We start from the raw sequence: 57,671 nt of genomic DNA, 5'->3' as shown, positions 1-57,671 counted from the left end.
TAGCCGAAAATAAATTCAGTCCGTCGTCTCAGGCTTTAACATTGCCGGATACGCATTAACCCAATAGCAATGGGCTTATCAGAAAGCGTGCAGAAAAATTAATTACAGCGAGGGTGCTTGCCGCGAAAAAAAGCCTGCGTGGCAACCATAACGGTTTTAAAGCGTAATCGAACAAACTGTTTTAACAGCCGCCAGCCAAGATGGTAATACAAGTGAAACTGGGGATAGCGGCGGGCTGAAATAGCCAGATCGATCAGGTTCTCTGCAATTCTGAATTCGCTTTCCTTTTTTTCCGAACGGGAAAGCCCATGCTCCAGATAACAGCTGCTTCTCAGCACAAATTTTTCACCGGACGCGCTCAGGCGATGTATGCGGCGAAACACGCTGACATCCACGCCGTACAGCGCGTAGTTTTCATCAAACAGCGACAGGCCACGCCGTTCGAAAACATCCCATAACCGGCGGTGGATAATCAGCCCGGAGCCGATGGAAAAGGCCGTCGCCGGGTCCAGATCCTGATAACTCAGTACAATTTCCCCTTTGGATACCGGGTAATAGGTTTTGTAATTAATGCTGGAAATAATCCGCGGGCATTCAATATCCGCCTGGGTGTGCTCCACCGCAAACCAGAATGATTCATTAATGGTGGTGTCATCATCCAGAATAACCCATCGTTCCACCTGCAGGTTATTGGCGATAAACCGATTGTATACCTGGCTCAATGGCTGGTTTTCCAGACAATTAACCAATTCCACCTGTTCATAAATCGTTTTCAGCCGCAGAAAAAAGCTGTCTTCTTCGGAAATACGAAAAGGACCATTATTATGAATAGTCAATTTTATAGATTTAAACGGATGCTGAATCAGCGTCTGCAAGGTTGTAGACGACTCCAGTCCCTTATTGTACAACACCACCAGAATTGCATTTTTAATCATGACTCTCTCTCCTGGCAAAACAGGATTGCAATGACGACTCCATTCAGATGCACGATATTTCCGTGTTGCATCATGAAATGCTGGCGCGGCGGTTATTTTATTGGGGCATCCCTAACATCCGGTTACCCAGAATGTTCTTTTTCATCACCATAAAAAAGAACACCACCGTGATGATGAACTCGGTCGCGCCCACCGCAATCGCGACCCCATATACGCCCCACCATTGGGCAAAGAAAAACAGATAGGAAAAATGGCACAGCAGACCGATGAAATAGACCCGTTTCAGGTAGATGCTGAGCCCGGCAGGAATAATGATCAGGTTAACCAGAATAATCGACAACGAGATCACAAACTGGGTAACGATCATGATGGTCAGCAAATGCCCGATATCGTATTCCTTGCCGAAGACCCAGTGGATAATCGGCGTCCCCACCAGCAGATTGCCCAGAAAAGCGCTGGCGGTGAGCAAAGAAAACATCATCATGACCTTCATCAGCCGGGCCCGAATAGCCGGGTACTCCAGGCGGTTGTAAAGGCTGCAGATATGGCTGAAATTGCCTTGCACGATCGGGTTATACAACTGGCGCAGCACCGATGCCAGCCGATCCGCCACCGCGTAGTGACCCAACGTGGCGTCGCCGAACATAAATTTGATCACCACCGGATTCAGATAAGTAAAACCCAGCGTGAACAATGACGCGGAAAAGTTGTGAAAACTCTCCCGGATTTCGTCGGCCACCGTATGCCGGTTTACGCCGCTGAGCTGCCAGCTCACCGATTCGCGGCGTTTCAACTGACACTGAATCACCAGCCCGACCAGCACCGGCGGAAACAGCTGAATCACCGACGCCAGATAAATATCCGCTGGCGAGCTGACCAGCAGAAAGATCAGGCCCAGCGCCAGCGCACGGAACACCAGGTTCAGGATAGCCAGATGCGAGTTCTTCCCCAATCCCTGAAACAGCCAGGCGGCGGACAGCAGCGAACTCAGCGAGGACGCCAGCCCGATGAAGAACAGGATGCCGTCTATCTCCGACTGAGCCGTCAACAGGTCGACTACCGTCCCCGCCGCCATCACTATCAGGAACAGCAATGTTTTGGCGCATTGCACATTCGAGTACAGGGCATTGATGGCCGCCATATCGCCAGCATGCGCGCTGACTTTTCTGGCGGCCGAGAAGTTAAAACCAAAATCGACAATAAACAACGCGATAAAGCTGATGGACTGGGCGTAACTGAGCTTGCCAAAGAACTCCGCGCCCAGCACTCTGGCGAGATAAGGAAAGGTCGCCAACGGCAGCAGCATATTGGAAATCTGGATGATATAGAGATAGATAACCTCGCGCTTTATTGTCTTTTTGTCACTCATACCATCCACCAGATTGCACAGCTCAGCAGTTTCCGCTCGCCGTTACGGGCGCGCCGCATCAACGACAGCTTACTCAGCACCCCCGCTTCTCCGCGAATCACCCGCAGAAAATCGCTGCTGTCGGACTGATGCCGCTGGCAAAAACTTTTCAGGGCGGTCAACATCATGCGGCTGTGCTTGTGACCCGTGGGATAGCCCCTGAGACACAGCAGGCTGTCCGGCAGCAGGCGTTTTCGCAGGATACCGGGCACGCCGACGGTATTATTGCCGTGCTGGCGATACTTGATCAGCGGCCTATCCACATACGCGATCTTCCCGCTGTGAGCGGCGATCATCGCAATCCACCAGTCATGCATGCGAATGTCGTCCGGCATCGGTTCCATCAGCTGTTTCAATGCGCGATTGAACAACATGGCGCAGCCAGGAATATGGTTGCTGACCACAAAGTCTTCCGGCTGGCTGGCCGCCGAGGACTTGATCGACGCGCGATAGAAGGAGGGATAGATCGGCCCCAGCACCGCATCCACGATCTCCAGATCGGAAAACGCCAGCACCGGCGTCTCCCCTTCCTGTTCGTGCGCTTTAACTTCGTTCAGCAACCGCTCCAGCTTTTCCGGAACCCAATAATCATCCTGATCGCACAAAGCGATATAGCGGTCTTCACAGCAGGCAATGGCGCGGCGGAAGTTTTTCATCGCGCCCAACCCGCCTTTGCCGGGATAAAGGCGGACTTTACCCTGCTGATAGAGTTCATGGCTCCGGATTACCTCCAGCGTGTTATCACGGGAACCGTCGTCGCACACATGGATGATAAAGTCCTGATGCGTCTGATGCTGGATGGAATCCAACTGCTGTCTGACATAACGGCCACCGTTATAGGTAGCCAACGCGATACTGATCCGATCGTGACCTGTCATCTCTGTCAACCGAAGATAAGGAAATACGAGAACGATGTGCGGTATACCCGCCCTCTCCCGAGCTGCAGGCGCACTGACCGTACAAATCCGCATCAGGGATTCGCCCGGTTATCGCCTGCAACTCGAAAGGAAGAGGGCATCACGCCCCCACGGGTTTACCGCGCCTGAACATCATCAGACCAATTTGGGGATGATAACGCCCAACGCCTCCCGCCAAGCGGACGGCTGAATACCCAGCCGGGCGATTTTGCCGCAATCCAGCGTGGAATAAGCCGGCCGCGCTGCCGGCGTTGGGTACTGCTCAGTGGTAATGGCGTTGACCACCGGCGTTCGGGTCAGCAGTTGCTGCTCGCCGGCGATGGCGAAGATGGCGCCGGCAAAATCATGCCAGGACACCTCTTCATCGCCGCAGAAGTGATACAGACCGGCGTCGGCCTGCTGTTGCAACAGGCTGATGATGGCGTCGGCAATATCGCCGGCATAGGTCGGGCAGCCGCGTTGATCGGCCACCACGCCGAGGGTATCCCGCTCCCGCCCCAGCCGCAGCATGGTTTTGACAAAGTTGTTGCCGTACTCGCTGAAAACCCAGGCGGTACGCACAATCTGCGCCGCCGGATTCACCTTCAGCACCGCCCGCTCGCCATCCAGCTTGGTCTGACCGTACACGCCCAGCGGGTGGGTGGCGTCGGTTTCGCTATACGGCCGGGTCGCCGTACCATCGAACACATAATCGGTGGAGACATGGATAAAGCGCGCGCCCAGGTGACGGGCGGCGCGAGCCAGATATTCCGGCCCGGCGACATTGATACGCGCCGCCAGCTCGGGTTCCGACTCCGCCTTGTCCACCGCGGTATAGGCCGCGGCATTGACAATGGCGTCCGGCTGCCACGATTTCACCGTAGCCTGCACCTGCGCCTCGTCGGTGATATCCAGCGAGTCCGTATCCGTCGCCAGCACCGACCACCCGTCCGGCAGCCGATCCTGAAAGCAGCGCCCTAACTGACCGTTAGCTCCGGTTAACAAGACTTTCATGCCCATAACTCCTTAAAGGATTTGCCCTTTTTATCCTTTTCCGACAACAGGGGGGAGGCTATCGGCCAGTCGATAGCGATATCCGCATCGTTCCATAGCAGGCAGCCTTCGTGAGCCGGGTTATAGTAATCGGTGCATTTGTATTCGAAATCCGCCAGTTCGGACAGCACCAAAAAACCGTGCGCCAGACCGGGCGGGATCCAGAACTGGGTCTTGTTTTCTTCCGACAGCACTATGCCTTCCCAACGGCCGTAGGTCGGGGAATCCGGGCGAATATCCACGACGACGTCGAACACCTCGCCGCGCACCACTCGCACCAGTTTCCCCTGCGGATTGGCAGTCTGAAAATGTAACCCGCGCAACACGCCTTTGGCCGAGCGGGAATGGTTGTCCTGTACAAAGTCCAGGTCGATATCCAGCATGTCCTGATAACGATTTTTCTCAAACGTTTCCAGAAAAAAGCCTCTGGCATCACCGAAGACCTTGGGCTGAATGATTTTGACGCCCTGAATGGCGGTATCATGAACTTGCATATCACATCCCTGTAAGTAACTGGGCCAGATACTGACCGTAGTGGGTTTTACCAAGGTACCGGGCTTCATCCGCCACCTGTTCGCGGGTCAGCCAGCCTTTGCGGAACGCGATCTCCTCCAGACAGGCGACCTTGAAGCCCTGCCGCTTCTCAATGGTGCTAATGAACTGGGAAGCCTCCAGCAGGCTGTCATGGGTGCCGGTGTCCAGCCAGGCAAAGCCGCGCCCCAGGACTTCCACATTCAGGTTGCCCTGTTGCAGATACATTTCATTGAGCGTGGTGATTTCCAGTTCGCCGCGCGCCGAGGGTTTAACCTGCTTGGCCATTTCCACCACGTGGCGGTCATAGAAATAGAGCCCGGTCACCGCCCAGTTGGACTTCGGTGTGCTGGGTTTTTCTTCCAGCGAAATCGCCTGATTGTTGTCGTCAAATTCCACCACGCCAAAGCGCTCGGGGTCCATCACCTGATAACCGAAGACGGTGGCGCCTTCGGTGCGGGCGGCCACGTTTTCCAGCTTCTTGCCGAAGCTCTGACCGAAGAAGATGTTGTCGCCCAGCACCAGCGCGCACTGATCGCCGCTGATAAAGGTTTCGCCGATCAGAAACGCCTGCGCCAGACCGTCCGGCGAAGGTTGCTCGGCGTAACAGAGATTCACGCCGAACCGACTGCCGTTGCCCAGCAGCCGACGATAGGCAGGCAGATCATCCGGGGTCGAAATAATCAGAATGTCCCGGATACCGGCCAGCATCAGTACCGAAATCGGGTAATAGATCATCGGTTTGTCGTAAATGGGCAACAGCTGCTTCGATACCCCGCGGGTAATCGGATAGAGTCGCGTTCCTGAACCGCCTGCCAGTACAATGCCTTTCATTGAACTTTCCTTAACTAGAATACGATTAAAGGGTTAAACCTAAGCGTTCACCGGTATAGGAGCCATCCTTAACGCTGCGCCACCAGGCCTCGTTCGCCAGATACCATTCCACCGTTTTACGGATGCCGGACTCGAAGGTTTCCTGCGGTTTCCAGCCCAGTTCACGGTAGATTTTCGACGCGTCGATCGCATAACGCAGATCGTGCCCCGGCCGATCGGTCACATGGGTGATCAGCTCGTCGTAGTGGCGGATGCCTGCCGGCTTCTCCGGCCGCAGTTCATCCAGCAGGGCGCAGATGGTTTTCACCACCTCAATGTTTTTCCGTTCGTTATGACCGCCAATGTTGTAGGTCTCCCCAACCTCGCCGGTGGTCACGACGGTGTAGAGCGCCCGGGCATGATCTTCGACGTATAGCCAGTCACGGATCTGGTTGCCCTTGCCGTAAACCGGCAGCGGTTTTCCTTCCAGCGCGTTGAGAATCATCAGCGGAATCAGTTTTTCCGGGAAATGATACGGGCCGTAGTTGTTGGAGCAGTTGGTCACCAGCGTCGGCAGACCGTAAGTCCGCAGCCAGGCGCGCACCAGATGATCGCTGGCGGCTTTGGAGGCGGAGTACGGGCTGCTCGGCGCGTAAGGCGTGGTTTCCGTAAACAGATCATCGGTGCCGTGCAGGTCGCCGTACACTTCATCCGTGGAGATGTGATGGAAGCGGAAAGCCGCCCTGCTCGCCTCCGGCAGCGCCGACCAGTAATGCCGCGTCGCCTCCAGCAGGGTGTAAGTCCCGGTGATATTGGTTTCAATGAAAGCGGAGGGGCCGTCGATGGAACGATCGACATGGCTTTCCGCCGCCAGATGCATGACCGCATCCGGCTGAAAGGTCGCAAACACCCGATCCAGCCCAGCCCGGTCGCAGATGTTGACTTTTTCAAACAAAAAACGGGGATCGGATGCCACTTCTTTCAACGACGCCAGATTACCGGCATAAGTCAGGCAATCCACCACCATTACCCGGTCCTGAGTGTGCTGAATGATATGACGCACCACGGCTGAACCAATGAACCCAGCCCCACCCGTTACAAGAATATTCATGAATAGTGACCTTTCAGAAATGTGTTAATACGCGGATTTACTCACAAATCCTTTGAAGATTGTCAAAAATATAATCTTGATATCCAGCCAGACGCTCCAGTTCTCGATATAGAAAAGATCGCATTCCACCCGCTTTTCCATCTTCTCCAGAGTATCGGTTTCACCGCGCCAACCGTTAATTTGCGCCCAGCCGGTGATACCTGGCTTCATTTTGTGCCGCAGCATGTACCCCTTGATCAGCTTACGATACTGTTCGTTGTGCGCCACCGCGTGCGGACGCGGCCCGACGATCGACATTTCGCCGCGAATGACATTGATGAACTGCGGCAGTTCGTCCAGCGACGTGCGGCGCAGAAAAGCGCCCACCGGCGTCACACGCTTGTCGCCTTTGCTGGCCTGGATCACGGTATCGCCGTTCTCCATCACCGTCATACTGCGGAATTTCCACACTTCTATCGCCTTGCCATCCATGCCGTAACGTCTCTGCCGGAAAATCACCGGCCCCTTGGAGGTCAATTTGACCAGCAACGCAATACCCAATAACAGCGGGGAAATAAGCACAGTAATAATCGACGCGGCCACAATGTCTTCCAGACGTTTGAGCAAACGGTTCACGCCGCTCATCGGCGAATCATACAGCGACACCACCGGAATACCGTTGATGATGTCGCTGCGCGACTGCAGCACGTTGAACGCCAGAATGTCGGGCACCAGCATCACGGTACAGGTGGTATCCGTCAGTTCCGACATCAGGTGGTTGATCAATTCCGCTTCCTGCAGCGAGAACGAGACGTAAATCTTGTCCAGATCCCCTTTGCGGGCCAGCCGAATCAGCTCCTCCACATTCCCCAGACAACGCACGCCATTGCGCTCATAGCTGTACTGGAACTGGCTGTTTTCGGAAAAATAGCCAATGATGTTCAACCCCATCCAGGGCGCCTGCTTGATGCTCTCCGCCAGATAAGGCCCGGAGGGTTGCGCGCCGATAAACGCCACATTGACCTTGTTGTAACCCATTTTTCGCAGATATTGCACCACTACCCGAATCAGGGTGCGTGATATCACAAATCCCGCCACGGTAAATAAAAACCAGACCGCATGAAAATGATAACCGATATATTGATTCGGCACCAAAGATAAAATACCGGCACCGAAGGTGACGCTGACACCCCAATTAATAATCAGGGTACGGATTTCGGTATAAATACCGACACCACGCCACGAACGATAAAAATTGGTAAAACCCGCCAGCAACTGGAAGACGGAGAAACTGATTAAGGCGATCAAATACGACGCCGTCGATATCTCTTTTTTTGTCACCAGGCATGCCAGCAGCACGCTGATAAAGATTACAGTCATATCAGAAAAACGCTGTAATACTGAAACCAGCGAGGGAATAGCATAAATTACACTCTCTTTTTTCCTGACCATAGTCGTTCACCTGTACGAGTAGAAGTTATTGCCAGAATCTTTTATGCATACTCAGTTTCCTGATTAAGCCATGAGGTATTTTCCGATAATGTTGCCCTAATTTATATCCTGCGATTTTCAGGGCATTGTGCACGCATGCACGAGGGATCCACAGATAGTTATTTTCTTTCATGAGATAACGGAGCTCGGAAAAAACAAACCGCTTTCCTTCGCCGCCGGCGCCGCCAAATTCCTCCCTAATCCATTTTTCGTCGCAGTGAAATACACCGATATCAAAATAACGCTTGAACTCCTCCACCGGCGTATAGTTGTGCGAATGTTTGACCGCCGCATCCGCCACATACGCCACCCGGTATCCGGCCAGTACCGCCTGAGCCGCCAGATACATATCCTCGCTGAGAATAGTGTTGGACGGAAATCCGCCCAGTTCATGAAAGGTTTTCGCCCGATAAGCCGCAAACGAGTTGGAGGTAAACACCGTCTTGATGCCATAGTGCGACTTGTCCATCAGCCCCAGTACATGACTGCTGGTGCTGTAATTGAAACGGCGCGCATGGCAGGCCAGCGGATTGGCGTCGTCGTGCGGCAACTGGCGGCCGTAAGCCACCGCCACCTGCTCGTCCTCAAACGCCGCCAGCAGTTCACAAATAAAATGGTGCTGGGGAATGGCGTCCTGGGTCAGGAACACCACCACGTCGCCGTCGCTCATTGCCACACCGAGATTGCGCGTGCCGCCGTGGTTGAATTCGGCGGACGTAATGGTGTGACACCGAAAACCGTAGCGAGCGGCCACGTCGCGCGAGTTGTCGCGTGACGACGAATCAATCACCAGCACCTGCTGCGGCGGCAGTTGTTCGGCGGTCAGGCAGGCATGCAGCGACGCCGCGCATTGCTCCCAGATTTCACCGCCGTTATAAACCGGAACCACAAAATTGACTTTCATATTCGATTCTCTTGCACACCTGAAAAGTGAAAAAACAGTCGTCAAAGTGAAAAAACGGTCGTCGATTTCGCTACACAGCGCGTCGGCTTCAGTGCCCCAATACGCGTAACGTTTCAGATGCGCACTGCTTCCATGTCAGCGACCGGGCGAATGCCGCGCCCTTTTCCTGCATGCCAGCCGGGCCATGACCGGTCACTAATTGGTTAATTCCCTCGGCGATGGACTCCACCGACAGCGGGTCGACCAGAATCGCCCGCTGTTCGCACAGTTCCTTCATTGACGTGGTGTTGCTGGTCAGCACCGGCAGCCCGTAGCACATCGCTTCCAGCGGCGGCAGCCCAAACCCTTCGTACATCGAGGGGTAGCAGAAGCCGCGCGCATGCTGGTACAGGCTCACCAACGCGTCATCGCTGACATGGCCGGTAAAAATGACTGCTTCGCTATCAACCAGCGCTTCGGCGCCGTCATCCCCGAACACCCGCGATACGCCTTTCTTACCCACAATCACCAGCCGGATGTCGGAACCGCTTTCCTGTCTGAAACGCAGAAATGCCTTGATTAATCTGGGAATATTCTTCCGCGGCTCCAGCGAACCCACCGACAGCAGGTAGTCCCCGTCCACCACCGGCGCGCTTTTTTCCGTCGCACTCCCGTCGGCATCCGGCTGCAGCACGTCCACGCCGTTGTAAATCACCGAGACCTTGCTCTCCGGCACGCGCAAATGGTGCATGATGCGTTCCTTGGAAAATTCGGAAATGGTGATGATGTGTTCCACCTTTTTCGCCAGCCGTGGCTGCATGAATTGATACCAGGCGACAAATTTTTTATTCAGCCATTCCGGATGATCAAAAGGCACGGTGTCGTGAATAGTGACGATTTGTTTTTTAATCAGCAGCGGCCCCGTATTACAGGGAGACCACAATATTTCCCGCGAAGCAATTTTTCGCGGCAGAGAAAATTGCTCCCACAAATGTCCCTTCATGCCATAAATGATATTATCAGGCTGTATTGATGCCACCCTGACGCCGACAGTGGAAATATAATCAATAATCTTTTTGGTATAGCGTTGCACGCCGGTAGTATGTCCCAGCAGATTACGTGTATTCACATACATGAATGACATCCCCTTCCGGTTACACCGAATGGTGTAACCGTTTAAATAAAAGACAGTGATTGTTTCCGGATTCCTTTATTCCAAAAATAAGCCAATCATAAAGCCGTATTCCTTATTTTTTTATTCCGTTTGATTCCGCGGGCAATAAATCGCGCCGTCGGCTTTCGGGTATAAGCATTTTCACATAGACCTTTTCAAATTCCCCGGCGATGGCGTCAGGTGTAAATGCATGTAATGTTTCGGGACCAAGTGGTTTGATATGTTTATTTATGACCTCTTCAAGCGAGCACTCTTCCATAAAATAGATATTCGGCAGCAGGGACGATAATTCGCTCACCGCTCCCACTCGATTAGTCAGCACCACTTTTCCATAAAAGATGCTTTCCACCACTACCCGACCGAACGGCTCATGCCATTTCACCGGCAGCACCACCACATCCACCTGCTGCATGAAGTCTTCCAGGCTGACAAACCCCAGCAGCGTTACGCCGCTGTCCCGGGCTTCCTGCACCAGCGGGTTATCCGGCGTGATGCGCCCCGCGGCATAAAAGGCATACTCCGGACGATCGCGGTAATGCCGGGCCAGTACGCAGAAATCATCAAATCCCTTTTCCACCGCCAACTTGCCGATAAAGCCGATGCGCCTGAACGTCTTACCGGCCTCCCCCGTCGTCGCTGGCTCTGGCGTCTGACCGGCTTCCAGCACGATGTCATAAATAAACGCGTGGTATACCTGGGGGAAAAACCCCGCATTGCGATGCAACTCGAAAATAAACCGGCTGATGCCGACATAACCGTCCACCAGACGGCTGCACCGCCGTTTCAACCAGGACATCAGACGAATGCCCACAGACGCCGGATCCTGATTCTTTCCTCCGCGAAACAGGGTCACATTGTGATGAAACAGGTAGTAATCCCGGCTGGTATGCAAGATTTTCACCCCGCAGGCTTTCGCCGCCGACCAAACCGATACCGAAAATCCGGCAATATTGTTGGTATGCACCAGATCCGGCGAGAAGGCCTGGATCACCTCCATCGCGGCGCGGCGCATATCAACGTTGTAGTAATCTTTCAGGTGCCAGCGTACTTTCTGGAAGAAAGATTTTTTTTCGCCATCAAACGGCCAGTAACAGTTGGCCAGCGGCACATAGCACACGGCAACACCGTTAATAACCGTTTCACGACGCTGGTTTTCCGGCGTCAGGCACAGTACCAGCACCTGATGCTGTCGTCGCACCAGCGCTTCCGCCATCAACTGCACGGACACCTCGGCCCCACCCACTTTGTACGGGTGGTACAGGGTGTTGATAATCAGAATTCGCATATAGAGTTGTCCCCGGCAAATACGGGGTGCCTTATTCAGGCACCAGACGGCGTGGCCGTCCTATTCCGTATCAAGAAAATAGTCTTATAAGTCATAACCATAGCCGTACTAACCCAGAGCATTTAAAGCAATGTGTTAAGGACAACATCCTTGATGTGGCGACACCGTTATTGCCAGTGCGGCTTTATGCGTTTCCTTTTTTCGGTAACCCGTCGACAAGGACAACATCGCGCCTTAATCGACGGGTCTGCGTCAATCACTCCCACTTCGCCTCACGCGCCGAACCTATCGTTGAGTACGTTGTGGTAGGCCTGCTCGTACTCCTGCGCGATCCGGTCGGGAGTAAAATGCGCCAGTATTTCAGGGCAAAGCGGTTCGGCGAGCCGCTTCACCACCTCATCCACCGAGATCTCTTCCATGAAATAGATGTTCGGCAACAACGCGGCCAGTTCGGCGACGCCTCCCATTCGGTTGGTCAGCACCACTTTTCCATGGAAGATGCTTTCCACCACCACCCGCCCGAACGGTTCATGCCATTTCACCGGCAGCACCACCACATCCACCTGCCGCATAAAATCTTCCAGGCTGATAAACCCCAGCAGCGTCACGCCGCTGTCTCTGGCTTCCTGGATCAGCGGGTTATCCTGCGTGATGCGCCCCGCAGCATAAAAGGCATAGTCGGATCGATTACGGTAGTGCCGGGCCAGCGTGCAAAAATCATCGAATCCCTTCTCCGCCGAAAACTTGCCGATAAAACCGATCCGCCTGACATCCTCTTTAACCAGGCAGCTATCCCCGACGCACTCCACCGCCGGCACCGTGTTGTAAATAAATGAATGGCGCGCATTAGGAAAAAAACCCGCTTTGCGATGCAGTTCGAAAATAAACCGGCTGATGCCGACATAACCGTCCACCAGACGACTGCACCGCTTTTTCAGCCAGCACAGCAGACGAATGCGGATGGATTCCGGGTCCTGATTCTGGCCTCGATGAAACAGGGCCGCATTATGGTGAAACAGGTAGTAATCCCGGCTGGTATGCAAAATTTTCACCCCGCAGGCTTTCGCCGCCGACCAGACCGACACGGAAAATCCGGCGATATTGTTGGTATGCACCAGATCCGGCGCGAAGGTCCGGATAACCTCCATCGCGGCGCGGCGCATATCAACGTTGTAGTAATCTTTCAGGTGCCAGCGTACTTTCTGGAAGAAAGATTTTTTTTCGCCATCAAACGGCCAGTAGCAGTTGGCCAGCGGCACATAACACACGGCAACGCCGTTAATAACCTCGTTACTGCACTGTTTTTCCGGCGTCAGGCACAGTACCAGCACCTGATGCTGTCGCCGCGCCAGCGCTTCCGCCATCAACTGCACGGACACTTCAGCTCCACCCACTTTGTACGGGTGGTACAACGTGTTGATAATCAGAATTCGCATACATTGTTGTCCCCGGCAGATTGTTGTCCCAGGCAGAGAGGGTTGCCTCCCCGGTAGATACGGGATGCATCAGCCAGGCACAGATGGCATGGCTGCCCGTCTCCGCACCCAAAATCGTGTTATAGCCGTATTAACCCAGAGCGTATAAGCAATGCGTTAAGGACAACGTCCCTGATGGCAACCCTGTCGCGTCCTGCGCCACGTTATGCGTATTCCTCTTTCCTCCTCCGTCGGCAGGGACAAGATGGCGTCTTGTCCACCGGTTCTTCCTCACTTCATCAATCAACACGTTTCGTATCAGGCGCCGAGCACATTGTTGTAGGCCTGCTCGTACTCCTGCGCGACCCGGTCAGGGGTAAAATGCGCCAGCATCTCGGGGCAAAGCGGCTCGGCGTGCCTTTCCACTTCCTCATCCACCGAGGTCTCTTCCATGAAATAGATGTTCGGTAATAAAGAGGCCAGCTCGCCGACGCCTCCCATCCGGTTGGTCAGCACCACTTTTCCATGGAAGATGCTTTCCACCACCACCCGGCCGAACGGCTCATGCCATTTCACCGGCAGCACCACCACATCCACCCGCCGCATGAAGTCCTCCAGACTGACAAACCCCAGCAGAATCACCCCGCTCTGGCGCGCTTCTTCTACCAGCGGGTTATCCTGCGTGATGCGCCCCGCGGCATAAAAGACATAGCCGGAGCGGTTGCGGTAGTGTCGGGCCAGCGCGCAGAAGTCATCGAACCCCTTCTCTGGCGAAAACTTGCCGATAAAACCGATCCGCCTGACATCGTCTTCGCTCGGTTCGTTCTCTCCGGCGTCGTCCACCGCCGGCACCGTGTTGTAAATAAACGCATGGTGCGCGTTGGGGAAAAACCCGGCCTCCCGGTGCATCTCGCAGATAAACTGGCTGATGCCGACATAACCGTCCACCAGACGACTGAACCGTTTTTTTACCGCCGACATCAGGCGAATGCCCGCCGCATCGGGATCCTGATTCTGACCAGCGGAAAACAGGGTCGCGTTGTGGTGAAACAGGTAGTAATCCCGGCTGGTATGCAGAATTTTCACCCCGCAGGCTTTCGCCGCCGACCAGACCGACACGGAGAACCCGGCAATGTTATTGGTGTGAACGATATCGGGCGAAAACGCCTGAATTTCCTGCATCACCGCCACGCGCATGTCACGGTTGTAGTAGTCCTTCAGGTGCCAGCGTATTTTCTGACCGGAAGAGTGCTTCTGACCATCAAACGGCCAGTAGCTGTTCGCCAGCGGCAGATAACACACCGACACGCCGTTAATTACCTGCTCGCTGCGATGCGGATCAGGCGTCAGGCACAGCACCTGTACCTGGTGTCCGCGTTGCACCAGCGTTTCGGCCAGAAGCTGGACCGAGACTTCAGCCCCACCCACTTTATAAGGGTGATATAAGGTATTGATAATCATGATCTTCATATTATCTATCCTTGTTTTTAATTCTTTATGTTCAGGGACCCATTTCCGCTTCTGCGAAATGGACCGGCACGCCCTCCCCGAGGGCAGAGATGCGGCTGGCGTGCACTCCGGCATAACACCAGCTATCTCTACAGCTATTTCCACTGCCTTTACCGCGACTTCCCTTACCCGTTATCGCGTGTCAGTCACCATCATTGACCCGCTGTTTTTCACATCCATCCTTGTCAATCCGGCCTTGCAAACATCCTGTTTCTTCTATTCATCCTGTTTCTTCTATTCATCCTGCTTCTTCTACTCATCAGCTTCTATTCATCAGCGGAGCTAGTTTTTATCCGCTCCGTAAGAGTACTGATATGAGTCATATCCATAGCTGTAGTAACTCAGCGCCCGGCGGATCACCGCATTCAGGATCACCCCTTTGATCGACGCGCCGTTCTGCTCGAAGCGTCGGATACTGATCTCCACTTCTTTCGGCGTGTTCATCTCAAACCGCGCCACCAGCAGCGATGTCCCAGCCTGTCGGCTGATAATCGCCGCGTCGGTCACCGCCAGAATCGGCGGCGTATCCAGCAGCACGATATCGAACTGACGGACGGCCCAGTCGACAAACGCGGTAAAGTTGCTGTGCATCAGCAGCTCCGACGGATTGGGCGGGATCTGGCCGCGCGGGATAAAAAACAGGTTGTCCACCGCGGTCGGTCGCAGCGCCTGCTGCGCATCGACCTGCCCGGACAGGATGTCCGACAGCCCTTTCTCAGGCGTCGCCCCCATCAGGTGGTGGGCGTAACCTTTACGCATATCGCAGTCGACGATCAGCACCCGCTGCCCGGCCTGGGCGATCACCGCGCCCAGGTTGGCGCTGACGAAGGACTTGCCGATCCCCGGACTGGCGCCGGAGATCATCAGGACATTGTTTTTCGCTTCCATCATCGCGAAATGCAGGCTGGTGCGCAGGCTGCGGATAGCTTCGATCGCCAGGTCGGCCGGGTTGCCCACCGCCAGCAGGGAGTCGGAGCGGGTATTGCGCTTGCGGTTCTTGCTGGCGAACTCCCTGTCTTTCTTCTGTTGCCATTCCGACAAGGGCACGCTGGCGTACACATTAATACCCAGTTCTTCCAGCTGTTCCGGGCTTTCGATACCGCGGTGCAACAGGGTTTTCAGCAACACGAACCCGACGGAGGCCACCCCACCCAACATCGCAGCCAGCAGAATCACCAACGTCTTTTTCGGTTTCACCGGTTTCAGCTGGACCACCGCCGGGTCGATGATGCGCACATTGCCGACGGTACTGGCCTTGTTGATGCTCAGTTCCTGCTGCTTATTCATCAACTGGACATACACTTCCTGCCCGACATTCACATCCCGCGTCAGCCGTACAATCTCCTGCTGGGTTTTCGGCATGCTGCTGACGCGCCGATTCAGGTTGTCGCGCTCCTTTTCCAGCGTGACGCGCTTTTCCATCAACGCCCGGTAGGCGGGATGCTCGCGGGTATACAGCTTGGAGATTTCCGCCTCACGAAAGGTCAGTTGGTTAAGCTGAGATTCGACATCCACTATCGTGTCCAGCACCGATTTGGCTTCCAGCGACAGATCCACCGAATCTTTTTGCTGACGGTACTTATTCAGTTTGTCTTCCGCCGTCTCCAGCGACGCGCGTACCAGCGGCAACTGCTCTTTCAGGAACACCAGGCTTCTGGCCGCCTCTTCCGACTTACGGTCCACATTCTGTTGCAGGTAGTTGTCGCTGATGCTGGCCAGCGTTTTTCTTACCAGCGTCGGATCGCTGCCTTCCAGCGTCAGTTGCAGTACGCCGGTATCCTTGCCTTTATCCGCCACCGCCAGTTCGCTCAGAATGTCGTTGATCGCGGTCAGCATGTTCTTTTTCCTGACCGAAAACACCGTTCCCGGCGCGGCGTTGGTGTCGCTGATCAGCAGATTGAAACCGCCGTGAGACTCCAGTTGCCCGATGTGACCGATAAACTCGGCGTCCTTACCGGCGGTAAAACGATATTTCCCTCCGTCCTGGATGGTCACGGTCATTTTTTCATCCAGCCAGATGTCCGGCACCGACAGGCGTGAGACGGCGATCCGGGCGGGCTCTTCATCCTTCAGCCGGGCGATACCTTTGCCCACCAGCGGGAAATACTTCTGCTCCACCTCGGTATCCAGTTCCAGATCCTGTACGGTCTTTCCTACCACCATGCGGGAGCGGAGCAGTTCGACTTCAGGCGCGGACTGCGGCTTGGTATCCGGCAAGACCTTGGAAATATCGTTCATTAGCGAATCGCTGACGTTCTGTTCCACCTGCACCATCGCATCCGCCTGATACACCGGCGTCGCCAGCAGCGCATACAGGATGCCCAGCATGGTAAAGATGGTGGTGATGCTGATAATCAGCCAGCGGTGATCCAGCACGGTTCCCAGTAAACGCCCCAGGTCAATTTCATCCGCCTTGTCCGCTTCAGATGTTTTCACGGCAATTCTCTCTGACATCGTAATCCCTGACTGGTTAACGGCTCAGCGCCTGCGCCCACTTGCGAGCAGATTGTTCAAGTTGGGTATACACAAACTCAAAGGCTTCCCGGCTTTTGCGGTACGGGTCGGTAATCTCCTGCTGGTTAAGCCAGTGCCCGAACAGCAGCGTTTTCCCGCGTACTTCCGGTGAGAAACGGCACACGGCATCAATGTGCGCCTTTTCCATCACCAGAATCAGGTCGTAATGCCGGCACAGCGATCCGGTCAACTGGCGCGCGACATGCCCATCCAGCGACAGACCGTGTTCGGCGGCCACCAGGCTGGCCGTTTCATCGGCAGGTTTTCCGTCCATCGCCCGCCAGCCGGCGGATGTCACCGTTTTCCCCGGCAATGCCTGCTGTAACAGGCGCTCGCCGGTCGGTGAGCGACAGATATTGCCCTCGCAAATCACAAGAATACTGTTGAACATCGACACGTCCCCCCTACGGCTACGGCCAGGTACGAACGCGCAGACTGCCTTCGCTCAAGTCATTAAACCCGCTGATGGTCGGCACCAGTTGCGAAATCAGGCGGTTCCAGCGCGCGACCGGCGCCGAGGTGACATACACCACGTCATACGGTTGCAGCGGAAATTCGGAGCCCATCACCAACGCGGTCGCGTCTTTGGTATTGAGCTGATAAATGTTGGCCAGCTTCGGCCCTTGCGTACCTCGCAGCGGTCGGATAACAAACACGCCGGTGGCGTCGGCCACCATCTGGTTCATCCCTTCGGCGCTGCCCAACGCTTCGGTCAGCGTCATGCCGCTGCGGTCCATCTTGAGGGTGGACTGCTTGTTCACCTCCCCCATCACGAACACTTTCAGGTCATCGTTGCGCGGCACGAACAGGATGTCGCCGGGATACAGCAGGCGGTTCTGGGACAAATCGCCGTTCTGCATCAGCGCCTGCAGGGAAATGCGCTCGTCTTTACCGTTATGCGTCAGCACCAGATTGCGCCAGTCGGCAAACTCGCTTAGCCCGCCCGCGTTGTTGATCGCGTCCAGAATGGTCAACGGCACGTTGGAGATCGGTTGCTGACCCGAACGCACCACTTCCCCGGTCACATAGGCTTTTTGCGATCGGAACGCGGCAATGCTCACTTCCACCTGCGGCGATTCGATGTACTGCGCCAGACGGCGCATGATTTCCTCGCGCACCTCGGTCAAGGTTTTGTCCACAACGCGCAACTTGCCGATGTAGGGGTAAAAAATGGTGCCGTCCGAGTGAACCCAGTTACCGGTGTCGGCGGCGGTGCGGTAGGTCCCCGCCGGCGTGGTCAGTTCCGGGTGATCCCAGACGGTAACCATCAAAACGTCGCCGATGCCAATACGGTATTCGTAGCGTTTCAGCTCCGCATCCAGCGACGGGTTGTTCTGAGCAATCGCCGGTCGCAGGCGCATTTTCTCTATCAGCAACGGGGTGACAGGATAAATATTGACCAGCTTATTGATGTTGAAATCATCATCCGGTTGTTCTACGACCTCTTTTCCACTGGTAGAAAGGTGCGTACCTGGTACCAGCGTACAGCCAGCCAGGAATGTCGCCGACAACATCAGCGGTATAACTTTCAGTGTTGGTTTTAACATCCTTTATGCCATCGCTTTTCAGTAAAGTGAGAAACAAAGAGCGGTACTGCCCGATCGATAGCGCATTGGACGATCCGATTTCGCTCCGCAATGCGTTGATCCCTAATGATTTGCTTGAAAATGTTTTCACCCCGCCCAAAAATCCAAAGATTTATAACCAAAATCACCTTCACCATCGTTAAAATATTCAAACGGAAATAAGAAAGTGTTATTTCAGGTGAGAAGTCTCCGGCCGGAACGTGACTCAGGGTTTATCGCCCAAATGGAGACAAAGCCAGGCCGTCGCGAGCCATAGGCATGCGTTTTGGTTTGGAAAGGGGGAATAGCGTCAGCATGGGCCGGTTGATGGCGACCCGTTTCGTCAGGCTGCGCGGTTACATCGTCGTTGCTGTAGGCAAAATCTCTGCTGTGAGCAAAATCGTTGCTGCGGGCAAAAAAAGGCGACGCGGGCGCGGGCGAAGCGCCGGTCAGGGGGAATGCCGCTGGTTGTACCTGCGGTCTGAACGTCAGTGTCGGGTTTAACATCCTTTGCCATCGCCTTTCAGTCAAGTGAGTAACAGACAGCCCACACGTCAGGAATTCACGGTGGATCCGTTGACATCGTTGCCGTTTCGCTCATCGTCAAACAGGCGCTAAGGCCTGAATACCGGCGGCTGAACGGTTTCAACGTCCTGGAGGGCATGGTCTGAAACACAGCTCGCGGCTGTCGGGTGAATCGCATCAGGTACGCTACCGCCCTTGGCTCGTAGCTACCAACTCGCTGTCCCGTTTTCGTTTCAGACTCGCCCAGCTATTGCTGTGACTCGTCATAACTGACTCGTAAAAATGGCTTGCAAAAACATTAATGACACTAAAGTTTCGAATTAAATATTTTTAAAGTTGTGTCAATATCGCCACACCGGAGAGTAGTAAAAAATATTTGCTTATAACAAGACAAATATCTTCCTGGTGTTTTTTTTCGGAAAAATACTAACAATCCATGCAGTTTTTCTTATGAGCAAAGATATTTTTATCATTAATAAACAAAAAGTTATGTATATCAGAGACATCTTAATAAATATTTCATTTTCATATAATAATTTTGTTAACGCATTAATGGGCTTATTAAATAGCCAGGAAAAGGGGTAATTTTCCGCTCGCCTCTCGGATTTGGCATATAATGCATCGCCTTAATGGAATGGGTTATTTTTTAGCCTGATCGATATTTTTTTGATTTCTCAAAACGTACTGCAATGCTTTCCATCTTGCTGAAAATCATGTGATCTCACTCACGCGAAAAAGGCGGGCGCCGACGCTTCGCAATTTGATATCAGTCAATCACGATCGGTCGCGTTATGGTTGAGCGACGCAACGCCTGATACGCTATGCAACTATCAACCTGATAAAGAAAAAGGTGAATTCAGCCTATGGAATGGATCGCTGATCCAACAATTTGGGCCGGTCTGGCCACGCTGGTGGTTTTGGAACTGGTATTGGGTATCGACAACCTGGTCTTTATCGCCATTCTGGCGGAGAAGTTACCGGAAAAGTCCCGGGATCGGGCGCGAGTTGTCGGGTTATTGCTGGCCTTGCTGATGCGGTTTGTACTGCTGTCGTCCATCTCCTGGCTGGTCTCGCTGACTCACCCGTTGTTTACCGTTTACGGACACCCGTTCAGCGCGCGTGATCTGATTATGCTGGTGGGCGGGCTGTTCCTGCTGTTCAAAGCCACCATGGAGCTGAATGAACGGCTGGAGGGCAAAGACCAGGCGCAGCAAACCCAACGCAAGGGCGCGCGTTTCTGGCCGGTAGTCGCGCAGATTGTGGTGCTGGACGCCGTGTTCTCGCTGGACTCGGTGATTACCGCGGTCGGTATGACCGAGCACCTGCCGGTCATGATGGCGGCGGTCACTATCGCCATCGGCCTGATGCTGCTGGCCAGCAAGCCTCTGACGCGTTTCGTCAACGCGCATCCCACCATTGTGATCCTGTGCCTGAGCTTCCTGCTGATGATCGGCTTCAGCCTGGTTGCGGACGCTTTCGGCTACCCGATTCCAAAAGGTTACCTCTACGCTGCCATTGGTTTCTCAGTCATGATCGAGATGCTCAACCAGTTGGCGCAGTTCAACCGTCGACGTTTTCTCTCTTCTTCGACCCCGTTACGCCAGCGTACGGCCGAAGCGGTATTGCGATTGCTGCGCGGTGAACATGAGGAAGCGGAGCTGGACAAACAGGCTGCCGACCGGGTGGCGGATAACACCGGCGGCATCGGCCAGCCGGTGTTCAACCAGCAGGAACAGCGCATGATCGAGCGCGTGCTCGGCATGTCGCAGCGTTCCGTCAGCAGCATCATGACCATCCGCCACGATATCGAACACGTGGACGTCAACATCGACCCGGCGGACTTCCACGAACTGATGGAAAAGAATCAGCACACCCGGCTGGTGATGTTCGACAGCCACGTTTCCAGCGAACCGCTGGGCGTGGTGCACGTGATCGATTTGCTGCGTCAACAGTTGCACGGGCAAGCGCTGAATCTGCGCGCGCTGATCCGCCAGCCGCTGGTGTTTCCGGAGCAATTGTCGCTGCTGTCCGCGCTGGAGCAGTTCCGTGAAGCGCACACTCATTTTGCCTTTGTGGCCGATGAATTCGGCTCCGTCGAAGGGATTGTCACCCTGAGCGATGTCATGGAAACCATCGCCGGCAATCTGCCGCTGGAAGGGGAAGAGCTGGACGCCCGCCATGATATTCAGGAAAACGAAGACGGCACCCTGACCGCCAACGGCTATCTGCCGGTCGAGGATTTACTGATGTATATCCCGCTGCAACTGAATGAAAAGCGCGAATACCACACGCTGGCCGGCTTGCTGATGGAGTATGCGCAGAAAATCCCGCAGGAGGGCGATGAGGTGCGAATCGACAACACCCTGTTCCGGGTACTGACCGTGGAAAGCCACCGCATCGTGAAGGTGCTGATTATTCCGGAACCCCATCCGCAGCCGGATTATGAGGTGTGATCGGGGTATCACCAGCACGCATGTACAACAAAGGCGGCCACAGGCCGCCTTTGCATTTTTACTGAAAGCACTTTCACTGAAAACATTCCATGCGCGTCACATGTTCGGCGCCGGGGTTTTTGACGCCGGTTGATTTTTCTCAGCCCAGTCATTCAGACGTTTTTTCACCTCGTCCTGCAGCCGCTTGCGCAGCAACTGCTCGATCTGCAACTGGTAGTTCAGATTGCCGAATTCGCCGTACAGACGGAACGGGATGGGAGTATCCTGCAGCAGTTGCACCAGTTGGCTATCCCCTTTCCACCCCTGCGTTACGCGCACATCCAGATTGATGTCGCAACGCTGGGCGGGCAAGTCGAACTGACCGTCGCCGTTGACCGTCAATGCCTCAGACTGCCCGGACAGTGACTGCAACTCCAGCTTGCCGGCGTTGAGCGTCGCTTCGCCGTTCATCTGCCGAATATCGGTATAGCGGGCATAATCGTCCGGCGTCTGGATACCGCTGTTGCTGCGCGCCGCCGCCTGCTGGATCAACTGCTGGACATTCAGCCCCGACAGCCGCAGTTGGTCGAACTGCACCGACGCCGTTCCCCGCCATTGTGAGAGCAGCGCCTGCCGCGACAGGTCGTCGCCGCTCAGCCGCCCTTGCAGACTGAGTTTGCCCTGCAAACCGTCAGGCAACCCGAACAGCGGCAGCAACGTCGACAGCTCCATTGACTTCAGGGTGGGTTGAATGGCGATAACCGGCGACGCCCCTACATCCATCGACCCCGGCAATGAGAAGCGCCCTTCTCCCACCTGGCCGCTGAAGTCGGTAACCCTGACTTTGCCGCGCTGATTGCTGCCCTTCAGGCTGAACTGGTTGACCGTCATGCCGTGGTAAACCAGCGTATTGGCGGTCACCGATACGTTGGCAATGGAGCTGCGCAGCCCCTGATAAGGCTCCGGCGGCTGATCGTGTGAAAACACCGGTTTGGCGATTACCGTTTTGTCGCCGCCGTCGCTGGACGAAGCGGCGTGCGTCAACCCCAGCAACGCGTCCAGATCCAGTTTTTCCGACTGCAGATCCAGCACGTACTCCGGCGTGACGCCGAAGGTGGTGGACAACGAACCGTTCAGCTGGCTGCTATTGGCGCTAAGGGCAAACTGGCTGATGGCCAGTTTCTCCGGCTGACGCTGATAACTGCCGCGAATCGTTCCTTTGCCGCTGATGCCCTCCGTCGGCAGCCCCGCGCCCTGCAACTGGTAACTGACGCTGCCGATATCGGCGCCGATCTGCTGCGGGTAGTTCTGCATATCCAGCATGGCGTTAAGCGAGAACGACAAATCACGCTGGTCACGGTTAAAACGGCTGGAGAGCGACACCCGAACCTGCCGGGCGCTGTCGCTCTCCATCGTCAGGTTGATGTCGCGAACATTCAGAACCGGCGCGTTTCCGCGCTGGAACACCAGCAGGCTGTCCGCCACTTCCACCCGGTTGATATCAAAACGCCACGGGGTTTCCGGCTCCGGCGACGACGTCCCGCCCGGCGCAATCGGCACCGGACCTGCCACCCGCGCTTCGCTGTCGGACGTCAGGCGAATCACCGCGCCTTTGAGCATCACCTGCTTCACTTCCAGTTGATGCGACAACAACGGCCAGAGTTTTACGTCCAGCCGCATATTCTCAGCGCTGATCACCGGTGCGGCCGCGCCCGGCGCGCTCACCGACAGGCTGCCGGACAAAATGCTCAGTTGCGGCCAGACATGCCAGCGCAAGTCGCCATCCAGATTCAAGCGGTAGCCCGTACGCGCCTCGACCTGCCGCACCATATAGGCCCGGAAATCGTTCGGGTTAATCAACACCACCAGCGCCGTCATGCCTGCCGCCAGCACCACCAGCAGAATCACCAGCGTGGTAAACAGTCTTCTCATGCCATCCTCGTTCGCTGTCGTACCTGGCCCAGCTAGTCTTTGTCTATCCGGCTTGCCACCGCGCCCTGCTGGTCCTTGTATTTCGCGTCTTCACGTCGGTTATACGGACGCGCGGCGGGACCGGAGAGCGGTTCAAAACTCAGCGCGCCGATAATCATGCCGGGACGCAGCGCCAGCGGCAGTTTGCCCGAGTTGTAAAACTCCAGCACGATGCGACCCTGCCATCCCGGATCGATGCGGTGGGCGGTGACATGCACCATCAGCCCCAGACGCGCCAGCGAAGAACGGCCGTCCAGCCAGCCCACCAGATTATCCGGCAGCGTGACCGACTCCAGCGTCACCGCCAGCGCCAGTTCTCCCGGATGCAGGAAAAACGCGTCGCCTTCCGCCAGATTGATTTCATCGCTCATCACGCGATCCAGCGCGGCGCTGACTTCGTCTTTCGGCCCGCTCAGATCAATGAATGCGGCGGTGTGACCGCTAAACACCCGGAACTGATTACCCAGCCGCACGTCCACCGTGGCGCCGTTAATCCGCTCGATCGGGGGACGCGGCGTAATCGACAGCCGGCCGTCGTCCAGCCAGGTTTCAATGTCACGGTCGCACAGTCTCATCATCTTCTCCAGTCAGACTCTCGCAGGTGATCAAACTGCCACAGCAGCGCCGGAAATGCCATGCCGGCTCCACCTGCTTTAAGGGTTTTCTTAACGAACAGCCTACTCAAAGAACTGGCTGATTTTCGCCTTCAGAATATCAATGGCGATGCGGTTCTTGCCGCCGCGCGGCACGATGATGTCCGCATATTGCTTGGACGGTTCGATGAACTGCAGAAACATCGGGCGCACCGTTTTCTGGTATTGCTCCATCACGGAATCCATCGAACGGCCGCGTTCATTAACATCGCGGCGCATACGGCGCATCAGGCAGATATCCAGCGGGGTATCGACAAAAATGGAAAAATTCAGTTCTTCACGCAGCCGGGCATCGGTCAACAGCAGAATACCTTCAAGAATAATCACCTTTTTCGGCGCCATATGCAGCGTTTCCTGCAAACGCGTATGCTGCACATAGCTGTACTGCGGCAACGCGATCGGCTGACCGGCCTTAAGCATTTGCAGATGTTGCAGCAGCAGGTTGTGATCCATCGAACTGGGGTGGTCGTAGTTGGTTTTGACCCGTTCTTCCATGGTCAGGTGGGATTGATCCTTGTAGTAACTGTCTTCCGGGATGACGCCAATGTGTTCATCACCCACCTGATCGCGCAATTCGCGGTACAGGGTGCTGGCAATAAGACTTTTTCCGGATGCGGACGCGCCGGCAATCCCGATGATGACACACTGGCGAGACTTATCAGTCATGGCAATAAAGACCTGATTAACAAAAAATAAGGAGGGGGACATACCAGACTGTTCGGACGCGGCTTACGCCGGGTTGTGCGCCGAAGGATAGCCATCAGCAGCATGCATGATTCATTGCGGGACACAGCCTGAGGTGTCTGGACGCGGCAATTATAGGGAGTTAGCACGATTCGCGCCAGTATTACGCGGGCTTATGCTATCGGTACGAACGGCATCCGACCGCCACATGCCGCCGGATGCCAAAGACAGCGGATACCGCGCCGAATCACGGTATCCGCCGGACGAGATCACACCGCGCGGAACGCGATCTCCGTCGGGATCACCTCGCCCTGCCAGTACAGCTGGGCCGCCACCTGCCCCGCCAGTTCGCGGTACAACTGGGTGAACTCGCTGTCCGGCTGGCTGACCACGGTCGGTTCGCCGCGATCCAGATCCTCGCGTAGCGAAATGTGCAGCGGCAACTGGCCCAGTAAGGCGCAGTGGTATTTTTCCGCCAGCTTCTGCGCGCCGCCGGTACCGAAAATCGGCTCCAGATGACCGCAGTTGCTGCAGATGTGCACGCTCATGTTCTCCACGATGCCCAGCACCGGCACCTTGACCTTCTCGAACATCACGATGCCTTTCATCGCATCCACCAGCGCGATATCCTGCGGGGTGGTCACCACCACCGCGCCGGTGACCGGCACGTTCTGCGCCAGCGTGAGCTGGATGTCGCCGGTACCCGGCGGCATGTCCAGCACCAGATAATCCAGATCCGGCCACAGCGTATCCTGCAACAGTTGCAGCAACGCCTTGCTGGCCATCGGCCCACGCCACACCATAGCGTTATCGTCGGTAACCAGATAGCCGATGGAGTTGGTGGCAACACCGTGCGCCATGATCGGCGCCATGTGCTGCCCGTCCGGCGAGGTCGGCCGCTCGCTGGCCGCGCCCAGCATGGTCGGGATGGACGGCCCGTAGATATCCGCGTCCAGAATGCCGACATTGGCCCCTTCGGCCGCCAGCGCCAGCGCCATGTTCACCGCGGTGCTGGACTTGCCGACGCCGCCCTTGCCGGAACTGACGGCGATAATGTTCTTCACGCCCTTGACGCCCGCCTGATTGTTGACGCGGCGCAGCGTGGCGATGTTATGGGTCAAGCGCCATTCCACTTCACGCGCGCCGCAAAGGCGCAGCAATTCTTCGCTGACGCTGTCTTTCAGAGCCGTCAGGCCGCTCAGCCAGACAAACGGCATGGTCAGTTCGATATGCAACACATCGTCCAGCAGCGCGCAATGGTGCAGCGCATTAAGCGTGGTCAGGTTATTTTTCAGCGTCGGGTGCGTAAAGGAGGACAGCACGCCGTTTACCATGGCGCGCAACATCTCGGGGTTTTGCGCAGGGAGTTTATCGTTCATCCCGGCTCCTTGAGTTGAATTAAAGTCGTTATAAAAACCGCCCTAGCATAGCAGAACGCCCGCAAGTGGGTGTATCGCCAATGTCCCGACGCTGAAAAAACGGCGGAACCGCCCCTCGCCCGGCGCCACTCAAACCTTGCCTTCCTGCTATATAAGGCGGGAAGAATGCTATATAACGCCGGAAGAGCGGGTTTTGTTGGAGCCCGCCGCGCCCCAAGGTTTACGCATCAAGGCGCGATGGGGTAACATCAGGACTCCTTCTTAATTCATTCACCAACCAACAAGCAAGTTCCCCACTATGACTCAAGTCGCAAACAAAATTTTGGTAACGTGCGCGCTGCCTTATGCTAACGGTCCGATCCACCTTGGCCACATGCTCGAACACATTCAGGCGGATATCTGGGTCCGTTACCAGCGAATGCGCGGCAGTCAGGTCCACTTTATTTGTGCGGACGACGCCCACGGCACGCCGATCATGCTCAAAGCGCAGCAGATGGGTGTGGCGCCGGAGCAGATGATTGCGACGGTGAGTCAGGAACACCAGCAGGATTTCGCCGGGTTCAACATCAGCTACGACAACTACCACTCCACGCACAGCGAGGAGAACCGCGAGTTGTCCGGGTTGATTTACCGCCGGCTGAAGGAAAACGGTTTTATCAAAAACCGCACTATTTCCCAGCTGTTCGACCCGGAAAAAAGCATGTTCCTGCCGGATCGCTTTGTGAAAGGCACCTGCCCGAAATGCAAGGCGCCGGACCAGTACGGCGACAACTGCGAAGTGTGCGGCGCCACCTACAGCCCGACCGAACTGATCGAGCCGAAATCCGCGGTATCCGGCGCCACGCCGGTGATGCGCGAATCCGAGCACTTCTTCTTCGACCTGCCGGCGTTCAGCGACATGCTGCAAAGCTGGACCCGCTCCGGCGCGTTGCAGGAGCAGGTCGCCAATAAGATGCAGGAGTGGTTCGACGCCGGGCTGCAACAGTGGGATATCACCCGCGACGCGCCCTATTTCGGCTTCGAAGTGCCGGACGCGCCGGGCAAATATTTCTACGTCTGGCTGGACGCGCCGATCGGCTACATGGGGTCGTTCAAAAACCTGTGCGACAAGCGCGGCGACCTCAGCTTCGACGAATTCTGGCGTAAAGATTCCAGCACCGAGCTGTACCACTTCATCGGCAAGGACATCGTTTACTTCCACAGCCTGTTCTGGCCGGCGATGCTGGAAGGCAGCGGTTTCCGCAAGCCGACCAACCTGTTCGTGCACGGCTATGTAACCGTTAACGGCGCCAAAATGTCGAAGTCGCGCGGCACCTTTATCAAGGCCGACACCTACCTTAAGCATCTGGATGCCGACTGCCTGCGTTACTACTACGCCGCCAAGCTCTCTTCCCGTATTGATGACATCGACCTCAATCTGGAAGATTTCGTGCAGCGCGTGAACGCCGACATCGTCAACAAGGTGGTCAATCTGGCCTCGCGCAACGCCGGTTTCATCAACAAGCGTTTTGACGGCAAACTGGCCGACCAACTGGCGGATCCGGCGCTGTATCAGACCTTTATCGACGCGGCGCAGACCATCGCCGATGCCTACAGCAGCCGTGAATCCGGCAAGGCTGTCCGTGAAATCATGGCGCTGGCGGACCTCGCCAACCGCTATGTCGACGAGCAGGCGCCGTGGGTAGTCGCCAAACAGGAAGGCCGCGACGCCGACCTGCAGGCGATTTGCTCAATGGGCATCAACCTGTTCCGCGTGCTGATGACCTACCTGAAGCCGGTACTGCCGTCGCTGGCGGAGCGCGCCGAAGCGTTTCTGCAGAGCGAACTGCGCTGGGACACGCTGGCGCAGCCGCTGACAAACCATCAGGTTGGCGCATTCAAGGCGCTGTTCAACCGCATCGACATCGCGCAGGTACAGGGCATGGTCGAGGCCTCCAAAGAAGAAGCCGCCGCGGCAGCCGCCAAACCGGCATCCGGCCCGCTGGCCGACAACCCGATTCAGGACACCATCGACTTCGCCGATTTCGACAAAGTGGACATGCGCGTCGCCTTGATCCAGAAAGCCGAACTGGTGGACGGCTCGGACAAGCTGTTGCGTCTGACGCTGGATCTGGGCGGCCAGACCCGTCAGGTATTCTCCGGCATCCGCGCCGCTTACCCGGATCCGTCTGCGCTGGAAGGCCGCCTGACGGTGATGGTCGCCAACCTGGCGCCGCGTAAAATGCGCTTTGGCGTATCCGAAGGCATGGTGATGGCCGCCGGCCCCGGCGGGAAAGACATTTTCCTGCTGAGTCCCGACAGCGGCGCCCAGCCGGGGATGCAAATCAAGTAAGCCTGCTCGCATCAGGCCGGTTTACCCCGGCCTGATGTGCTTTTCGTTAACGCACTATTTTTTCAACGCACCATTTCGTCAGCGCACGATCTCGCCACGACCCCGCTTCATCGCCACGCCGTCTTTTCCCTGCTTCACGCTGCTCACACCTCTGACCATGCCGTTATTCGGATAAACAGCATAGCGCTTTCGCCACAGCCGTGATAAACAGTGCCTGGTCGTGATTATCACGCCATGCACTCAGCTGCGTGCGCGTTGGCCTGCACCTTCGCGCCGTGCGTGATGGTCACGACGCCAGACCTATCATCGATCATGGAGGAATATCGAATGTCCCGAATTACCCCTTTGCTGCTGAGCGCAGCCCTGCTTGCCGCCGCAGCGCCGGCTATGGCGTCCAAATCGCTGAAAAGCGCTGATGAGGTGATCACTGCGCTGAATAAAGGGCGCAGCGTCAATGTCACCATCGACCTGTCCGCCTGTACGCCGCAGGATGGCACGCCAGCCAGCAAGACCCGCGGCGGCCTGCACATCAATGCGTATCGCCTGATTGACAGCGGCACGTTGTCGTTCAGCGACGAGCACTTCACCGTCGCCAACGACGGCACGCCGATTCAGCAGTTCATGCGTTATCAGGTCCAGCCGGACAACACGGTGCGTTTCACCACCTACATGTACAACTTGCCCAGCCTGCAACAGCGCGGCAATACCCTGAGCTACCTGTGCAAACTGGGTCAGGATATCGGTTTCTTCGTGCAGTAAGCCTTACCAGACGCGCCCGGTCGGCTGGTCGGGCGCGTTTCTTTTCCGCACGTTCCCCGCCAGTTTGCCCGTCGTATCTCATTGAACGAAAAGTTATAAGCTAAACCTAAAAGACATAACTCGCCCCCTTTGCACGCTGCGGCGTTACCCGCTATGATTCCTCATCACTCAAATAGACATCCAGACATAAAGATATCCATAAAACTGGCAAACCTGATTTCACAACACCGAGGATTGATCATGAAGAAATTCCCTGTCGCACTGCTGGCCCTGAGCCTGACGGCCTCGTTCTCCACGCTGGCCGCGGAGACGCCGGCTACCGCCGCGCCGGTTCCGACCGCCATCGCCAACCATCAGGGACCGGTGCGCATCGCCGTGATCCGTAATCTCGGTTCGGACGACAACACCACCCAGTTCGTTTCCGGCGTGCTGGAAGAAGGCAAGAAGCTGGGATTCAAGGTCAGCACCTTCCTGAGCAACGGCGACGACGCCAAATTTCAGGACTTCGTCAATCAGGCCATCAGCCAGAAATATGACGGCATCATTCTGTCGCAGGGCCGCGCACCCTATTCCACCGAACTGATTCAGCACATTGTCGACAGCGGCATCAAGGTGGCGGTGTTTGACACCGCGGTGGATCGCACGATTCCGGGCGTCACCGTTACCCAGCAGGACGATGCCTCGTTGGCCAACGAATCGCTGGGTCAGTTGGTGAAGGATTTCAACGGCAAAGCCAACATCATCAAACTGTGGGTAGCCGGTTTCCCGCCGATGGAGCGCCGTCAAACGGCTTACCAGCAGATCCTGAAAGACAATCCGGGCATCAAAGAACTGGAATCCATCGGCGCGGTTTCCTCTGACGTGCAGGGCGATACCGCCAATAAAGTGGGCGCGATTCTGGCGAAGTACCCGAAAGGCAAGATTGACGCCATCTGGGGCGCCTGGGATGCCTTCAGTCAGGGCGCGTACAAGGCGCTGAAAGAGAACGGCCGCACCGAAATCAAACTGTATAGCATCGATATTTCCAATCAGGACTTGCAACTGATGCGCGAAGCCAACAGCCCGTGGAAAGTAAGCGTAGCGGTGGATCCGAAACTGATCGGCAAGGTCAACCTGCGTCTGGTTGCCAACAAGATCGCCGGCGAGCCGACCCCGGCGACCTACGAATTCCGCGCCGCCAGTATTCCGCAGGCGCTGTTGCTGAGCCAGCCGGGCCCGGTCAACGTGGCGGGACTGGCGAAAATCATCCCTGGCTGGGGCCAGACCACTGACTTTATTGCACCGTGGTTTGCTACACTGGAAGCCAAAAACAAATAAAGGTCTGTCATAACGGAGGCTTATATGGCATCAACGCCCCTGCCCATGCCGGAATACAGCCGCAACATGCGGCTGATTGGACACAGCGATCAGGGCGGGCGCCCTGATGGCGTACAGGTCATGGTTCACCGAGGTTACGCCTATATTGGACACATGGTGTCCCAGGGCGTTTCCATCGTTGACGTGCGAGACCCGAAAAACCCCAAACCGGCCGGTTTCATCGCCGCGCCGCCGGGCACCTGGAACATCCATCTGCAAACCCACGATGACCTATTGCTGGTGGTTAACGCCCGCGATCTGTTCGCCGATGCCCGTTTCGCACAAGAAAAAGTCTACTACACTCGCTCCGTGGCGGAGACGGTCAGCACCGGAAAACAGGATAAAAGCTGGAGCGCGGGACTGAGGATCTTTGATATTTCCACCCCAGACCAGCCGCGGGAAATCAGCTTTCTGCCGCTGGACGGCATCGGTATCCACCGCATCTGGTACGTGGGTGGTCGCTGGGCGTACGTCTCCGCGCTGCTGGATGGCTACAGCGACTACATTTTTCTGACCATCGACCTGGCCGACCCGCGTAAACCGGAAGTCGCCGGCCGTTACTGGCTGCCGGGCATGCATACCGCCGGCGGCGAAACGCCGGACTGGCCGCAAGGCAAACGCTATGCGCTGCATCACGCCATCGTCAGCGGCGATACCGCCTACGGCAGCTGGCGCGACGGCGGCCTGACGCTGCTGGACGTGAGCGACCGCACTCAGCCGACACTCATCAGCCACCGCAACTGGAGCCCGCCGTTTGGCGGCGGCACCCATACCGCGCTGCCGCTGCCGGATCGCGACTTGTTGATCGTGCTGGACGAAGCGGTGCTGGATAATCAGGAAGACGGCGAAAAACTGATTTGGGTGTTCGATATCAGCGAGCCGTCCAACCCGGTGAGCATCGCCACCTTCCCGCAGCCCAACGAAACCGATTATGTGAAGAAAGGGGCGCACTTCGGCCCGCATAATTTGCATGAAAACCGGCCGGGCAGCTTTATCAGTTCGACATTGATCTTCGCCACCTACCAGAACGCCGGGGTGCGCGCTTACGACATCAGCAACCCGTATCGGCCGAAAGAAACCGGCGCGTTGGTGCCTGCCGCGCCTGAACGCATGATGGACAAACGTCCCGGCCGGCCGCGGGTGATTCAGTCCTGCGACGTGTTTGTGGACGCGCAAGGGATTATCTACAGCACCGACTACAACGCCGGACTGTCGATTATCGAATACCGCGGCTAACCGCCGTCAGCGGATAACGCCAACCAGACATCGGGCTTCACGTCGACGACGTGAAGCCCGATGTCATGATAGGGGGTCGAAAAGCGCGATTCGCACCGCATGTGCTTAGTAATTATGAAACCAACGCGGATCGGGATTACCGGTATCCAGCCCGTATAAGCTGGAAATCGACAGTAACGTCGCAAACCAGCGATGGGCGTCGCGCTGTCCGACGTGGCTCGTTTCCCCTGCGGGGGAAAATGCTTTCCAGCCTCTGAAAAGCTTTGCAGCAGCAAGCAGCATATTTCTTCTCCTCTGATTGCCAGCGATATGGATAACCGTAACGCCAGTTAATCGAAGAATGGTTATAAAAGGAAATATTGCTTTTAGCAGTGTTTATACCAAAACCGCCTAACGTTCAGGATAAAACCGCCCTGCTTTTCGCCCTTACCACCGGTACGTTCCCGCGTAACGTTCGCCGTCACGCGGGAAAACGGATTACGCCAGCGCCAGTACCGACACCCACATCGGTCCCTGACCGACCGGATAGCGGGCCAACGGCGTCAGGCCGCCGTTATCCGGCTGGATACGATAGACCTCAATGTGATGGGATTTCTGACCGGCAGCGATCAGGAACTGGCCGCTGTGGTCGATATTAAAGCCGCGCGGCTGGGTTTCCGTCGGCTGGTGACCAACCAGCGTCAGCGTGCCGTCCTGCGCCGACACCTGGAAAATACTCAGCAGGCTGGCGGTGCGATCGGTGGTGTACAGGTGGCGGCCGTCCGGCGTGATGTGGATATCCGCCGCCCAGCAGGTGTCGGTGAAATCGGCCGGCATGGCGTTCAGCGTCTGAATGCGGCGGCCTTCGCCCTGCGCATCCAGTTCGAACACATCCACCGAGCTGTTCAGCTCGTTGATGCAATAGGTAAAACGGTTATTCGGATGGTATGCCATATGACGCGGCCCGGCGCCGGCAGCCGCACGCTGTTCGGCAGGCTGATGCTCGGTCAGGCGACCCTCGCCGCCGACATCGTACAGCCGGATACGGTCTTCTTTCAGGCATGGCGCCCACAGTACGCGGTTAGCCGGGTCGATATTGGTGGAGTGACAGCCTTCCAGCCCGTCCAGTTGCTGGATCGGCGCCTGCGCCACGCCGTCTTCGCCAATCGGGCTGACGCTGACACAGGCGTTGCTGTAAGACGCGCTGAACAGGAAACGCCCGGCGTGATCGGTAGACAGATGCGTCGGGCTGCCCGGCAGCGGCGCTACGCCGGCTTCGCTCAATTTTCCTTGCTCATCAATGCGGTAGCTGATCACACGAAACTCAGGGCGCACACCGACGTACAGGTGGCGTTGATCCGGCGCGATTACCATCGGCTGCACCTGTCCGGGCACCTCAACCACCTGTAACAAGCTCAATTCTCCGCTGGAAGCGAGTTGCCAGACATGGATCTGCTGACTTTCCGGACTGGCGATATAAACCACTTGCTGCATTCGATTCTCCTTGTTGGCCTTAATGAGGCGTCAGGCGCGCGCCTCGTTACGCTCAGGCTATGCTCTCGTTTATCGGTGATGGCTCTTATCGGTGATGACTTTACTATCGGTAATGACTTTCTATCGGTAATGACTTTCGCATAAGAACCAGCACGGAAAAAGGGCCTGTTGATCAGGACGGCCGACAGTGTACCATCGGGAAGAAGTGAACCCGATAATCCGATGAGAATACCATGACCTATCGCATCATTGCCCTCGATCTGGACGGCACGCTGTTAACGCAAAAGAAAACCATTCTGCCGGAATCGTTGCAGGCGCTGGCGCAAGCCAGACAAGCAGGCATCAAGGTCATCATCGTGACCGGCCGCCACCATTCGGCGATCCATCCGTTTTATCAGGCGCTGGCGCTGGATACCCCGGCGATCTGCTGCAACGGCACCTACCTGTACGACTACCAGACCGGGCAAACCGCCGAAGCCAATCCGCTCACGCCGGCGCAAGCCAAAAGCGTCCTGCAACGGTTGCAGCAGTTTGATATTCACGGTCTGATGTACGCGGACGACGCCATGTTCTACCAGCACATTACCGGCCACATTACCCGCACTCAGGTCTGGGCGGAAAATCTGCCCGAGTCGCAGCGCCCGACGTTTCGCCAGGTGGACAACCTGCTGGCCGCCACCGACCACACCCGTTCGATCTGGAAATTCGCCACCCACCACACCGATACCGCCGCCCTGAACGACTTCGCCCATCTGGTTGAGCAGGAACTGGGTCTGGCCTGCGAATGGTCGTGGATGGATCAGGTGGATATCGCCCAGACCGGCAACAGCAAGGGCCGCTTGCTGCAGCGCTGGGTGGAATCGCAAGGGTTCAGCATGAACGAAGTGGTAGCGTTCGGCGACAATTTCAACGACATCAGCATGCTGTCGACCGCCGGGCTGGGCGTAGCAATGGGCAACAGCGCCGACGAAGTAAAAGCGCACGCCAGACTGGTGATTGGTCATAACGAGCAACCCGGCATCGCCGAGGTGATTCGCAGCCGGGTGCTGGCCTGAACCGCCACGGTCCCCGCCGCAACGGGGGCCGTAGCTGGGTCTAGGTCTGGGTAGACGTTAAGCCGTAATCGACACGCTCTTGATCTGAGCGTACAGGTTCTGCCCGGAGGTCAACGCCAGTTCGTCCCGCGCCCAGGGAGTAATGCGCGCCCACAGGATCTGCCCGCCGATATCCAGTTTGACTTCAACCTGCTCGCCCACATCAAGGCATTCAATCACCCTGGCGGACAGCACGTTGCGGATACTGCTCGCCGCCGGGCGCTGCGTCACCAGCGACACATCCGCCGCATTGATGCGGATACGCAGCGCCGAGGCGAGCGGCGCGTCGACGCGCCCAACCCACAGATGCTGTTCGCCCAGCGACAGCGCGGTCATGGCGTAATGCGGGTGGTGCTCCATCACCGTCACCTTCAGGATACTGCTCTGTTCCTCGCGCGGCAGCCAGGCCCGCAGCGCGTTACTGGCCCACACCTCTTCCAGCGAACCCTGTGCCTTAACCTGCCCTTTGTCCAGCACCAGCACCTTGTCCGCCAGCCGCAGCACTTCTTCCAGGCTGTGACTGACATACAGGATCGGCGTGTTGACCTCGCGCGCCAGACGCTCCAGATAAGGCAGCAGCTCGCGCTTGCGCGGCACATCCAGCGACGCCAGCGGTTCATCCATCAGCAGCAGCTCCGGCGCGGTCAGCAACGCGCGGCCAATCGCCACCCGCTGTTTTTCGCCGCCGGACAAGGTGAGCGGGTAACGTTTGAGCAAATGCCCGATGCCGAGCAACTGCACGATATCGTCGAACTGCGCCTGCATCTGCGCCGCCATGCCGTAACGCAGATTTCCCAACACCCGGTAGTGCGGAAATAGCCGCGCATCCTGAAAAACATAGCCGATACGGCGTTTTTCCGGCGGCAGGAACACGCCCTTATCCCGATCGGACAGCACCCGGTCGTTAAGCTGAATCCGTCCTTTATCCGGTCGGGTCAGGCCAACGATAGCGTTGATCAGCGATGTTTTACCGGCGCCGGATACCCCGAATACGGCGGTAATCCCGCTGGCGGGAAGCTGGGTGGCGACGTTGAGCGTCAGGTCGCCCAGTTGCTGAGTAAAATCCAGTTGCAGCATTATCCCCCCAACCGCTTGCGGCTCCAGCGCGTGAGCCATTCCGACAACAACAGCGACACCAGCGACAGCGCGATGGCGATGATACACAACCGGGCGGCCTGCATTTCCGCGCCCGGCGTTTCAATCAGCGTATACATGGCATTCGGAATGGTGCGGGTTTCCCCCGGAATGTTGGAAACAAAGGTGATGGTGGCGCCGAACTCCCCCAGCGAACGGGCGAACGCCAGTACGGTGCCGACAATGATGCCGGGCAGGGTCAGCGGCAGCGTGATGGTGAAAAATACCCGCCAGCGGCCGGCGCCAAGCGTGCGCGCGGCCAGCTCCAGCCGGGTATCCACCGCTTCCAGCGCCAGCCGGATGGCGCGCACCATCAGCGGGAACGCCACCACCGCCGAGGCCAGCGCCGCGCCATGCCAGCTGAAACTGAAGCTGAAACCGAACCAGCTATAGAGCCAGCTGCCTACCACGCCTTTGCGCCCCATGATGATCAGCAACAGATAGCCGATCACCACCGGCGGCAGCACCAGCGGCAGGTGGATCACGCTGTCCAGCAGCGACTTGCCGACAAAGCGGCAACGCGCCAGCACCCAGGCGGCCAGAATGCCCAGCGGCAGACTACAACTGACCGCCACCAGCGATACCTTGAGGCTCAGCGAGACCGCCTGCCATTCGTAATCACTGAGCAGCATTAACCGGCGTGAATCCGTATTGTTTAAACACCACCGCCGCCTGAGGCGTTTTCAGGTAGTCAAAGAAGGCTTTGACCGCCGGGGTATTGTGCCCTTTGACGATAGCCATCGGGTATTCCACCGGTTTGTGGGTATTGGCCGGGAAAATGCCGACCACTTTCACTTTGGTGCTGGCGACCGCATCCGAACCGTAAACAATCCCCAACGGGGCTTCTTCGCGTTCTACCAGCACCATGGCGGCACGCACATCATTGGCGCGGGCCATCAGCGGCGACAGCGCGTCCCAGGCATTCAGTTTCTGCAACGCTTCTTTGGCGTAGATGCCGGCCGGCACGTGATCCGGGTCGCCCACCGACAGACGTCCGCCTTTCAGCAGGCCTTTCCAGTCGGTTTTATCGTCGATCTTGAACCCTTTGGTGTCGGAAGACTTGGGCGCAATCACCACCAGTTCATTGCCCAGCAGGGTGTAACGGGTGTCGTTTTCGGTCAGTTGCTTGCCCTGAGCGTAATCCATCCACTGCTGATCCGCCGAGATGAACAGGTCGGCAGGCGCCCCTTGTTCAATCTGACGCGCCAGCGTCGACGACGAGGCGTAAGACGCCACGATGGAAACCTGTTTTTCCTTCTGATATTGCGCGGCGATATCCTGCAACGCATTGGTCAGCGAGGCGGCGGCAAACACGGTTACCTTGTCCTGCGCCAGCGCCGTATTCGCGCTCATACCCAGCGTTAACGCGGCAGCGGTCAGCCAGTAAGTCCATTGCTGTTTCATTTTGTCTCCCGAGGTTTTCGTTGTGTAGTTAGTAACATAACGATAAATACCGAATCTTGGCCGCCTTGTCATTGTTCTTAAGCAAAAAAAGTCTTAAGCAAAAAAAATCCGGCAAATGCCGGATTCGTCAGAAAGGGAAATCTGGGAAGGGATTATTTGCGCGCCGCAGCCGACTCGCGATGGCCGATGGCGGAAAACAGGTTGAAGACTTCGCCCAACCCATAAATGGCTCCCAGAATCAGCGCCATCATTACCGGCACCATGCACACCGCAAACAGCAGGCTTTTCAGCAATTCCAACATATCGACCTCGTCTTTCATCGTGGCTGGCCGTCGCGCCGCCAGTCTCTCATTGATTCAGGGTAGACTATCCTAACCCCCATGACTGCTGATGAGTTTACCTGAATCGCCGGAATTAGAGCGGCCATTTGTGCGGTTTGCCTGTTTCGCACAAAACGATGACAATACAAACGATTAGCGACCCAGATACGGATGTGACCATGCAAGCAGAAATTCTCCTTACCCTGAAACTCCAGCAGCGGCTATTCGCCGACCCGCGTCGCATCGCGCTGCTCAAGCAAGTGCAGCAGACCGGCTCCATCAGTCAGGGAGCCCGGCTGGCCGACATCAGCTACAAAAGCGCCTGGGACGCGATTAACGAGATGAACCAGTTGGCGGAGCAGACCATCGTCGAGCGCACTACCGGCGGCAAAGGCGGCGGCGGCGCGATGCTGACCCGCTACGGCGAACGCCTGTTGCAACTGTATGACCTGCTGGCGCAGATCCAGCAGAAAGCCTTCGATGTGCTGCAGGATGATAACCTGCCGCTGGACAGCCTGCTGGCGGCCATCGCCCGCTTTTCGCTGCAAACCAGCGCCCGCAATCAGTTTTTCGGCACCGTCCTGGAACGCGACCGGCAGCAGGTACAACAGCATCTGTCGATCCTGCTGGCGGACGGTCGTACCCGCATTCAGGCCGCACTAACCCAACAGAGCGCCGATCGGCTGCAACTGACCAGCGGCAAAGAGGTGCTGGCGCTGATTAAAGCGCCCTGGGTTGCCGTCACCCCGCAAATCGCGCTCGCGCCCGCTCATGACAATGTCCTGCCCGGCCGCATCAGCCATCTGCAGCCCGGCCCGGCGCAAAGCGAAGTGCTGGTCACGCTGGAAGGCGGCGAAGTGGTGTGCGCTACCCTGCCCAATGATGACGTAACGCGCCAGGGCCTGCAGCCGGAGATGGCGGTTTACGCCAGCTTTAACGCCGACCGGGTGATTATCGCCACCCTGTGCTAACGCGCGCACGGCACAACGCACCTTGACAAGCCGGCCGCTTCCCTTTACCCGTAAAGGTTCTGTCATTTCGCAAAGGGAATCATCATGTCATTGCTGCACATCCATCAGGCGCAGTTCCGGTTAAGCGATACCCGGATGATGCGTTTGGATGAACTCACGCTGCATCAGGATCAGTGCTGGGCGTTCGTCGGCGCCAACGGCAGCGGGAAATCGGCGCTGGCGCGCGCGCTCTCCGGCGAGCTGCTGCTGTTGTCAGGACAGCGCCAGTGTGACTTCCAGCGCGTGGCGCGCCTCTCTTTCGAGCAACTGCAGCAGTTGGTGTCGCTGGAGTGGCAACGCAACAACACCGATATGCTGAGCGCCGACGAGGACGACACCGGGCGCACCACCGCCGAGGTGATCCAGGACAGCGTGCACGACGCCGACCGCTGCCGCCAGCTGGCGACGCAATTCGGCATCCTCCATCTGCTCGACCGACGCTTCAAATACCTCTCTACCGGCGAAACCCGTAAGACCATGCTGTGTCAGGCGCTGATGACGCAGCCGGACCTGCTGATTCTCGACGAACCGTTCGACGGGCTGGACGTCGCCTCTCGTGCGCAGTTGGCCGACCTGCTGGCGTCGCTGGCGGCGCAGGGGCAAGCGCTGGTGCTGATTCTCAACCGCTTTGAGGATATTCCGGCGTTTGTCGGCCAGGTCGGCGTGCTGGCGGATTGCACCCTGACCCGGCAAGGCGCGCGCGAGGCGATTTTGTCCGATGCGCTGGTGTCGCAGCTGGCGCACAGCGAAACCCTGACCGATACCGCGCTGCCGGAAGCGGAAGACCCGACCCAGCGCCCGACCTTGTCGCCGGATCAACCGCGCATTCGCCTGCTGCACGGCGTGGTGAGCTACAACGATCGCCGCATTCTGAACGATTTGAGCTGGGAAGTACTGCCGGGCCAGCACTGGCAAATCGTCGGGCCGAACGGCGCCGGCAAATCCACCCTGCTTAGCCTGATCACCGGCGACCACCCGCAGGGCTACAGCAATGACCTGACGCTGTTTGGCCGTCGGCGCGGCAGCGGCGAAACCATCTGGGACATCAAGCGCCACATCGGCTACGTCAGCAGCAGCCTGCATCTGGAGTACCGCGTCAGCACCAGCGTGCGCAACGTGATCCTCTCCGGCTTCTTCGATTCCATCGGCATTTATCAGGCGGTGTCGGACCGTCAGCGTTTTCTCGCCGCCCAGTGGCTGGAACTGCTCGGCCTGCCGGACAGCGTGGCCGACGCCCCGTTCCAGTCATTGTCCTGGGGCCAGCAACGGCTGGCGCTGATTGTGCGCGCGCTGGTGAAACACCCGGCATTGCTGATTCTGGACGAACCGCTGCAGGGGTTGGACCCGCTCAACCGTCAGCTTATCCGCCGCTGGCTGGATATTCTGATCGGTCAGGGACAAACCCAACTGTTGTTCGTCTCCCACCATGCGGAAGACGCGCCGGACTGCATCACCCACCGCCTGACTTTCGTACCGGACGGCGACGGCTACCGCTACCTGATAGAAAACCGCTGACCTTTCACAGACGGTTTCGCCTCAGTCGAAACCGTCGCCTCACACGCGTTGACGATCGATTTAGTGATAACGCTACCACAAAGAATACAACGTATTTCACCCGGCACCACATCGCGCTATGCTGGTCGTTCACTCAATCAGGGAAGGGGTGAAAAGTGAGACGACAGCCTTAATTATCGCTATTTACGGCGTTGATCACCTTTTTCCTGCTATGGTCATGCTATTTTTCCAACCAGTTTTCTGCGACAGAGGTCATTATGAAAGTATTGGTTACAGGTGGTAGCGGTTACATAGGCAGCCATACCTGTGTGCAACTGATCGCCGCCGGCCATCAGCCGGTTATTCTCGACAACCTGTGCAACAGCAAATCCAGCGTGGCCGACGCCATTACCCGTGTCAGCGGGCAGGCGCCGGTATTCTATCAGGGCGATATCCGCGACCGCGCACTGCTGCAGACCATTTTTGTCGAACATGACATCGGCGCCGTGATCCACTTCGCGGGTCTCAAGGCGGTGGGCGAATCGGTCCGCGAGCCCATCAACTACTACGACAACAACGTGTACGGCACGCTGACGCTGGTGGAAGCCATGAAGCAGGCGGGCGTCAAGACGCTGATTTTCAGCTCCTCCGCCACCGTGTATGGCGACCAGCCGCAGATCCCGTATCAGGAAAGTTTCCCCACCGGCACCCCTGCCAGCCCCTACGGCCGCAGCAAACTGATGGTGGAGCAGATCCTGCAGGATTTGCAGCGCGCGGAACCGGACTGGAGCGTGGTGCTGCTGCGCTACTTCAACCCGGTGGGGGCGCATCCTTCGGGCGAAATGGGCGAAGATCCGCAGGGCGTACCCAATAACCTGATGCCTTACATCGCTCAGGTGGCGGTGGGCCGCCGCGACTCGCTGGCGATTTTCGGCAACGATTATCCGACCGTCGACGGCACCGGCGTGCGGGATTATATCCACGTGGTGGATTTGGCCGAGGGTCATGTCGCCGCCATGAATACCCTGCACGGCAAGCCCGGCGTACACACCTATAACCTCGGCGCCGGCGTAGGTTACAGCGTACTGCAGGTAGTGGAAGCCTTCAGCCGCGCCTGCGGCAAGCAACTGCCGTACCATTTCGCGCCCCGCCGTGACGGCGACCTGCCCGCTTACTGGGCCGACGCGGAAAAAGCCGCCCGCGAGCTTAACTGGCGCGTCAGCCGGACGCTGGACGAAATGGCCGCCGATACCTGGCGCTGGCAGTCCCGCCATCCGAATGGCTTTTCAGACTGACAGGCAGTGATAAGACACCGTTTTCAGGACGCATCGTTTTTCCGATAGCAACGTTTTTCGATGACAGAAATAAGGTATCCCATGGCGTATTTTGACCCCGTTGAACATCCGCATCGTCGCTACAACCCGCTGACCGGTCAGTGGGTGCTGGTATCGCCGCACCGCGCCAAACGTCCGTGGCTGGGGCAGCAGGAAAGCGTGTCGTCCGACCCGCTGCCATCGCATGACCCAACCTGTTTCCTTTGCCCCGGCAACACGCGGGCGACCGGCGATACCAACCCTGACTATCAGGACACTTTTGTTTTCACCAACGATTTCGCCGCGCTGATGACCGACACCCCGGAAGCGCCGGAAAATAGCGATCCGCTGATGCGCTGCCAGAGCGCACGCGGCACCAGCCGGGTGATCTGCTTTTCGCCGGACCACAGCAAAACCCTGCCGGAACTGTCGCTCGGCGCGCTGGAACAGGTGGTCGCCACCTGGCAACAGCAGAGCGCCGAACTGGGGCAAACGTACCCGTGGGTGCAGGTATTCGAAAACAAAGGCGCGGCGATGGGCTGTTCCAACCCGCATCCGCACGGCCAGATCTGGGCCAATGATTTTCTGCCCAACGAAGCGGAACGGGAAGACCGGCTGCAGCGCGACTATTTCCAGCAGTACGGCTCGCCGTTGCTGGTGGATTACCTGCAACGCGAATTGCAGGACGGCGCGCGCCATGTGGTGGAAACCGAGCACTGGCTGGCGGTGGTGCCCTACTGGGCGGCCTGGCCGTTTGAAACGCTGCTGCTGCCCAAAGCCCACACCCTGCGCCTGCCGGATGTCACCGCGGAACAGCGTCAGGATCTGGCGCTGGCGTTGAAGAAGCTCACCAGCCGCTACGACAACCTGTTCCAGACCTCGTTCCCCTACTCGATGGGCTGGCACGGCGCGCCGTTTACCGACGGCGATCACCCGCATTGGCAGTTGCACGCGCATTTTTATCCGCCGCTGTTGCGTTCCGCCACAGTGCGCAAATTCATGGTGGGCTACGAAATGCTGGCGGAAACCCAGCGCGATTTGACCGCCGAGCAGGCCGCGGAACGGCTACGTGCCGTCAGCGACATTCATTACCGTGATTCAGGAGTTCAGGCATGACCTTATCAGCACGCACCCAGGCGGTTTTCCAGCAGCAGTTCGGTTACCCGGCGACGCTTACCGTGCAGGCGCCGGGCCGGGTCAACCTGATAGGGGAACACACCGACTACAATGATGGCTTTGTGCTGCCGTGCGCCATCAACTATTCGACCACCATCAGCGCCGCGCCGCGCGATGACCGGCAAATCCGCGTCATCGCGGTGGACTACGACAACCAGCAGGATCTGTTTTCGCTGGATGCGCCGATCGAACATCATCCGCAATGGCAGTGGGCGAATTATGTCCGCGGCGTGATCAAGCATCTGAAAACACGCAGCGATGCCTTTGGCGGCGCGGATCTGGTGATCAGCGGCGACGTACCGCAGGGCGCGGGTCTGAGTTCGTCGGCGTCGCTGGAAGTGGCGGTCGGCAAGGCAATTCAGGCGCTGTACCAGCTACCGCTGGACAATGTGGCGCTGGCGCTCAACGGTCAGGAAGCGGAAAACCAGTTCGTCGGCTGCAACTGCGGCATCATGGACCAGATGATTTCGGCGCAGGGCAAGCGCGGTCATGCGCTGTTGATTGACTGCCGTTCGCTGGAAACGCGCGCGGTGTCCATGCCGGACAACGTGGCGGTGATGATCATCAACTCCAACGTCAAACGCGGTCTGGTGGACAGCGAATACAATACCCGCCGCCAGCAGTGCGAAGCGGCGGCGCGTCATTTTCAGGTCAAGGCGCTGCGTGACGTCAGCGAAGCGGATTTCGCCGCCAAAGTCGATGGACTGGATGAAGTAGTGGCCCGTCGCGCCCGCCATATCATTACCGAGAACGCCCGTACCCTGGCGGCGGCCGACGCGCTGACGCGCGGCGATCTGCGCCAGATGGGCGAACTGATGGCCGCCTCCCATGCGTCGATGCGGGATGACTTCGCAATCACCGTGCCGCCCATCGACACGCTGGTGGACATGGTCAAAGCCGTGATCGGCGATGAAGGCGGCGTGCGCATGACCGGCGGTGGATTTGGTGGCTGTATCGTGGCGTTGATCCCACAACAGCACGTGACAGCGGTGCAAAATGCCGTGATGCGGGACTATCCGGCAAAAACCGGATTGCAACCCACCTGTTACGTCTGTCAGGCCTCGCCAGGAGCCGGTTATGTCGAATGACCCTGTTGAACCGCGCGCGCCGCAAACGGCGCTCGCTCCGGATGGTCAGCCATTTCAGTTGACCGTACTGCAAAATCGCCACGGTACGCGGGTAACGTTGATGGATTGGGGAGCCACCTGGCTCTCCTGCCAGTTGCCGCTGCCCGGCGGCGCAACGCGTGAAGTGCTGCTGGGCTGCGCGCCCGAACAGTACCCGCATCAGGCCGCTTATCTGGGCGCGTCGGTGGGGCGCTACGCCAACCGTATCGCCAACGCCGCCCTGCGTCAGGGCGATGCGCTCATCCGCCTGCACGCCAATCAGGGCGTACATCAGTTGCATGGCGGGCCGGACGGCTTTCACGCCCGGCGCTGGCAGATACTGCAACAGAGCGACGATCAGGTCATCTACCAGTTGCATTCGCCGGACGGCGATCAGGGCTTTCCCGGCGCGCTGACCGCGCAGGTCAGTTATCAGCTCACCGACCAGAATGCGCTGGACATCGAGTATCAGGCGGAAGTGGACCAGCCCTGCCCGGTGTGCCTGACCAACCATGCCTATTTCAACCTCGACGGCGCGCCGACCGACGTGCGGCATCACCAGTTGCAACTGATGGCGGATTACTATCTGCCGGTGAATCAGGACGGTATTCCCGGCGACGCGTTGCGGGACGTGGCGGACGGCAGTTTCGATTTTCGTCAGCCCAAAACGCTGTTACAGGATTTTCTGGCCGATGCGGACCAGCAGGCCGTTCGTGGTTACGACCACGCTTTTCTGCTGCACCGCACCGGCGGCTCTGGCGAAAGCCCGGCCGCCAGCCTGTGGTCGGCGGACGGCAAGGTGCAGATGCGGGTGTACACCAGCGCGCCGGCATTGCAACTCTACAGCGGCAACTTTCTGGCCGGCACGCCGTCACGCGACGGCACGCCTTATGCCAACTACGCCGGGCTGGCGCTGGAAAGCGAATTTCTGCCGGACAGCCCCAATCATCCGGACTGGCCGCAACCCGACTGCTGGCTGAAACCCGGCAAGCGCTACCGCTCGCTTACCCGCTATGCGTTTATCGTCAGTCCTGCTGAAAACCCGACAGATTGACAAACTGAGAGCCAGCACGGCTGGCTCTTTACAAATCTGTGCAAATTCCTGCTTGTCCGGCGCGGATTACGCCTCTTACACTGGCAGCACTTTTTATAAGGATATTCACGCCATGACAGCCTCGCGCCATCATTCATTCAACCTGCGACATCTGCGCCATAAAAGCGGATGGGGTTGGATGTTGGCGTTATGCTGGTTGCTGCTGAATGCCCAACTGGCGGTGGCCGGTCACCGTTGCGAGCTGGCCGTAACCGCGGCGCCGGTGAGTATTCAACATGATGCCCACCGTATGCAGCCAGACGTCGTCATGCCCGATATGCCGGCCGCGCATGCCATGCAGTCCGCCGCTGACGTCAGCCCGGTGTGTGAAAAACACTGTCTGCCCGACTCCGCCAGTCAGGATTTACCGTCACTGTCATTACTGGCGCTGCCGGTTAACAGTGAACTGTTGCCGGCTCAACCGCCGGAGCCCGTTACCGCCAGCAGCAACAGTTGGTTTACGCCGCCGGTCGCCGGCCCGCCCGCCGAAATCCGTTTTTGCCGATTCAGAGAATAGCTTCCGCGATAAACAACCGTCGTGCGCTTTTGCGCAATAACTTGTTATTTATCGTATTTATGGAGCTATTATCATGCGTATGCTTTCCGTGGCTATCGCCACCCTGCTGTTTTCCGCCCCATTGCTGGCTGAACAAAATCAGACTCACACCATGACCGGCGAGATGGGCAACATGTCCCATACCATGCCAGGCGGGATGAATCACGACATGTCGTCCATGACCGCCGACGCCGCCACGGTTTACCGCACCACCGGCACAGTCAAACAATGGAACGCCAACGGCGTTACCCTGGCGCACGCCGCCGTCCCCGCGCTTCGCTGGCCGGCCATGACCATGAACTTCCGTCTGCCCGCGAACAATCACTGGACGCCGCTGCCCCAGGGCAGCGCGGTCAGCTTCAGCTTCGTGCAAAGCGCGGACGGCTACACCCTGACGGATATCAAACCGCAGCAAAACTAACCGGAGACCACCATGCACATACGCAAGTTCCGCGCTTCACGCGCGTGGCTGGCGATGTTGTTGTGGCTGCCTGCCGCGTCATTCGCGGCAGCACTGGATCTGGATGGCGCGCTACAGGCGGCGGAGCAGTATTCCGCCGACCTGTCAGCCAACCAGCACCGGATGAACGCGCTGCAAAACATGGCCGATTCCGCCACACAACTGCCGGACCCTCAACTGAAATACGGCATCGAAAACGTACCGCTCGGCGGCAACAACACCCGGCGCCTGACGCGCGAAGGCATGACCATGCAACGCATCGGCATCATGCAGACGTATGTCAGCGCCACCAAGCGCGAACGTAAGGCGCAAACCATTCAGGCGGAAGCCGACACGGTACGCGGCAACAGCGAAGCCCTGCGCGCCCAGTTGCAACGCGATACCGCCCAGGCCTGGCTGGAACTGGCGCTTTCCCGCCAGATACTGCAGGAAGTCAACGCGCTGGTGCAGGAAAGCCAGCGACAGATTGCCGTTCAGAAAGCCGGCGTGGCGGCCGGCGGCGAGTCGACCCGGGTGCTGGACGCCCGGCTGACGTTCTCCGCCATGCAGGATCGGCTGGCGGACGCCACCCGTGATGCGGCCATCGCGCAAGCGCGGCTGACCCGGCTGACCGGCGTCGCCGATGTCGCCACGCAGGGGCCGCTGCCCCGTTTCGAACGTCTGCCCGCCGACCCGGCGGTGCTGTACGCCGCCATCGCCCAGCATCCGGAAATCGCCGAGGCCGAGCAGGAAACCCGGCTGGCGCAGGCACGAGCCGCCCAGTCAGCGGTAGCGGCGATCCCGGATGTCGGCGTCGAGGTCTACTACGGCCGCCGCGGTAATAGCTTCGATGATATGGCGGGCTTCGAAATCAGCATGGACCTGCCGTTGTTCCAGTCCAGGCGGCAGGACAAGGATCACGCCGCCGATGTGGCGCGCAGCATGGAAGCCCGCGATCGGGTCGCGCTCGCCCAGCGGGAGCACCGGGTGCAACTCGACACCCTGCTGGCGCAGTATCAGGCGGCGCAGTCACGCTGGCGTCGCCAGAACGACGAGGTGTTGCCGTTGCAGCAACAGCGCATCCGGCTGCTGCAAAGCCAGTATCAGAGCGGCGGCAGCGATTTGGCCGGCGTGCTGGAAGCCCGTCGCGCGCTGCTGGACAGCCGCATCGCCGCGCAGAACGCCGCCCGTGACATGGCGACGCTGTGGGCCGCCCTCCGCTACCTGACGCCACAAGGAACCGCCGCAAAATGAACCGAACTTTTACTGTCAGTCTGATTGCCGTGGCGCTGGCGGCCGCAGCAGTTGGTTACTCAGTTAGTTATTACAGCGGCAGCCGCGCCACCGGCACGACGACGCATGCCGCCGCCGCGACGCCCGACGCCAACGGCGGGCGTAAGGTCCTCTATTGGTATGACCCGATGGTGCCGGACAAGCGCTTCGATCAACCCGGCAAATCGCCGTTTATGGATATGCCGCTGACGCCGCGCTACGCCGATGAGGTGCAGGATAACGGCGGCGTGACGGTCAGTCCGCGCCAGCAACAGAATCTCGGCGTGCGCACCGCCAAAGCCGAACGCCGCGAACTGCAACCGCACGCCACCGGTTACGGTACCGTGGCGCTCAATGAGCGCACCCTGCGCACGCTGGTCGCCCCCAGCGGCGGCGTGGTGGAGCAACTCGGCGTCAACGCGGTACAACAGCCGGTGCAAAAAGGCCAGATGCTGGCGGTACTGTGGAACCCAACCTGGGCGGCAGCCCAGCAGGAGTATCTGGCGGTACGCCAGTTGGGGGACGCGGAGCTAAGTCAGGCCGCACGACAAAAACTGGCGCTGATGTTCATGCCGGAAAGCGTGATCCGTCAGGTGGAACGCAGCGGCAAACCGCAACCCCGGCTAACCATCACCGCACCGGAGAACGGCTACATCAACCGGCTGGATGTCCGTACCGGCGCCCAGTTGACGCCTGCGCAACCGCTGTTTGAGCTGGCCAGTCTCGACCCGGTGTGGGTTGAGGTGGAGTATCCGGCGGCACAGGCGGCGGCGTTGCATATCGGCGATGAGATGCTCGCCGTTAGCGACAGCTGGCCGGGCGACACCTTTCGCGGGCGCGTTGCCGAACTGCTGCCGCAACTCGACAGCGCCACCCGCACGCTGAAAGCCCGCGTAGTACTGGACAACCGGCAACAGCGCCTCAAACCCGGTATGTACCTGACGGTGAAGCTTGCCGCCGGCGTCGCCCGTCAGGCGCTGATGGTTCCTCAACAGGCGCTGTTGGTCAGCAGCCGGCAGAACCGGGTATTGCTGAACGACGGTCAGGGCTATTTCACGCCGCGCCCGGTTGACGTCGGCGTCATTCAGGACGGGTGGGCGGAAATCCGCTCGGGTCTTAACGAGGGCGATAGTGTGGTGATCTCCGGTCAGTTCCTGATCGACTCCGAAGCCAGCCTGCGCAGCGCGTTGACCTCGTTCAGCGACACACCGCAGAACCAGAGCCCGGCCGCCACGCCCGCCCCCGTCGGCGACTACCAGACCAGAGGGGTCATCAAGGCCATCAACGGCAAGCAGGTGACCCTCGCCCACGACGCGGTGCCGGCGCTGGACTGGCCGCCGATGACCATGGATTTCACCTTCGACGGCGACGCGCTGCCAGCGACGCTCCAGCCCGGCATGACGGTGACATTTCGGTTCCGGCTGGATGACAACGGCGCGCGGCTGCTGGCTATCCAGCCTGTCGCCGCGGCGGCTCACGGAGGTCACCTATGATTGCTGCGGTGATTCGCTGGTCGATCAAAAACCGTTTTCTGGTGCTGATCGCCACGCTGCTGATGGCCGGCTGGGGGGTGATTTCGTTGCAGAAAACGCCGCTGGATGCGCTGCCGGACCTCTCCGACGTACAGGTCATTATCCGCGTCAGCTATCCCGGCAAGGCGCCGCAGGTGGTGGAAAATCAGGTCACCTATCCGTTGACCACCACCATGCTGTCGGTGCCCGGCGCGAAGACCGTGCGCGGTTTTTCCATGTTTGGCGACGCCTACGTCTATGTGCTGTTTGAAGATGGCACCGACCCTTACTGGGCGCGCTCCCGCGTGCTGGAATACCTGAGTCAGGTGCAATCCACCCTGCCCGCCGATGCCAAAGCCTCGCTGGGGCCGGACGCTACCGGAGTGGGCTGGATCTACGAATACGCGCTGGTCGACCGTACCGGTCAACACAGTCTGGCGGATTTACGCGCCATTCAGGACTGGCTGTTGAAATATGAGTTGAAAACCGTGCCCAACGTGGCGGAAGTCGCCAGCATCGGCGGCATGGTGCGGCAGTATCAGGTGGTGCTGAATCCGGAACGGCTGCGCGCGCTCAACGTGACGCATCAGCAGGTGATCGACGCGCTGCGGGCCGCCAATCAGGAAAGCGGCGGTTCGGTTATCGAACTGGGGGAAGCCGAGTACATGGTGCGTACCTCCGGCTATCTGCTGAAAACGGAAGACTTTCTCAACGTGCCGGTGGGTCGGCGCGACGGCATTCCGGTGCTGTTGCAGGATGTCGCCACCTTACGACAAGGCCCGGAAATGCGCCGCGGCATCGCCGAGCTGAACGGCGAAGGCGAAGTGGCGGGCGGCGTTATCGTGATGCGCTCCGGCAAAAATGCGCTGGAAACGCTGCGGGCGGTGCATGCCCGCCTGCAACAGGTCCGCCAAAGCCTGCCCGCCGGGGTGGAAATCGTCACTACCTACGATCGCTCGCCGCTGATCGAACGCGCCATCACTACCCTCAGCCACAAACTGCTGGAAGAGTTTGTGGTGGTGGCGCTGGTGTGCTCGCTGTTCCTGTTTCACTTCCGCTCCTCGCTGGTGGCGATCATCAGCCTGCCGCTGGGGATTCTGGGCGCGTTTATCATCATGCGCTATCAGGGGATCAACGCCAACATCATGTCGCTGGGCGGGATAGCCATCGCCATCGGCGCCATGGTGGACGCGGCCATTGTGATGATCGAGAACATGCACAAGGTGGTGGAACAGTGGCGGCATCAGCACCCAGACCATGAACCGGATAATGCCACCTGGTGGCGGCTCGCCACGCAGGCGGCGACGGAAGTGGGGCCGGCGCTGTTTTGCAGCCTGCTGATCATCACGCTGTCGTTTATCCCGGTGTTCTCGCTGGAAGCGCAGGAAGGCCGCATGTTCTCGCCGCTGGCGTTCACCAAAACCTACGCGATGGCGGTGTCCGCCGGTCTGGGGATCACGCTGGTGCCGGTATTAATGGGTTATTTCGTGCGCGGACGGATTCCCGACGAGCAGACCAATCCTCTCAACCGCTGGCTGATCGCCCTGTACCAGCCGGTGTTACGGCAGGTGCTGCGGTTTCCCAAAACCACGCTGGTCGTTTCACTGGCGCTGCTGGCGCTGACGCTGTTCCCGCTTGCCCGCCTCGGCAGCGAATTCATGCCGCCGCTGGACGAAGGCGACCTGCTGTATATGCCGTCCACGCTACCCGGCATTTCGCCGCGCGAAGCCGCACGGCTGTTGCAACAGACCGACCGGCTGATCAAAACCGTGCCGGAGGTGGATAGCGTATTCGGCAAGGCCGGTCGCGCCGACAGCGCTACCGATCCGGCGCCGCTGACCATGATGGAAACCACCATCCGCCTGAAACCGCGGGAACAATGGCGACCGGGCATGACGATGGACAAACTGATCGCCGAACTGGACCAGACCGTCAGTATTCCCGGCATCGCCAACGTGTGGGTGCCGCCGATTCGCAACCGGCTCGACATGCTGGCGACCGGCATCAAAAGCCCGGTCGGCATCAAGGTCAACGGCGACAATCTGCATGATATCGAACAGGTGGCGGCGCAGATCGAGCAAGTGGTGAAGCGAGTGCCCGGCGTAACGTCGGCGCTGGCGGAACGGCTGGCGGGCGGGCGCTACATCGATATCGACATCGACCGGGTGCGGGCCGCCCGCTATGGCGTGTCGGTACAGGAATTGCAGTCGATGGTCGCTACCCTGATCGGCGGGGAAAACATCGGCGAAACGCTGGAGGGCCGCCAGCGTTACCCGATCAACGTGCGTTATCCGCGGGAAATCCGCGACTCGGTAGACGCGGTGAAAAATCTGCCGGTGGTGACGCAAGGCGGCGCGCGCCTGACGCTGTCCGATCTGGCCGACGTGCGCGTCAGCGAAGGGCCGCCGATGCTGAAAAGCGAAAACGGCCGCCTGTCCGACTGGATTTATGTCGACCTGCGCGGGCGCGACCTGAAATCCGCCGTGGAAGATATGCAGCGTCAGGTGGCGCAGCAGGTCACGCTGCCGCAGGGGGTATCGGTGAGTTGGTCCGGCCAGTTTGAGTATCTGGAGCGGGCCACGGAAACCATGAAGCTGGTGGTGCCCTTCACCCTGCTGATTATTTTCATCCTGCTGTACGTGACTTTCGGCCAGATCAAAGACGCGCTGTTGATTATGGGTACACTACCGTTTGCGCTGATCGGCGGCGTCTGGCTGTTGTATCTGCTCGGCTATAATTTATCTGTCGCCGGTGCGGTGGGGTTCATCGCGCTGGCCGGGGTAGCGGCGGAGTTTGGCGTGATCATGTTGCTGTACCTGAATCACGCGGTGGAAAAACATCGCCAGCCGGGACAACCGTTGACCGACGATCAGTTGACGGCCGCCATTCGCGAAGGCGCGGTGTTGCGCGTGCGTCCGAAAATGATGACCGTCGCCACCATCATGGCCGGGCTGTTGCCGATCATGTGGGGCGGCGGCACGGGTTCGGAAATCATGCAGCGCATCGCGGCACCAATGGTCGGCGGCATGGTCAGCGCGCCGCTGCTGTCGATGCTGGTGATTCCGGCGCTGTTTTTGTTGCTCCATCGCAATATGGTGGAGAAACACACAAGCTGAAACGATAAAGCCGCCTGTTTTGTCGCCATTATGACGGCATATAAATCAGGCGGCCCGACGACTAGCGATTGCCGATAACCGCTCTCCGGCCCTATAATGAGAGCAGTTATCATAGAAATCTTAGTATATGAAGGAGTTAAGCATGGCTGTAACTAAGCTGGTACTGGTGCGACATGGTGAGAGCCAGTGGAACAACGAAAACCGCTTCACCGGCTGGATGGACGTTGAACTGTCCGAAAAAGGCGTCAACGAAGCCAAACAGGCAGGTAAATTGCTGAAAGAAGAAGGTTTCAGCTTTGATTTTGCCTACACCTCAGTGCTGAAACGTGCCATTCACACCCTGTGGAACGTGCTGGACGAGCTGGATCAGGCCTGGCTGCCGGTGGAAAAATGCTGGAAACTGAACGAGCGTCACTACGGTGCGCTGCAGGGTCTGAACAAAGCGGAAACCGCCGAAAAATACGGTGACGACCAGGTGAAACTGTGGCGTCGCGGCTTCGCGGTCACCCCGCCGGAACTGACCCGTGACGACGAGCGTTTCCCGGGCCACGATCCGCGCTACGCGTCGCTGAGCGACAAAGAGCTGCCGCTGACCGAAAGTCTGGCGCTGACCATCGAACGCGTGGTGCCGTACTGGAACGAAAGCATTCTGCCGCGCCTGAAAAAGGGCGAGCGCGTAATCATCGCCGCTCACGGCAACTCGCTGCGCGCGCTGGTGAAATACCTGGATAACATGAGCGAAGAAGAGATTCTGGAACTGAATATCCCGACTGCGGTTCCGCTGGTCTACGAATTCGACGAAAACTTCAAACCGATCAAACGTTACTATCTGGGCAACGCCGACGAGATCGCTGCCAAGGCAGCGGCGGTAGCCAACCAGGGTAAAGCGAAGTAATTCGTTTTATACACCCAGTGTAAAAAGAAAAAACCCGGTCCAGACCGGGTTTTTTTATGGGTGAACGGGTCAGGCATCAGCCGCGACGCTGACGCACCGCCGCCGCCAGCTGACGCAGCAGGCTGTCGGTATCATCCCAACCGATGCAGGCATCGGTGACGCTCTTGCCGTATACCAGCGGTTCGCCGCTCTCCAGATTCTGGTTGCCTTCCACCAGATGGCTTTCCACCATCACGCCCATGATCGCTCGCTCGCCGCCGCTGAGCTGACGGCACACGTCTTCACATACGTCCATCTGCTTTTTGAACTGCTTGCAGCTGTTGGCGTGGCTGAAGTCGATCATCACCTGCGTCGGCAGACCGGCTTTTTCCAGACCGGCTTTCACCGCCTGCACATGTTCCGCGCTGTAGTTCGGCTCTTTGCCGCCGCGCAGAATGATATGGCAGTCGTGGTTGCCGCTGGTGTTGACGATCGCCGAATGGCCCCACTTGGTCACCGACAGGAAGCAGTGCGGCGCGCGGGCGGCATTGATGGCGTCAATCGCTACCTTGATGGTGCCGTCGGTGCCGTTCTTGAAACCGACCGGACAGGACAGACCGGACGCCAGTTCGCGATGCACCTGAGATTCGGTGGTGCGTGCGCCGATAGCGCCCCAGCTCATCAAATCCGCCACGTATTGCGGCGAGATCATATCCAGGAACTCACCTGCCGCCGGCAAACCGGTATCGTTGATTTCCAGCAACAACTGACGCGCAATGCGCAGACCGTCGTTAATCTGGAAGCTGTTATCCATGTGCGGATCGTTGATCAGCCCTTTCCAGCCCACGGTGGTACGCGGTTTTTCAAAATAGACGCGCATCACCACTTCCAGATCATCGCGCAGTTCGTCACGCAGTTTCAGCAACCGCGCGGCGTACTCTTTGGCCGCTTTCGGGTCATGGATGGAACACGGCCCAATCACCACCAGCAGGCGGTCGTCATTGCCTTTCAGGATCTTGTGAATGGCGCTGCGGGCATTAAATACTGTCTGTGCTGCGCGTTCGGTGGCCGGAAATTTTTCCAGCAGCGCAACGGGGGGGAGCAACTCTTTAATTTCTTTAATTCTCAAATCGTCATTCTGGTAATTCATAATGGGTCCATGTCTCCGCAGCAACAGACGTTCATCCCCTGTCTGCCCGGAGTAAAAAACGAAAAAATAAAAACGTCGTCGTTCATATTGCAGGCTGGCTATTATAAGTCAAGCGGCTAAAAAATGGCGCAATAATACCCACATGTTTTCACTGTTGCAGTCATCGGCTCTGGGAGCGGTTCGGTCATGCTGACCACAGGCATCAACTGGTGGTCCTTCGACCGGGCAGGACGGCGTTATGCCAAATTAATCAACCTGATACAGGATATGCCATGGCTCATTCACACCCGGTCAACCAGGCCGAACATGACAGCATGAAACGCCTGAAACTGGCCTTCGTCATTACCGCCACCTTTATGATCGCCGAAGTGGTCGGCGGACTGCTGTCCGGATCGCTGGCGTTGCTGGCGGATGCCGGCCACATGCTGACCGACGCAGTCGCTTTACTGGTGGCGTTGCTGGCCGTCCGTTTCGCCCAGCGCAAACCGACGGTCCGGCACACATTCGGCTATTTGCGCCTGACTACCCTGGCCGCGTTCGTCAACGCCATAGCTCTGCTGGCGATTACCGGGTTCATCGTCTGGGAGGCCATCCAGCGGTTCTATGCCCCACAGCCGATCGCCAGCACGCCGATGTTGTTGATTGCCGTCGGCGGCCTGATTGCCAATCTGGTGGCGTTGTGGCTGTTACATCGCGGCAGCGGTGAAAAGAATATCAACGTGCGGGCGGCGGCGCTGCATGTCATGGGCGACCTGCTGGGCTCTGTAGGCGCTATCGGCGCCGCGCTGATCATCATGTTTACCGGCTGGACCCCGATTGACCCGATCCTGTCGGTACTGGTATCGGTACTGGTGCTGCGCAGCGCCTGGCGGCTGATGAAAGAGAGCGTGCATGAATTGCTGGAGGGCACGCCGACCCGCATCAATGTCGACCAACTGAAAATAAAGCTGACGGCGGACATCCCGGAAATCCGCGACGTACACCATGTCCACTTATGGCAGGTAGGCGAAAAGCCGTTGATGACGCTGCATGTTCAGGTTATTCCGCCACACGACCACGATGCGTTGTTACAGCGAATCCAACACTATCTGCTGGATCATTATCAAGTTGCCCACACCACGATCCAGATTGAGTATCAGCCGTGCGACGACGACCACTGCGATATCCAGTATCAGGCTGGCGGCCAGCCGCACAGCCATTCGCATTAATCACGCAGGTTCGCGCCGTCCCGTTCGTCAGGACAACGCGAACCGACGTACTTATAGCGCTCGCGCCAGCGGCCGGGAGTGATTATCCCGGGCGCCTTTGATCCACAGCCAGGAGCCGTTAAGGGCGATCAGCGTCAGCACCATATACTGCAACGACATGGCATAGACGCCCTGATAAGCGAAAATCACCACGCTGATGACGTCGATCACCACCCACAGCAGCCAGTTCTCCACATATTTACGGGTCATCAGCAGCATCGCCGCCACCGACAGCACCGTCATGGCCGAATCCCAGAATGGGAAAGCGTCCGGCTGCAATGTCGGCATCGTCACATCCAAACCGACCGCCTGCATCAACATCACCGCAACCCGGGTCAGCAGAGCAAAGAACGGATCGATATAGCGCGACATCAACACAATGGCAATTACGCAACCAGCGCCCCACCACAGCGTTTGCCGGCGCGATAGCCAGCGGACCCGCAATTCCGCCTCCTGCTCGTCGGTGGTGCGGCTCCAGGCGTACCAGCCATACACATTGGCCGCAATAAAGAAAATCTGTAGCAGCAGGCTGGCATACAGCTGTATCTGGAAAAATATCAGCGCAAACAGCGACACATTGACCAGGCCAAATAGGTAATTGGCGGTTTTTTCCAGACTGGCCAGCCAAATGCACACCAGCCCCGATAACGTCCCCAACGCCTCGACCCAGGATAGGTCATACCCGTTGTCCCCTAACGGGATGTGAACCAGAATATTGCTGGTACTAAAAAAATCCATTTCTGCTCCTGAATGACATTAACTATGATCTGAGTTTAGCTGCGAAATCCAGCATCCGATTGAGCGGCACCAGCGCACGCTCACGAACATCGGCATCCACTTCAATGGCATGATAGAGCGTATCCTGCTGCTCCAGCGCCGAGGCAATCGCCTGCAGCCCGTTCATCGCCATCCACGGGCAGTGCGCGCAACTACGGCAGGTCGCCCCTTCCCCCGCGGTAGGCGCCTCCAGCAACACTTTATCCGGGCAGGCTTGCTGCATCTTGTAGAATATACCGCGATCGGTCGCCACAATCAGTTCCCGGTGCGGTAGCTGCTGCGCCGCCTGAATCAACTGGCTGGTCGACCCCACCGCATCCGCCATCGCCACGATGCTTTGAGGCGACTCCGGATGAACCAGCACCGCCGCCTGCGGATACAGCGCTTTCATTCGTTTCAGCGCCTGGGTCTTGAATTCGTCATGCACAATGCAAGCCCCCTGCCAGCACAGCACGTCGGCGCCGGTCTGTTTTTGCACGTAATGCCCGAGGTGTCGATCCGGCGCCCAGATAATCTTCTCCCCCAGACTATCCAGATGTTCGATCAGCTCCACCGCGATGCTGGACGTCACCACCCAGTCAGCCCGCGCTTTAACCGCTGCCGACGTGTTGGCGTACACCACCACGGTGCGATCCGGGTGGCTGTCGCAAAAAGCGCTGAACGCTTCAACCGGGCAGCCCAAATCCAGCGAGCATTCCGCTTCCAGCGTCGGCATCAGCACGGTTTTTTCCGGGCTCAGTATCTTTGCCGTTTCCCCCATAAACCGGACGCCGGCGACGATCAGCGTACTGGCGGAATGAGTGCGGCCAAAACGCGCCATTTCCAGCGAGTCCGCCACACAGCCACCAGTCTCTTCGGCAAGCGACTGAATCTCCGGGTCGGTGTAATAATGCGCCACCAGCACCGCATTACGCTCTTTCAGCAGGCTTTTAATACGGTGACGGAACTGTTGCTTTTCCCCTTCTGATAGCCGCCTGGGCTTTGCGGGAAAAGGGTAATCGATAACAGGTGGTTCAGGAAACTGGCTCATCATGGGATTCCGTGCGGTTGCAGGCGTGAAGACAATGTCATTACCGGGACTTTTGTTTTATACACTAAACAAAATATCGCAATATTGTCATAAAATCTGCTTTTTCTTTAGTTATAAATTTCAGAAATGCCAAATGTGTTTAATTTATTAAAAACGCGATACCGCTGGATACCAGGCGACCTGAATAGGCCGCCCGCGAGACAGTCAGGGAAACAGGCGATGCCAGTAAAGGGAGAAAGGAATAATCAGCACTAACGCCGGCAGGAAGTTAACCACTGCGAAGGTTTTAATCTGAGCGATACGCAACCCGACAGCCATCATCACAATGCCGCCGCAAGCTGCAAAATCCCCCATGGTGATGTCATTCATGAACGGCATGATGAGCCTGGCGGAGAAAAACAACAGCGTCTGCACCAGAAACTGCGGAACGGCAATCGACATCACCGCAACGCCCAACGTAATGGCAAAAATCAGCGCCGTGAAAATGTCGAGCGCCGACTTGATGATTAGCAGCTGATAGTCGCCGGTTAGCCCTTCGGTCATCGCGCCAACCACACCGGTGCCGCTGGCGCAGAACAACACAATCAGCGCGGTAAAGTTCTGGGTATACACATCCTGCGGTAATTTGTGTTCCGGCGGCGGCACAACCCGACTCAGCAAGCGTTCAATCAGTATCGCCCCTTTCTGAACGCCGGCTTCAAGGCGCAGCAACTCGCCGATCCCTACCCCCAAAATAATCGCCAGCGCAACCGCAGGAAGCTGGTGAACTTTTACCACCAGCGTTATCCCCATTGCGATCGACACCATCGCAAACGCCGGTGGTAAACCATCACGCATACGCTGGGGAATAAAACGGTGCAACGCCACGCCCAATGCGCCGCCAATCAGAATGGCTGCGCCATTGATAACCGGACCAATCATCATCAATATCTCTTAGGCTCACCCTTCGACTTGCCAGATTACGAAGGAATATCGCCATCAGTCAAAAAAGAAGCCCTTACTATACGCCAAATGCGATGGCGTGATTAAACCGGCCTAAAGCAAAAAGAGATATAACAAAACCCACATGAGGAGATGATGCACGGTTGTCTCGCTTCGCTCGACTCGAACCTGAACGCAGCTTCTCACCTGCACGACAGTGCGATATTTAAAATAATGGTGAGCGAATTAAAGAGGAGTGATTTATTTAGCAG

Annotated in this window: 49 protein-coding genes; 19 read left to right on the top strand and 30 right to left on the bottom strand. The window is 57.8% G+C overall.

Translation table 11 applies throughout. The annotated features are described in order from the left end of the window. Positions 1-98: 98 nt before the first annotated feature. The 16 genes from DXXMK7_RS06485 to DXXMK7_RS06410 form a co-directional block, all read right to left on the bottom strand. A complete protein-coding gene (locus DXXMK7_RS06485; RefSeq protein ID WP_038660640.1) occupies positions 99-935 on the bottom strand; it encodes a glycosyltransferase family 2 protein in 837 nt (278 codons plus the stop codon). A 97-nt stretch (positions 936-1,032) separates the two neighbouring features. Then, positions 1,033-2,304 carry an oligosaccharide flippase family protein gene (locus DXXMK7_RS06480; RefSeq protein ID WP_038918366.1) on the bottom strand — a complete coding sequence of 424 codons (1,272 nt, stop codon included), beginning with the start codon at positions 2,302-2,304 and terminating at the stop codon, positions 1,033-1,035. Next, positions 2,301-3,221, bottom strand: coding sequence for a glycosyltransferase family 2 protein (locus DXXMK7_RS06475; RefSeq protein WP_038918364.1), 921 nt, complete (start codon positions 3,219-3,221; stop codon positions 2,301-2,303). The genes DXXMK7_RS06480 and DXXMK7_RS06475 overlap by 4 nt, the downstream gene beginning before the upstream one ends. A gap of 174 nt (positions 3,222-3,395) precedes the next feature. Further along, entirely contained in the window at positions 3,396-4,253 is an 858-nt protein-coding gene (gene rfbD / locus DXXMK7_RS06470) for a dTDP-4-dehydrorhamnose reductase (protein WP_038918363.1), read from the bottom strand. Continuing rightward, on the bottom strand, positions 4,250-4,786 hold the full coding sequence (rfbC, locus tag DXXMK7_RS06465) for a dTDP-4-dehydrorhamnose 3,5-epimerase (protein WP_038918362.1): 537 nt from the start codon (positions 4,784-4,786) through the stop codon (positions 4,250-4,252). The genes rfbD and rfbC overlap by 4 nt, the downstream gene beginning before the upstream one ends. A 1-nt stretch (position 4,787) precedes the next feature. After that, a complete protein-coding gene (gene rfbA / locus DXXMK7_RS06460) occupies positions 4,788-5,657 on the bottom strand; it encodes a glucose-1-phosphate thymidylyltransferase RfbA (protein WP_038918361.1) in 870 nt (289 codons plus the stop codon). Between the two features lie 25 nt (positions 5,658-5,682). Beyond that, on the bottom strand, positions 5,683-6,747 hold the full coding sequence (gene rffG / locus DXXMK7_RS06455; RefSeq protein WP_038660659.1) for a dTDP-glucose 4,6-dehydratase: 1,065 nt from the start codon (positions 6,745-6,747) through the stop codon (positions 5,683-5,685). A 24-nt stretch (positions 6,748-6,771) separates the two neighbouring features. Further along, positions 6,772-8,178, bottom strand: a complete 1,407-nt coding sequence (gene wcaJ, locus DXXMK7_RS06450) for an undecaprenyl-phosphate glucose phosphotransferase (protein ID WP_038660661.1) — start codon at positions 8,176-8,178, stop codon at positions 6,772-6,774. 25 nt (positions 8,179-8,203) lie between these two features. Further along, complete coding sequence (locus DXXMK7_RS06445; RefSeq protein ID WP_038918360.1) at positions 8,204-9,121, bottom strand: glycosyltransferase family 2 protein; 918 nt, start codon at positions 9,119-9,121, stop codon at positions 8,204-8,206. A gap of 88 nt (positions 9,122-9,209) precedes the next feature. Beyond that, on the bottom strand, positions 9,210-10,235 hold the full coding sequence (locus DXXMK7_RS06440) for a glycosyltransferase family 1 protein (protein ID WP_038920851.1): 1,026 nt from the start codon (positions 10,233-10,235) through the stop codon (positions 9,210-9,212). 112 nt (positions 10,236-10,347) lie between these two features. Further along, positions 10,348-11,559: a glycosyltransferase family 4 protein gene (locus tag DXXMK7_RS06435; RefSeq protein WP_038918359.1), complete on the bottom strand. Its 1,212-nt coding sequence runs from the start codon at positions 11,557-11,559 to the stop codon at positions 10,348-10,350. Between the two features lie 272 nt (positions 11,560-11,831). Further along, positions 11,832-12,995, bottom strand: coding sequence for a glycosyltransferase (locus tag DXXMK7_RS06430; protein ID WP_038918358.1), 1,164 nt, complete (start codon positions 12,993-12,995; stop codon positions 11,832-11,834). Positions 12,996-13,292: 297 nt separating this feature from the next. Then, on the bottom strand, positions 13,293-14,444 hold the full coding sequence (locus DXXMK7_RS06425) for a glycosyltransferase family 4 protein (RefSeq protein WP_038918357.1): 1,152 nt from the start codon (positions 14,442-14,444) through the stop codon (positions 13,293-13,295). A gap of 321 nt (positions 14,445-14,765) precedes the next feature. Beyond that, positions 14,766-16,937 (bottom strand): tyrosine-protein kinase Wzc, encoded by a 2,172-nt coding sequence (gene wzc / locus DXXMK7_RS06420; RefSeq protein WP_038918356.1) that lies wholly within the window; start codon positions 16,935-16,937, stop codon positions 14,766-14,768. Between the two features lie 16 nt (positions 16,938-16,953). Continuing rightward, entirely contained in the window at positions 16,954-17,388 is a 435-nt protein-coding gene (locus DXXMK7_RS06415; RefSeq protein ID WP_038918355.1) for a protein-tyrosine-phosphatase, read from the bottom strand. Positions 17,389-17,407: 19 nt separating this feature from the next. Further along, positions 17,408-18,544 (bottom strand): polysaccharide export protein, encoded by a 1,137-nt coding sequence (locus tag DXXMK7_RS06410; RefSeq protein WP_038660683.1) that lies wholly within the window; start codon positions 18,542-18,544, stop codon positions 17,408-17,410. A 1,406-nt stretch (positions 18,545-19,950) separates the two neighbouring features. On the opposite strand from DXXMK7_RS06410, the gene DXXMK7_RS06405 reads away from it, so the two are divergent. Then, entirely contained in the window at positions 19,951-21,540 is a 1,590-nt protein-coding gene (locus DXXMK7_RS06405; protein WP_038918353.1) for a TerC family protein, read from the top strand. A 96-nt stretch (positions 21,541-21,636) separates the two neighbouring features. Here DXXMK7_RS06405 and asmA read toward each other — a convergent pair whose 3' ends face one another. The 4 genes from asmA to apbC form a co-directional block, all read right to left on the bottom strand. Further along, positions 21,637-23,451, bottom strand: a complete 1,815-nt coding sequence (gene asmA / locus DXXMK7_RS06400; protein WP_038918352.1) for an outer membrane assembly protein AsmA — start codon at positions 23,449-23,451, stop codon at positions 21,637-21,639. A gap of 32 nt (positions 23,452-23,483) precedes the next feature. Further along, complete coding sequence (dcd, locus tag DXXMK7_RS06395) at positions 23,484-24,065, bottom strand: dCTP deaminase (protein WP_038660695.1); 582 nt, start codon at positions 24,063-24,065, stop codon at positions 23,484-23,486. Positions 24,066-24,167: 102 nt separating this feature from the next. Further along, entirely contained in the window at positions 24,168-24,809 is a 642-nt protein-coding gene (gene udk / locus DXXMK7_RS06390) for a uridine kinase (protein ID WP_038920850.1), read from the bottom strand. Positions 24,810-25,096: 287 nt separating this feature from the next. Then, complete coding sequence (gene apbC / locus DXXMK7_RS06385; protein WP_038918351.1) at positions 25,097-26,206, bottom strand: iron-sulfur cluster carrier protein ApbC; 1,110 nt, start codon at positions 26,204-26,206, stop codon at positions 25,097-25,099. A 298-nt stretch (positions 26,207-26,504) separates the two neighbouring features. Between apbC and metG the strand changes: the two genes are divergently transcribed. From metG to DXXMK7_RS06365, 4 genes are all read left to right on the top strand, one after another. Continuing rightward, the gene (metG, locus tag DXXMK7_RS06380; protein ID WP_038918350.1) at positions 26,505-28,538 is read left to right on the top strand and encodes a methionine--tRNA ligase; all 2,034 of its coding nucleotides are present in this window, start codon (positions 26,505-26,507) and stop codon (positions 28,536-28,538) included. A gap of 327 nt (positions 28,539-28,865) precedes the next feature. Then, positions 28,866-29,297 (top strand): VirK family protein, encoded by a 432-nt coding sequence (locus DXXMK7_RS06375; RefSeq protein ID WP_038918349.1) that lies wholly within the window; start codon positions 28,866-28,868, stop codon positions 29,295-29,297. A gap of 240 nt (positions 29,298-29,537) precedes the next feature. Next, the gene (locus DXXMK7_RS06370) at positions 29,538-30,614 is read left to right on the top strand and encodes a sugar ABC transporter substrate-binding protein (RefSeq protein ID WP_038918348.1); all 1,077 of its coding nucleotides are present in this window, start codon (positions 29,538-29,540) and stop codon (positions 30,612-30,614) included. A gap of 24 nt (positions 30,615-30,638) precedes the next feature. Then, a complete protein-coding gene (locus tag DXXMK7_RS06365) occupies positions 30,639-31,889 on the top strand; it encodes an LVIVD repeat-containing protein (RefSeq protein WP_038918347.1) in 1,251 nt (416 codons plus the stop codon). A 105-nt stretch (positions 31,890-31,994) separates the two neighbouring features. On the opposite strand, the gene DXXMK7_RS22800 is transcribed toward DXXMK7_RS06365, so the two are convergent. Both DXXMK7_RS22800 and pgl read right to left on the bottom strand, forming a co-directional pair. Then, positions 31,995-32,171 carry a hypothetical protein gene (locus DXXMK7_RS22800; protein ID WP_157987322.1) on the bottom strand — a complete coding sequence of 59 codons (177 nt, stop codon included), beginning with the start codon at positions 32,169-32,171 and terminating at the stop codon, positions 31,995-31,997. Between the two features lie 195 nt (positions 32,172-32,366). Beyond that, positions 32,367-33,362 carry a 6-phosphogluconolactonase gene (gene pgl / locus DXXMK7_RS06360; protein WP_038918346.1) on the bottom strand — a complete coding sequence of 332 codons (996 nt, stop codon included), beginning with the start codon at positions 33,360-33,362 and terminating at the stop codon, positions 32,367-32,369. Positions 33,363-33,595: 233 nt separating this feature from the next. Between pgl and DXXMK7_RS06355 the strand changes: the two genes are divergently transcribed. Continuing rightward, on the top strand, positions 33,596-34,417 hold the full coding sequence (locus tag DXXMK7_RS06355; protein WP_038918345.1) for a pyridoxal phosphatase: 822 nt from the start codon (positions 33,596-33,598) through the stop codon (positions 34,415-34,417). Between the two features lie 57 nt (positions 34,418-34,474). On the opposite strand, the gene modC is transcribed toward DXXMK7_RS06355, so the two are convergent. From modC to DXXMK7_RS21700, 4 genes are all read right to left on the bottom strand, one after another. Next, entirely contained in the window at positions 34,475-35,533 is a 1,059-nt protein-coding gene (gene modC / locus DXXMK7_RS06350) for a molybdenum ABC transporter ATP-binding protein ModC (RefSeq protein ID WP_038918344.1), read from the bottom strand. Then, a complete protein-coding gene (gene modB / locus DXXMK7_RS06345) occupies positions 35,533-36,222 on the bottom strand; it encodes a molybdate ABC transporter permease subunit (protein WP_038660719.1) in 690 nt (229 codons plus the stop codon). Before modB ends, modC begins: the two co-directional genes overlap by 1 nt. Then, a complete protein-coding gene (gene modA / locus DXXMK7_RS06340) occupies positions 36,209-36,994 on the bottom strand; it encodes a molybdate ABC transporter substrate-binding protein (protein WP_038660723.1) in 786 nt (261 codons plus the stop codon). Before modA ends, modB begins: the two co-directional genes overlap by 14 nt. Positions 36,995-37,146: 152 nt before the next feature. Further along, positions 37,147-37,296, bottom strand: a complete 150-nt coding sequence (locus DXXMK7_RS21700; RefSeq protein ID WP_038668761.1) for an AcrZ family multidrug efflux pump-associated protein — start codon at positions 37,294-37,296, stop codon at positions 37,147-37,149. Between the two features lie 197 nt (positions 37,297-37,493). Between DXXMK7_RS21700 and modE the strand changes: the two genes are divergently transcribed. The 12 genes from modE (at position 37,494) to gpmA (ending at position 52,295) form a co-directional block, all read left to right on the top strand. Then, positions 37,494-38,285: a molybdenum-dependent transcriptional regulator gene (modE, locus tag DXXMK7_RS06330; RefSeq protein ID WP_038918343.1), complete on the top strand. Its 792-nt coding sequence runs from the start codon at positions 37,494-37,496 to the stop codon at positions 38,283-38,285. Between the two features lie 84 nt (positions 38,286-38,369). Beyond that, complete coding sequence (modF, locus tag DXXMK7_RS06325) at positions 38,370-39,839, top strand: molybdate ABC transporter ATP-binding protein ModF (RefSeq protein ID WP_038918342.1); 1,470 nt, start codon at positions 38,370-38,372, stop codon at positions 39,837-39,839. Positions 39,840-40,096: 257 nt separating this feature from the next. Continuing rightward, positions 40,097-41,113 (top strand): UDP-glucose 4-epimerase GalE, encoded by a 1,017-nt coding sequence (galE, locus tag DXXMK7_RS06320; protein ID WP_038918341.1) that lies wholly within the window; start codon positions 40,097-40,099, stop codon positions 41,111-41,113. A gap of 81 nt (positions 41,114-41,194) precedes the next feature. Next, a complete protein-coding gene (gene galT, locus DXXMK7_RS06315; RefSeq protein ID WP_038918340.1) occupies positions 41,195-42,247 on the top strand; it encodes a galactose-1-phosphate uridylyltransferase in 1,053 nt (350 codons plus the stop codon). Next, complete coding sequence (gene galK, locus DXXMK7_RS06310; RefSeq protein WP_038918339.1) at positions 42,244-43,395, top strand: galactokinase; 1,152 nt, start codon at positions 42,244-42,246, stop codon at positions 43,393-43,395. The genes galT and galK overlap by 4 nt, the downstream gene beginning before the upstream one ends. Beyond that, positions 43,385-44,467 (top strand): galactose-1-epimerase, encoded by a 1,083-nt coding sequence (gene galM / locus DXXMK7_RS06305; RefSeq protein ID WP_038918338.1) that lies wholly within the window; start codon positions 43,385-43,387, stop codon positions 44,465-44,467. The genes galK and galM overlap by 11 nt, the downstream gene beginning before the upstream one ends. 112 nt (positions 44,468-44,579) lie before the next feature. Next, on the top strand, positions 44,580-45,023 hold the full coding sequence (locus DXXMK7_RS06300) for a hypothetical protein (RefSeq protein WP_038918337.1): 444 nt from the start codon (positions 44,580-44,582) through the stop codon (positions 45,021-45,023). A 73-nt stretch (positions 45,024-45,096) separates the two neighbouring features. After that, positions 45,097-45,483 (top strand): copper-binding protein, encoded by a 387-nt coding sequence (locus DXXMK7_RS06295; RefSeq protein ID WP_038918336.1) that lies wholly within the window; start codon positions 45,097-45,099, stop codon positions 45,481-45,483. A 12-nt stretch (positions 45,484-45,495) separates the two neighbouring features. Beyond that, positions 45,496-46,755: a TolC family protein gene (locus tag DXXMK7_RS06290; RefSeq protein ID WP_038918335.1), complete on the top strand. Its 1,260-nt coding sequence runs from the start codon at positions 45,496-45,498 to the stop codon at positions 46,753-46,755. After that, the gene (locus tag DXXMK7_RS06285; RefSeq protein ID WP_038918334.1) at positions 46,752-48,266 is read left to right on the top strand and encodes an efflux RND transporter periplasmic adaptor subunit; all 1,515 of its coding nucleotides are present in this window, start codon (positions 46,752-46,754) and stop codon (positions 48,264-48,266) included. Before DXXMK7_RS06290 ends, DXXMK7_RS06285 begins: the two co-directional genes overlap by 4 nt. Then, positions 48,263-51,400: an efflux RND transporter permease subunit gene (locus DXXMK7_RS06280; RefSeq protein ID WP_038918333.1), complete on the top strand. Its 3,138-nt coding sequence runs from the start codon at positions 48,263-48,265 to the stop codon at positions 51,398-51,400. The genes DXXMK7_RS06285 and DXXMK7_RS06280 overlap by 4 nt, the downstream gene beginning before the upstream one ends. A gap of 142 nt (positions 51,401-51,542) precedes the next feature. Next, complete coding sequence (gene gpmA, locus DXXMK7_RS06275; protein WP_038660762.1) at positions 51,543-52,295, top strand: 2,3-diphosphoglycerate-dependent phosphoglycerate mutase; 753 nt, start codon at positions 51,543-51,545, stop codon at positions 52,293-52,295. Positions 52,296-52,371: 76 nt separating this feature from the next. Here the strand turns inward: gpmA and aroG are convergent, their stop codons facing one another. After that, positions 52,372-53,424, bottom strand: a complete 1,053-nt coding sequence (gene aroG / locus DXXMK7_RS06270; RefSeq protein WP_038918332.1) for a 3-deoxy-7-phosphoheptulonate synthase AroG — start codon at positions 53,422-53,424, stop codon at positions 52,372-52,374. Between the two features lie 272 nt (positions 53,425-53,696). Here aroG and zitB point away from each other — a divergent pair, with 272 nt between their 5' ends. Continuing rightward, a complete protein-coding gene (gene zitB, locus DXXMK7_RS06265) occupies positions 53,697-54,632 on the top strand; it encodes a CDF family zinc transporter ZitB (RefSeq protein ID WP_038918331.1) in 936 nt (311 codons plus the stop codon). Between the two features lie 51 nt (positions 54,633-54,683). On the opposite strand, the gene pnuC is transcribed toward zitB, so the two are convergent. The 3 genes from pnuC to DXXMK7_RS06250 all read right to left on the bottom strand — a co-directional run bounded on the left by pnuC (position 54,684) and on the right by DXXMK7_RS06250 (position 57,399). After that, complete coding sequence (pnuC, locus tag DXXMK7_RS06260) at positions 54,684-55,409, bottom strand: nicotinamide riboside transporter PnuC (protein WP_038918330.1); 726 nt, start codon at positions 55,407-55,409, stop codon at positions 54,684-54,686. Between the two features lie 22 nt (positions 55,410-55,431). Beyond that, entirely contained in the window at positions 55,432-56,478 is a 1,047-nt protein-coding gene (nadA, locus tag DXXMK7_RS06255) for a quinolinate synthase NadA (RefSeq protein ID WP_038918328.1), read from the bottom strand. Between the two features lie 204 nt (positions 56,479-56,682). Beyond that, positions 56,683-57,399, bottom strand: coding sequence for a DUF554 domain-containing protein (locus DXXMK7_RS06250; RefSeq protein ID WP_033569369.1), 717 nt, complete (start codon positions 57,397-57,399; stop codon positions 56,683-56,685). Positions 57,400-57,671: the final 272 nt, after the last annotated feature.

The sequence above is a fragment of the Dickeya sp. MK7 genome (assembly GCF_000406305.1).
In the GTDB taxonomy this organism is placed as follows: domain Bacteria; phylum Pseudomonadota; class Gammaproteobacteria; order Enterobacterales; family Enterobacteriaceae; genus Dickeya; species Dickeya fangzhongdai.
The sequence above is the reverse complement of the archived record's forward strand: the minus strand, read 5'-3'. Positions and strand labels throughout refer to the sequence as shown.

Coding starts and splice junctions, on each gene's coding strand:
- metG (WP_038918350.1), top strand. CDS start 26,505: ATGACTCAAGTCGCAAACAAAATTTTGGTAACGTGCGCGCTGCCTTAT.
- DXXMK7_RS06375 (WP_038918349.1), top strand. CDS start 28,866: ATGTCCCGAATTACCCCTTTGCTGCTGAGCGCAGCCCTGCTTGCCGCC.
- DXXMK7_RS06295 (WP_038918336.1), top strand. CDS start 45,097: ATGCGTATGCTTTCCGTGGCTATCGCCACCCTGCTGTTTTCCGCCCCA.
- DXXMK7_RS06290 (WP_038918335.1), top strand. CDS start 45,496: ATGCACATACGCAAGTTCCGCGCTTCACGCGCGTGGCTGGCGATGTTG.
- wcaJ (WP_038660661.1), bottom strand. CDS start 8,178: ATGGTCAGGAAAAAAGAGAGTGTAATTTATGCTATTCCCTCGCTGGTT.
- wzc (WP_038918356.1), bottom strand. CDS start 16,937: ATGTCAGAGAGAATTGCCGTGAAAACATCTGAAGCGGACAAGGCGGAT.
- pnuC (WP_038918330.1), bottom strand. CDS start 55,409: ATGGATTTTTTTAGTACCAGCAATATTCTGGTTCACATCCCGTTAGGG.
- galT (WP_038918340.1), top strand. CDS start 41,195: ATGGCGTATTTTGACCCCGTTGAACATCCGCATCGTCGCTACAACCCG.
- rffG (WP_038660659.1), bottom strand. CDS start 6,747: ATGAATATTCTTGTAACGGGTGGGGCTGGGTTCATTGGTTCAGCCGTG.
- modC (WP_038918344.1), bottom strand. CDS start 35,533: ATGCTGCAACTGGATTTTACTCAGCAACTGGGCGACCTGACGCTCAAC.
- DXXMK7_RS06405 (WP_038918353.1), top strand. CDS start 19,951: ATGGAATGGATCGCTGATCCAACAATTTGGGCCGGTCTGGCCACGCTG.
- rfbA (WP_038918361.1), bottom strand. CDS start 5,657: ATGAAAGGCATTGTACTGGCAGGCGGTTCAGGAACGCGACTCTATCCG.
- galE (WP_038918341.1), top strand. CDS start 40,097: ATGAAAGTATTGGTTACAGGTGGTAGCGGTTACATAGGCAGCCATACC.
- rfbC (WP_038918362.1), bottom strand. CDS start 4,786: ATGCAAGTTCATGATACCGCCATTCAGGGCGTCAAAATCATTCAGCCC.
- rfbD (WP_038918363.1), bottom strand. CDS start 4,253: ATGAAAGTCTTGTTAACCGGAGCTAACGGTCAGTTAGGGCGCTGCTTT.
- dcd (WP_038660695.1), bottom strand. CDS start 24,065: ATGAGACTGTGCGACCGTGACATTGAAACCTGGCTGGACGACGGCCGG.
- DXXMK7_RS06300 (WP_038918337.1), top strand. CDS start 44,580: ATGACAGCCTCGCGCCATCATTCATTCAACCTGCGACATCTGCGCCAT.
- apbC (WP_038918351.1), bottom strand. CDS start 26,206: ATGAACGATAAACTCCCTGCGCAAAACCCCGAGATGTTGCGCGCCATG.
- modA (WP_038660723.1), bottom strand. CDS start 36,994: ATGAAACAGCAATGGACTTACTGGCTGACCGCTGCCGCGTTAACGCTG.
- DXXMK7_RS06475 (WP_038918364.1), bottom strand. CDS start 3,221: ATGACAGGTCACGATCGGATCAGTATCGCGTTGGCTACCTATAACGGT.
- DXXMK7_RS06285 (WP_038918334.1), top strand. CDS start 46,752: ATGAACCGAACTTTTACTGTCAGTCTGATTGCCGTGGCGCTGGCGGCC.
- asmA (WP_038918352.1), bottom strand. CDS start 23,451: ATGAGAAGACTGTTTACCACGCTGGTGATTCTGCTGGTGGTGCTGGCG.
- DXXMK7_RS06410 (WP_038660683.1), bottom strand. CDS start 18,544: ATGTTAAAACCAACACTGAAAGTTATACCGCTGATGTTGTCGGCGACA.
- DXXMK7_RS21700 (WP_038668761.1), bottom strand. CDS start 37,296: ATGTTGGAATTGCTGAAAAGCCTGCTGTTTGCGGTGTGCATGGTGCCG.
- zitB (WP_038918331.1), top strand. CDS start 53,697: ATGGCTCATTCACACCCGGTCAACCAGGCCGAACATGACAGCATGAAA.
- galK (WP_038918339.1), top strand. CDS start 42,244: ATGACCTTATCAGCACGCACCCAGGCGGTTTTCCAGCAGCAGTTCGGT.
- DXXMK7_RS06430 (WP_038918358.1), bottom strand. CDS start 12,995: ATGCGAATTCTGATTATCAACACGTTGTACCACCCGTACAAAGTGGGT.
- DXXMK7_RS06365 (WP_038918347.1), top strand. CDS start 30,639: ATGGCATCAACGCCCCTGCCCATGCCGGAATACAGCCGCAACATGCGG.
- DXXMK7_RS06250 (WP_033569369.1), bottom strand. CDS start 57,399: ATGATTGGTCCGGTTATCAATGGCGCAGCCATTCTGATTGGCGGCGCA.
- modF (WP_038918342.1), top strand. CDS start 38,370: ATGTCATTGCTGCACATCCATCAGGCGCAGTTCCGGTTAAGCGATACC.
- galM (WP_038918338.1), top strand. CDS start 43,385: ATGTCGAATGACCCTGTTGAACCGCGCGCGCCGCAAACGGCGCTCGCT.
- pgl (WP_038918346.1), bottom strand. CDS start 33,362: ATGCAGCAAGTGGTTTATATCGCCAGTCCGGAAAGTCAGCAGATCCAT.
- DXXMK7_RS06480 (WP_038918366.1), bottom strand. CDS start 2,304: ATGAGTGACAAAAAGACAATAAAGCGCGAGGTTATCTATCTCTATATC.
- nadA (WP_038918328.1), bottom strand. CDS start 56,478: ATGAGCCAGTTTCCTGAACCACCTGTTATCGATTACCCTTTTCCCGCA.
- DXXMK7_RS06485 (WP_038660640.1), bottom strand. CDS start 935: ATGATTAAAAATGCAATTCTGGTGGTGTTGTACAATAAGGGACTGGAG.
- DXXMK7_RS06355 (WP_038918345.1), top strand. CDS start 33,596: ATGACCTATCGCATCATTGCCCTCGATCTGGACGGCACGCTGTTAACG.
- DXXMK7_RS06415 (WP_038918355.1), bottom strand. CDS start 17,388: ATGTTCAACAGTATTCTTGTGATTTGCGAGGGCAATATCTGTCGCTCA.
- DXXMK7_RS06280 (WP_038918333.1), top strand. CDS start 48,263: ATGATTGCTGCGGTGATTCGCTGGTCGATCAAAAACCGTTTTCTGGTG.
- aroG (WP_038918332.1), bottom strand. CDS start 53,424: ATGAATTACCAGAATGACGATTTGAGAATTAAAGAAATTAAAGAGTTG.
- DXXMK7_RS06445 (WP_038918360.1), bottom strand. CDS start 9,121: ATGAAAGTCAATTTTGTGGTTCCGGTTTATAACGGCGGTGAAATCTGG.
- DXXMK7_RS22800 (WP_157987322.1), bottom strand. CDS start 32,171: ATGCTGCTTGCTGCTGCAAAGCTTTTCAGAGGCTGGAAAGCATTTTCC.
- DXXMK7_RS06425 (WP_038918357.1), bottom strand. CDS start 14,444: ATGAAGATCATGATTATCAATACCTTATATCACCCTTATAAAGTGGGT.
- DXXMK7_RS06435 (WP_038918359.1), bottom strand. CDS start 11,559: ATGCGAATTCTGATTATCAACACCCTGTACCACCCGTACAAAGTGGGT.
- DXXMK7_RS06370 (WP_038918348.1), top strand. CDS start 29,538: ATGAAGAAATTCCCTGTCGCACTGCTGGCCCTGAGCCTGACGGCCTCG.
- modE (WP_038918343.1), top strand. CDS start 37,494: ATGCAAGCAGAAATTCTCCTTACCCTGAAACTCCAGCAGCGGCTATTC.
- udk (WP_038920850.1), bottom strand. CDS start 24,809: ATGACTGATAAGTCTCGCCAGTGTGTCATCATCGGGATTGCCGGCGCG.
- gpmA (WP_038660762.1), top strand. CDS start 51,543: ATGGCTGTAACTAAGCTGGTACTGGTGCGACATGGTGAGAGCCAGTGG.
- DXXMK7_RS06440 (WP_038920851.1), bottom strand. CDS start 10,235: ATGTATGTGAATACACGTAATCTGCTGGGACATACTACCGGCGTGCAA.
- modB (WP_038660719.1), bottom strand. CDS start 36,222: ATGCTGCTCAGTGATTACGAATGGCAGGCGGTCTCGCTGAGCCTCAAG.